The 51,439-nt window shown below is 44.6% G+C and carries 53 protein-coding genes and 1 riboswitch; of the genes, 7 read left to right on the top strand and 46 right to left on the bottom strand.

Features of this window, described 5'->3' with window-relative positions; translation table 11 throughout:
- The 8 genes from L693_RS0103750 to pdhA all read right to left on the bottom strand — a co-directional run.
- Positions 1-2,022 (bottom strand): DNA topoisomerase 3 (locus L693_RS0103750; protein ID WP_025716118.1); only part of this gene is annotated, 2,022 nt, incomplete at its 3' end.
- Positions 2,023-2,548: 526 nt separating this feature from the next.
- Positions 2,549-4,036, bottom strand: coding sequence for a glutamate synthase subunit beta (locus L693_RS0103745; protein ID WP_025716117.1), 1,488 nt, complete (start codon positions 4,034-4,036; stop codon positions 2,549-2,551).
- Between the two features lie 237 nt (positions 4,037-4,273).
- Positions 4,274-4,762 (bottom strand): dihydrofolate reductase, encoded by a 489-nt coding sequence (locus tag L693_RS0103740; RefSeq protein ID WP_025716116.1) that lies wholly within the window; start codon positions 4,760-4,762, stop codon positions 4,274-4,276.
- Positions 4,763-4,778: 16 nt separating this feature from the next.
- Positions 4,779-5,573: a thymidylate synthase gene (locus L693_RS0103735; RefSeq protein ID WP_025716115.1), complete on the bottom strand. Its 795-nt coding sequence runs from the start codon at positions 5,571-5,573 to the stop codon at positions 4,779-4,781.
- A 249-nt stretch (positions 5,574-5,822) separates the two neighbouring features.
- Positions 5,823-7,244, bottom strand: coding sequence for a dihydrolipoyl dehydrogenase (gene lpdA / locus L693_RS0103730; protein WP_025716114.1), 1,422 nt, complete (start codon positions 7,242-7,244; stop codon positions 5,823-5,825).
- Positions 7,245-7,247: 3 nt separating this feature from the next.
- A complete protein-coding gene (locus L693_RS0103725; RefSeq protein ID WP_025716113.1) occupies positions 7,248-8,870 on the bottom strand; it encodes a 2-oxo acid dehydrogenase subunit E2 in 1,623 nt (540 codons plus the stop codon).
- 34 nt (positions 8,871-8,904) lie between these two features.
- On the bottom strand, positions 8,905-9,885 hold the full coding sequence (locus L693_RS0103720; RefSeq protein WP_025716112.1) for an alpha-ketoacid dehydrogenase subunit beta: 981 nt from the start codon (positions 9,883-9,885) through the stop codon (positions 8,905-8,907).
- Between the two features lie 101 nt (positions 9,886-9,986).
- Positions 9,987-11,054, bottom strand: coding sequence for a pyruvate dehydrogenase (acetyl-transferring) E1 component subunit alpha (pdhA, locus tag L693_RS0103715; protein ID WP_025716111.1), 1,068 nt, complete (start codon positions 11,052-11,054; stop codon positions 9,987-9,989).
- Positions 11,055-11,310: 256 nt separating this feature from the next.
- Here pdhA and L693_RS0103710 point away from each other — a divergent pair, with 256 nt between their 5' ends.
- Positions 11,311-12,045 carry an alpha/beta hydrolase gene (locus L693_RS0103710; protein ID WP_025716110.1) on the top strand — a complete coding sequence of 245 codons (735 nt, stop codon included), beginning with the start codon at positions 11,311-11,313 and terminating at the stop codon, positions 12,043-12,045.
- A 158-nt stretch (positions 12,046-12,203) separates the two neighbouring features.
- Here L693_RS0103710 and L693_RS0103705 read toward each other — a convergent pair whose 3' ends face one another.
- Positions 12,204-12,668: a low molecular weight protein-tyrosine-phosphatase gene (locus L693_RS0103705; RefSeq protein ID WP_025716109.1), complete on the bottom strand. Its 465-nt coding sequence runs from the start codon at positions 12,666-12,668 to the stop codon at positions 12,204-12,206.
- Positions 12,669-12,817: 149 nt separating this feature from the next.
- Here L693_RS0103705 and L693_RS0103700 point away from each other — a divergent pair, with 149 nt between their 5' ends.
- Positions 12,818-13,459, top strand: coding sequence for a thiamine diphosphokinase (locus L693_RS0103700; protein WP_025716108.1), 642 nt, complete (start codon positions 12,818-12,820; stop codon positions 13,457-13,459).
- 276 nt (positions 13,460-13,735) lie between these two features.
- Positions 13,736-14,236 (top strand): C40 family peptidase, encoded by a 501-nt coding sequence (locus L693_RS0103695; protein ID WP_025716107.1) that lies wholly within the window; start codon positions 13,736-13,738, stop codon positions 14,234-14,236.
- Between the two features lie 66 nt (positions 14,237-14,302).
- Here the strand turns inward: L693_RS0103695 and L693_RS0103690 are convergent, their stop codons facing one another.
- The 27 genes from L693_RS0103690 to metH all read right to left on the bottom strand — a co-directional run bounded on the left by L693_RS0103690 (position 14,303) and on the right by metH (position 42,010).
- Entirely contained in the window at positions 14,303-14,995 is a 693-nt protein-coding gene (locus L693_RS0103690; RefSeq protein WP_025716106.1) for a response regulator transcription factor, read from the bottom strand.
- 142 nt (positions 14,996-15,137) lie between these two features.
- The gene (locus L693_RS0103685; RefSeq protein WP_025716105.1) at positions 15,138-16,196 is read right to left on the bottom strand and encodes a ThiF family adenylyltransferase; all 1,059 of its coding nucleotides are present in this window, start codon (positions 16,194-16,196) and stop codon (positions 15,138-15,140) included.
- A complete protein-coding gene (locus L693_RS0103680) occupies positions 16,193-16,960 on the bottom strand; it encodes a thiazole synthase (protein WP_025716104.1) in 768 nt (255 codons plus the stop codon). The genes L693_RS0103685 and L693_RS0103680 overlap by 4 nt, the downstream gene beginning before the upstream one ends.
- A 2-nt stretch (positions 16,961-16,962) precedes the next feature.
- A complete protein-coding gene (thiS, locus tag L693_RS0103675) occupies positions 16,963-17,166 on the bottom strand; it encodes a sulfur carrier protein ThiS (protein ID WP_025716103.1) in 204 nt (67 codons plus the stop codon).
- Positions 17,163-18,311 (bottom strand): glycine oxidase ThiO, encoded by a 1,149-nt coding sequence (thiO, locus tag L693_RS0103670; RefSeq protein ID WP_025716102.1) that lies wholly within the window; start codon positions 18,309-18,311, stop codon positions 17,163-17,165. Before thiO ends, thiS begins: the two co-directional genes overlap by 4 nt.
- 3 nt (positions 18,312-18,314) lie before the next feature.
- Entirely contained in the window at positions 18,315-18,971 is a 657-nt protein-coding gene (locus tag L693_RS0103665; protein WP_025716101.1) for a thiamine phosphate synthase, read from the bottom strand.
- Between the two features lie 318 nt (positions 18,972-19,289).
- Positions 19,290-19,398, bottom strand: a riboswitch (TPP riboswitch).
- 104 nt (positions 19,399-19,502) lie between these two features.
- Positions 19,503-21,056 carry an ABC-F family ATP-binding cassette domain-containing protein gene (locus L693_RS0103660; protein ID WP_025716100.1) on the bottom strand — a complete coding sequence of 518 codons (1,554 nt, stop codon included), beginning with the start codon at positions 21,054-21,056 and terminating at the stop codon, positions 19,503-19,505.
- A gap of 185 nt (positions 21,057-21,241) precedes the next feature.
- Entirely contained in the window at positions 21,242-22,231 is a 990-nt protein-coding gene (locus L693_RS0103655; RefSeq protein ID WP_025716099.1) for a hypothetical protein, read from the bottom strand.
- A complete protein-coding gene (locus L693_RS0103650; RefSeq protein WP_025716098.1) occupies positions 22,218-22,772 on the bottom strand; it encodes a hypothetical protein in 555 nt (184 codons plus the stop codon). Before L693_RS0103650 ends, L693_RS0103655 begins: the two co-directional genes overlap by 14 nt.
- Before the next feature lies 1 nt (position 22,773).
- Positions 22,774-23,169, bottom strand: coding sequence for a hypothetical protein (locus L693_RS0103645; protein ID WP_025716097.1), 396 nt, complete (start codon positions 23,167-23,169; stop codon positions 22,774-22,776).
- 39 nt (positions 23,170-23,208) lie between these two features.
- Complete coding sequence (locus L693_RS0103640) at positions 23,209-23,688, bottom strand: hypothetical protein (RefSeq protein WP_025716096.1); 480 nt, start codon at positions 23,686-23,688, stop codon at positions 23,209-23,211.
- 51 nt (positions 23,689-23,739) lie between these two features.
- Positions 23,740-25,824: a hypothetical protein gene (locus tag L693_RS0103635; protein ID WP_025716095.1), complete on the bottom strand. Its 2,085-nt coding sequence runs from the start codon at positions 25,822-25,824 to the stop codon at positions 23,740-23,742.
- On the bottom strand, positions 25,814-27,649 hold the full coding sequence (locus L693_RS0103630) for an ATPase, T2SS/T4P/T4SS family (RefSeq protein WP_025716094.1): 1,836 nt from the start codon (positions 27,647-27,649) through the stop codon (positions 25,814-25,816). Before L693_RS0103630 ends, L693_RS0103635 begins: the two co-directional genes overlap by 11 nt.
- Positions 27,649-28,506: a hypothetical protein gene (locus L693_RS0103625; protein WP_025716093.1), complete on the bottom strand. Its 858-nt coding sequence runs from the start codon at positions 28,504-28,506 to the stop codon at positions 27,649-27,651. The genes L693_RS0103630 and L693_RS0103625 overlap by 1 nt, the downstream gene beginning before the upstream one ends.
- Positions 28,503-29,216 carry a hypothetical protein gene (locus tag L693_RS0103620; RefSeq protein WP_025716092.1) on the bottom strand — a complete coding sequence of 238 codons (714 nt, stop codon included), beginning with the start codon at positions 29,214-29,216 and terminating at the stop codon, positions 28,503-28,505. Before L693_RS0103620 ends, L693_RS0103625 begins: the two co-directional genes overlap by 4 nt.
- Before the next feature lie 22 nt (positions 29,217-29,238).
- Positions 29,239-30,225 (bottom strand): SAF domain-containing protein, encoded by a 987-nt coding sequence (locus L693_RS0103615; RefSeq protein ID WP_025716091.1) that lies wholly within the window; start codon positions 30,223-30,225, stop codon positions 29,239-29,241.
- 39 nt (positions 30,226-30,264) lie between these two features.
- Complete coding sequence (locus L693_RS0103610) at positions 30,265-31,767, bottom strand: serine/threonine-protein kinase (protein ID WP_025716090.1); 1,503 nt, start codon at positions 31,765-31,767, stop codon at positions 30,265-30,267.
- A gap of 180 nt (positions 31,768-31,947) precedes the next feature.
- Positions 31,948-33,006, bottom strand: a complete 1,059-nt coding sequence (locus tag L693_RS0103605; protein ID WP_025716089.1) for an SAM-dependent methyltransferase — start codon at positions 33,004-33,006, stop codon at positions 31,948-31,950.
- Between the two features lie 22 nt (positions 33,007-33,028).
- Positions 33,029-33,802: an ABC transporter ATP-binding protein gene (locus L693_RS0103600; RefSeq protein WP_025716088.1), complete on the bottom strand. Its 774-nt coding sequence runs from the start codon at positions 33,800-33,802 to the stop codon at positions 33,029-33,031.
- Complete coding sequence (locus L693_RS0103595) at positions 33,799-34,113, bottom strand: thioredoxin family protein (RefSeq protein WP_025716087.1); 315 nt, start codon at positions 34,111-34,113, stop codon at positions 33,799-33,801. Before L693_RS0103595 ends, L693_RS0103600 begins: the two co-directional genes overlap by 4 nt.
- Positions 34,110-34,448 (bottom strand): cyclic-phosphate processing receiver domain-containing protein, encoded by a 339-nt coding sequence (locus tag L693_RS0103590; protein WP_025716086.1) that lies wholly within the window; start codon positions 34,446-34,448, stop codon positions 34,110-34,112. Before L693_RS0103590 ends, L693_RS0103595 begins: the two co-directional genes overlap by 4 nt.
- Entirely contained in the window at positions 34,402-34,542 is a 141-nt protein-coding gene (locus tag L693_RS29765) for a hypothetical protein (protein ID WP_155983758.1), read from the bottom strand. The genes L693_RS0103590 and L693_RS29765 overlap by 47 nt, the downstream gene beginning before the upstream one ends.
- Entirely contained in the window at positions 34,521-35,369 is an 849-nt protein-coding gene (locus tag L693_RS0103585) for a deoxyribonuclease IV (protein WP_025716085.1), read from the bottom strand. The genes L693_RS29765 and L693_RS0103585 overlap by 22 nt, the downstream gene beginning before the upstream one ends.
- Entirely contained in the window at positions 35,359-36,177 is an 819-nt protein-coding gene (locus tag L693_RS0103580) for an Fpg/Nei family DNA glycosylase (protein ID WP_025716084.1), read from the bottom strand. The genes L693_RS0103585 and L693_RS0103580 overlap by 11 nt, the downstream gene beginning before the upstream one ends.
- Before the next feature lie 68 nt (positions 36,178-36,245).
- Positions 36,246-37,052: a TIGR01457 family HAD-type hydrolase gene (locus L693_RS0103575; RefSeq protein WP_025716083.1), complete on the bottom strand. Its 807-nt coding sequence runs from the start codon at positions 37,050-37,052 to the stop codon at positions 36,246-36,248.
- 506 nt (positions 37,053-37,558) lie between these two features.
- The gene (gene rnz / locus L693_RS0103570; RefSeq protein WP_025716082.1) at positions 37,559-38,491 is read right to left on the bottom strand and encodes a ribonuclease Z; all 933 of its coding nucleotides are present in this window, start codon (positions 38,489-38,491) and stop codon (positions 37,559-37,561) included.
- A gap of 78 nt (positions 38,492-38,569) precedes the next feature.
- Positions 38,570-42,010 carry a methionine synthase gene (metH, locus tag L693_RS0103565; protein ID WP_025716081.1) on the bottom strand — a complete coding sequence of 1,147 codons (3,441 nt, stop codon included), beginning with the start codon at positions 42,008-42,010 and terminating at the stop codon, positions 38,570-38,572.
- Between the two features lie 281 nt (positions 42,011-42,291).
- On the opposite strand from metH, the gene L693_RS0103560 reads away from it, so the two are divergent.
- Positions 42,292-42,834: a 1,2-dihydroxy-3-keto-5-methylthiopentene dioxygenase gene (locus L693_RS0103560; protein WP_025716080.1), complete on the top strand. Its 543-nt coding sequence runs from the start codon at positions 42,292-42,294 to the stop codon at positions 42,832-42,834.
- 106 nt (positions 42,835-42,940) lie between these two features.
- On the opposite strand, the gene L693_RS0103555 is transcribed toward L693_RS0103560, so the two are convergent.
- The 4 genes from L693_RS0103555 to L693_RS0103540 all read right to left on the bottom strand — a co-directional run bounded on the left by L693_RS0103555 (position 42,941) and on the right by L693_RS0103540 (position 45,236).
- Complete coding sequence (locus L693_RS0103555; RefSeq protein ID WP_025716079.1) at positions 42,941-43,735, bottom strand: HAD family hydrolase; 795 nt, start codon at positions 43,733-43,735, stop codon at positions 42,941-42,943.
- A 162-nt stretch (positions 43,736-43,897) separates the two neighbouring features.
- Positions 43,898-44,407, bottom strand: coding sequence for a hypothetical protein (locus L693_RS0103550; protein WP_025716078.1), 510 nt, complete (start codon positions 44,405-44,407; stop codon positions 43,898-43,900).
- Positions 44,408-44,538: 131 nt separating this feature from the next.
- Positions 44,539-44,745 (bottom strand): DUF896 domain-containing protein, encoded by a 207-nt coding sequence (locus tag L693_RS0103545; RefSeq protein ID WP_025716077.1) that lies wholly within the window; start codon positions 44,743-44,745, stop codon positions 44,539-44,541.
- A 107-nt stretch (positions 44,746-44,852) separates the two neighbouring features.
- A complete protein-coding gene (locus tag L693_RS0103540) occupies positions 44,853-45,236 on the bottom strand; it encodes a LysM peptidoglycan-binding domain-containing protein (RefSeq protein WP_025716076.1) in 384 nt (127 codons plus the stop codon).
- Between the two features lie 187 nt (positions 45,237-45,423).
- On the opposite strand from L693_RS0103540, the gene lexA reads away from it, so the two are divergent.
- From lexA to L693_RS30405, 3 genes are all read left to right on the top strand, one after another.
- Positions 45,424-46,050, top strand: coding sequence for a transcriptional repressor LexA (gene lexA, locus L693_RS0103535; protein ID WP_025716075.1), 627 nt, complete (start codon positions 45,424-45,426; stop codon positions 46,048-46,050).
- A gap of 289 nt (positions 46,051-46,339) precedes the next feature.
- Complete coding sequence (locus L693_RS30410) at positions 46,340-46,501, top strand: hypothetical protein (RefSeq protein WP_167518771.1); 162 nt, start codon at positions 46,340-46,342, stop codon at positions 46,499-46,501.
- A 50-nt stretch (positions 46,502-46,551) separates the two neighbouring features.
- The gene (locus L693_RS30405; RefSeq protein ID WP_197029827.1) at positions 46,552-46,692 is read left to right on the top strand and encodes a hypothetical protein; all 141 of its coding nucleotides are present in this window, start codon (positions 46,552-46,554) and stop codon (positions 46,690-46,692) included.
- A 384-nt stretch (positions 46,693-47,076) separates the two neighbouring features.
- On the opposite strand, the gene L693_RS0103520 is transcribed toward L693_RS30405, so the two are convergent.
- From L693_RS0103520 to L693_RS32265, 6 genes are all read right to left on the bottom strand, one after another.
- Complete coding sequence (locus L693_RS0103520; RefSeq protein WP_025716074.1) at positions 47,077-47,616, bottom strand: accessory gene regulator ArgB-like protein; 540 nt, start codon at positions 47,614-47,616, stop codon at positions 47,077-47,079.
- Positions 47,567-48,280 (bottom strand): hypothetical protein, encoded by a 714-nt coding sequence (locus L693_RS30400; RefSeq protein ID WP_025716073.1) that lies wholly within the window; start codon positions 48,278-48,280, stop codon positions 47,567-47,569. Before L693_RS30400 ends, L693_RS0103520 begins: the two co-directional genes overlap by 50 nt.
- A 782-nt stretch (positions 48,281-49,062) precedes the next feature.
- The gene (locus L693_RS28760; protein ID WP_231503513.1) at positions 49,063-49,173 is read right to left on the bottom strand and encodes a cyclic lactone autoinducer peptide; all 111 of its coding nucleotides are present in this window, start codon (positions 49,171-49,173) and stop codon (positions 49,063-49,065) included.
- 22 nt (positions 49,174-49,195) lie between these two features.
- Positions 49,196-49,741: an accessory gene regulator ArgB-like protein gene (locus tag L693_RS0103505; RefSeq protein ID WP_025716072.1), complete on the bottom strand. Its 546-nt coding sequence runs from the start codon at positions 49,739-49,741 to the stop codon at positions 49,196-49,198.
- Positions 49,719-50,351: a hypothetical protein gene (locus L693_RS0103500; RefSeq protein WP_025716071.1), complete on the bottom strand. Its 633-nt coding sequence runs from the start codon at positions 50,349-50,351 to the stop codon at positions 49,719-49,721. The genes L693_RS0103505 and L693_RS0103500 overlap by 23 nt, the downstream gene beginning before the upstream one ends.
- Positions 50,352-51,241: 890 nt before the next feature.
- Positions 51,242-51,439: hypothetical protein (locus tag L693_RS32265; RefSeq protein WP_049825042.1), on the bottom strand; the 198-nt coding region annotated here is incomplete at its 5' end.

The raw sequence follows: 51,439 nt of genomic DNA, 5'->3' as shown, positions 1-51,439 counted from the left end.
CGTAGCTCCAGCGGTTGAGGCTGCCGCATCCGAGGCACGCTCCAACGTTGCGCTTCCAACGCTGCTACCGCGACCTGATGACACGCGCGTTCCTTTGGCGGCTGTGCGTCCACTCGCACCTGCACTGCGGGGGCTCCCTTTTCCAGCCGCACGTTTGCCCCTCGCTTCCTCGCCAAAAGCATTTGCCGGAGCTGGTGGCTGCTGCCTCACCTTGTCAATGATGGACAACGTAAATCTCTTAACGTTATCCATAAACTTCTCCTGAGCTGCCTCACCCTTGGAAATTTGATGCAAGCGGCGTTCCCATTGTCCTGTCATCTCCGGCGAAGCCAACAGATCGACCCCTGCGTTACGGATCAGGTCAATGGCCATTTTCCCCTTATCCGTAATGAGAATCTTTTTGCCTTTCATTTCAATGTAGCCGACCTTCTTTAATCGTTCAATGGTGGCGGCACGTGTTGCAGGCGTTCCTAATCCGGCATCCTTCATAACCTCGCGTAATTCCTCATTCTCCATCTGCTTGCCCGCGCTTTCCATCGCTTTCAGCAATGTACCCTCTGTATAGCTTTTAGGAGGCTGAGTCGCCTTTTCCTTCATCTCCGCACGAATACAGTCCACTTGACGACCTGCATCAATCTCAAATTTCTTGTCCGTCCATTCGTCCGTCTCTTCTTCTTCCTCTTTCTTGGATGATTTGCTCTTTTTTCCTTTTTCCTGGTCAGCCTTGCTCAAAACGACTTTCCATCCCAAAGAAAGAAGCTCTTTGATACTTGTTTTAAACAGATGCTTGTCCACCTGCGTTATCACGGTATGCATTTTATATTCAGCAGGAGGAAAAAAATGTGACAAAAACCTGCGAATAATCAGGTCATATATATTTTGTTCCTCCTTGCTAAGCGTTCCTGGCCTTTTCAAGGTTGGCAAAATAGCATGGTGATCCTCAACACGAGACGGATTACAGACCGATTTATTCTGTTTATGGACCAAATTAGGGTTTGCTTGTTGTGCCAGCTCAGCATAAGGCCCTGTGCCTAACATACGCAGCGCCTTGTGCATCCCGTCTATATTTTGTTCTGTCACATAATTAGAGTTGGTACGCGGATAAGAAATGACCTTATGCCGCTCATAAAGAGCTTGTGCCACATCCAATGTTTTTTTGGCCGAATAACCATACTTGGCATTCGCCTCGCGTTGAAGCAGCGTCAAATCATACAGCTTAAAAGGATACTCCTTCGTTTGCTTCGTATCATACTTTGTAATGCTGCCAGTTTTGCCGCGAACCGCTGTAGCTATCTCCTCGGCTTCTTCGGGTTTAGTTAGTCGATCCCCCTGCCACGCACCTTTGTACTTGATCTGGTCTTGCTTGAACTCAGCCCATACATCATAAAAGGTTTGAGACTGAAATGCCTCAATTTCCTTTTCCCGATCATGGATTAATGCCAGCACAGGAGTCTGGACCCGCCCTACCGATAGCAGCGTGTTATGGCGTGTTGTGAAGGCTCTGGAGGCGTTCATACCGATCAGCCAGTCTGCTTCACTTCGTGCCCGCGCAGCCTGAGTCAAAAATTCAAACTCTGAAGCATCTCGCAGCCGTTCGAAGCCTGTCGCAATACTTTCTGCCGTCAAATCTGAGATCCATAGTCGCTTGACGGGCTGACGCAGCTTCAGCTGCTGTTGAATCAACGCAAAAATATACTGCCCTTCCCGACCGGCATCACAAGCATTGACAATGGCATTGCAGCGTTTGGCCAGCTCACCAATCATTTTTAGCTGATCCTTTGTTTTGGGATTCGGTACTATTTTGAACTGCTCAGGGATAATGGGTAGGTCCCGAATATTCCATCTTTTGTACTTGTCATCGTATGCATCCGGCTCAGCCAGACCCAGTAAATGACCGATTGCCCAGGTTACAATGTATTTTTCCCCTTCCAAATAGGTGCGGTTATTTTTAGCACGTGGCTCAATAACAGCGGCAATTGTCCGCCCCATATCTGGTTTCTCAGCAATAATCAACGTCTTCATTCATATTCCATTCCTTCCTGACGGCCTTCTGTTTTCCTTCCTCAAGTCATACATATACAGGGATGTACAGGAAACACAGGTAGCATGGCCTCATGCAAAAGGAGCTTTCGTCGGGAGAAAGCTCCTTTGTAAATTCATTTAGTCTAAACGCTTCAACAATATATGTGTATTATACCATAGATATCATTGTTCTCTCAGGCTATGATTTTGTGAAGCTATGTAAAAAACCAACAAACTTGCACAACAATTACTTTGAGTCATGTTTATGTTAAATTATATAACATTTAAATCGAATTATTATTTTTATCCGCAAAATAATTTCATAATTCAAAAAAAAGCTACACTTTTCTCCTGATTTTATGTTATGATCTCTATAGATAATAAATATATATTCAGCTCATTTAATTAAATGTTAATTTTAATTACATTATAGTAACAACACAATAATGGCTCTTTACCTTGCAAATACAACAAAGCCCCATCCGAAGATGGAGCTTTGTCATGAGCTATATAATAGAGCTTAGATTTACACCAAAACGGTAGCACCCATGAGGTATTTATCAACCTCACGCGCAGCTTCCCGACCTTCATTGATAGCCCACACGACAAGACTTTGTCCACGACGCATATCACCCGCAGCAAAAACCTTATCCACATTCGTAACATATTTCCCATAACGTGCTTTAACGTTGGAGCGACGGTCCGTTTCCAAACCGATTTCCTCGACGATCGTTTGCTCAGGTCCATCAAATCCAATTGCAATCAGCGCAATCTGTGCCGGGAATATGCGCTCTGTACCCGGAATCGGTTGATAGATTTTACGTCCTGTTTCATCGACAATACGTTGAATTTGGATGGTATGCAACTCTTTCAAATTCCCGTTTTCGTCACCTACAAATTTAGTCGTCATGATGGAGAACTCACGCGGATCTTCCCCAAACAACGCCTTCGCTTCCTCCTGTGCATAATCGAGAGAATACACATTCGGAAATTGCGGCCAAGGGTTGCCAATCGGATCACGTTCCAAAGGAGCTTTAGCATGGGTACCAAATTGAGTGACACTCCGACAACCATGACGCAGAGATGTAGCTACACAGTCCGAACCCGTATCACCGCCGCCGATTACAATGACATCCTTATCTTTAGAGGACAAATAGTTGCCATCTTCGAGATTGGAATCCAGATAGCTCTTGATGGTGCCATTCAAATAATCCATTGCATAATGAACACCATTCAAATCGCTGCCTTCAATATTGAATTCTCTTGGCTTCGTAGATCCACCACACAGTACAACTGCATCATACTCAGCAATTAACTGCTCAGTGGGGATATCTTTGCCGATTTCCGTATTTGTGATGAATTGGATACCTTCCGCCTCCAGCAAATCCACACGACGCTGTACAATCTTCTTATCCAGCTTCATGGATGGGATTCCGTACATCAGCAATCCACCCACACGATCTGCACGCTCATATACAGTTACGCTGTGTCCTGCTTTGTTAAGCTGAGCAGCAGCAGCTAGTCCTGCCGGACCCGAGCCGACAATAGCCACTCGTTTGCCTGTACGCTTTTCTGGTGGATTAGGGACAACCCAGCCTTCCTCAAAACCTTTTTCGATAATGGCTTCCTCAATCGTCTTAATGGTAACAGACTCCCCGATCAGACCGACTGTACAGGAGCCTTCACATGGCGCTGGACAGACACGGCCTGTAAATTCCGGGAAGTTATTCGTTTTGTGCAGCCGTTCTAGCGCTTCCTTCCATAAACCACGATATACGAGATTGTTCCATTCCGGAATAAGATTATGGACCGGGCAGCCTAAAGTTGCTCCCATGATATCCATCCCCGTATGACAATAAGGAGTTCCGCAGTCCATACAACGTGCCCCTTGGGTACGCAGCTCTTCTTCAGACATATGCTTATGGAATTCTTCCCAATCCTTAATACGCTCTGCCGGGTCCCGGTCTGTAGGAAGCTGTCGTGTGTATTCCATAAATCCAGTTGGTGTAGACATGTTACGTTCCCCCATCTCTTCGCTTATGAACCCCGTTCATCCATTCAGAATTTATGCAAATTCGAATTTGTCTGTTTGTATCATGAAAGGGTCTATTCTCGTTGAATTTGATTTATTGTATCACAATACAGCACAAAAGTGATGAAAACTTATGCAACTTTCTGCATCAACAGCCAAAAGGATTTTTTATATGGTTCATTAAATTTTCAAATCGCTGAGGTCAAATGATTTCCATTCTTACTTCGTTCTTTCATAAACGATAAAACGATAGTCATACGGGTTTCTTTCATCCTTGACTCCAGGAGTCTCACTGACTACCTGCCAGCCATTCCAATCCAGCTCAGGAAAGGTGGTGTCCCCTTCAAAATCCTCCTCAATTCGGGTCACGATCAGCCGATCAGCATGGGGCCAAAATAGTGAATAAATCTCTGCTCCTCCGATGACCATCAGTTCTTCTTCCGCTGCCAATCGGAGTCCCTCTTCGAGTAAATGGATCACTTCCGCACCTTCTGCCTGGTAGTTCTGATCCCGGGTTAAAACCACGTTACGTCGGTTTGGCAGGCTTTTTCCTCCAAAGGATTCCCACGTCTTACGTCCCATAAGTACAGTTTTGCCCGTCGTCTGCTCTTTGAAAAAGGCCATATCTCTTGGGATACGCCAAGGAAGCTTATTGTCCCGGCCAATCACACCATTTTGTGCCATTGCCCATATCATCGAAATCCCCATGCTTTCCCTCCTCTAATCAGATAGCGACAGGCGCCTTGATCCCTGGGTGATACTTATAATTTTCAAAAACAAAATCCTCGTAAGTGTAATCAAAAATAGAATCCGGCTTGCGCAGAATTTTCAGCTGAGGCAACGGATAAGGCTCACGCTCCAGCTGTGTATGCACTTGCTGCATATGATTTGAATAAATATGCACATCCCCGCCTGACCAAATGAATTCCCCCGGCTCCAAACCGCATTGCTGTGCAACCATATGCGTTAATAATGCATAACTCGCAATGTTGAATGGCAGTCCAAGAAAGGTATCTACTGAACGCATGGTCAGCATGCAGGAAAGCTTTCCTCCAGCCACGTAGAACTGAAATACGAAATGACAAGGCGGCAGCTTCATCGATTCGATTTGGGCCACATTCCAGGCACTGACAATGTGTCGGCGTGAATCCGGATTGCTTTTAATCGACTCAATGACATTGGAAATCTGGTCAATATACTGCCCGTCTGGCGTTTCCCACGAGCGCCATTGCGAACCATATACGGGGCCCAGATTGCCATGCTCATCCGCCCATTCATCCCAAATGGTAACTCCGTTTTCCTTAAGATAAGAAATATTCGTATCCCCCCGCAAAAACCACAGCAGCTCATGGATAACCGATTTTAAATGTACTCTTTTGGTGGTTACCAAGGGAAAGCCCTTGGCCAGGTCAAACCGAAGCTGTCTTCCGAAAACAGATAGTGTTCCCGTCCCTGTGCGATCCTCTTTTTTTACACCATTCTCTAAAATATCCTCCAGCAATTCCAAATAGCTGCGCACTTCTTTTCTCCCCTTTAAACATGTTTTAAAGACCTAGCAGCGCTAGAATCTAATCTTGAAAAATTCGCTCTATACCATAGCTATATTTAGTTTATCATGTACGACACTTCGTTGACCATGTACTGTTTGAATTTTCATGGTAGTCCTGAAAATCCTAAATCATTAAAAAAGAGACAAAGAACGCAGATATTGCGCTCCTTGCCTCTCTTGAAGATGTATGAAAACCAAAAACGAGATAATGAAATGGGATTAGCGACGTGGTGCCAATGCGTGGATCGGATGACCCAGCACGACTTCCGCTGCTTCCATAACGATTTCGCCCAATGTAGGGTGAGCATGAATAGTCAGGGAGATGTCTTCGAGTGTAGCACCCATTTCAATCGCCAGACCCAGCTCAGCAATCAGGTTGGAAGCTTCCAAACCTACGATTTGCGTACCTAGTACCAGACCCGTATCTGCGTCAGCTACGATTTTCACAAAGCCTTCAGCAGCGTTCAGGGAAACGGCACGACCGTTTGCTCCATAAGAGAACTTGCCAACTTTGACATTGTAGCCTTTTTCTTTGGCTTGAGCCTCTGTGTAACCTACGCTGGAGCACTCTGGATCTGTGAACACAACAGCCGGCATACATTTGTAGTCTACAACAGATGGTTCTCCTGCAATTGCTTCAGCTGCAACTTTGCCTTCGTAAGAAGCTTTGTGAGCCAGCGCAAGACCAGCAACGATATCGCCGATTGCAAAGATATGAGGAATGCTAGTGCGTCCTTGGTGGTCAACTTTCACCATTCCGCGCTCATCCAGTTCTACGCCGATCAGATCCAGACCCAGCTCACCGTCTGTGTTTGGACGACGTCCAACGGTTACAAGCAGGTAATCCGCAGTTACTTCTTTGCTTTCGCCGTTAACGGAGAATTTCACCGTTACGTCTTTATCTGTTTGTTCCGCACTTTCCGCTTTAGCGCCAGTGAAGATTTCAATCCCTGTTTTCTTCATGCTTTTCGCAACGATCGAAGTCATATCCTTGTCAAAGCCAGGAAGAACAGTATCCATACCTTCAATGATGGTTACTTTGGAACCGAATTTGGAGTACATTTGGCCAAGCTCTGCACCAATGTATCCACCACCGATAACGATCAGGCTTTTTGGAATTTCAGGCAAGTTCAATGCTTCGGTAGAAGACAGAATGCGTCCGCCAAACGGGAATGGTTTCAGTTCGATTGGACGGGAACCTGTTGCGATAATGGCGTTTTTAAAACGGTAACGTGGTGATTCATGTTCATTGAATACACGAGCTTCGTTTTCGTTGATGAACATGCACTCACCATTGAAAACTTCAACTTTGTTGCCTTTGAGCAAGCCGCTTACGCCGCCTGTCATTTTTTTAACAACACCGTTTTTAAATTCTTGTGTTTTAGCGAAATCTACTTTTACATTCTCAGCCGTAATACCGAAGGACTCGCCGTGTTTAGCAGCTTCGTATTGGTGAGCTGCAGAGATCAAAGCTTTGGATGGAATACATCCACGGTTCAGACAGACACCGCCCAGCTCAGATTTGTCAACAATCAATACGCTTTGTCCCAATTGTGCGGCACGGATGGCAGCTACATAGCCGCCAGGACCCGCACCGATAACCAATGTGTCAATATCCAGAGAAGCGTCTCCTACTACCATTGATTACACCTCCATAACAAGCAGCTCAGGGTTAGCGAGCAGCTGTTTGATATAGTTCATGAAGTTTTGAGCAGTTGCACCGTCAATAATACGGTGGTCAAAGCTCAGAGAAAGAGCCATTACTGGAGCAGCAACAATTTCACCGTTTTTCACAACTGCTTTTTCACTGATACGACCAGTTCCCAAAATCGCAACTTCAGGGAAGTTGATGATTGGAGTAAAGAACATACCGCCTGCAGAACCGATGTTCGTGATGGAAATGGTGCTTCCTCTCATTTCGTTCGCAGCCAATTTTCCATCACGACCGCGTACAGCCAGATCACGAATGGAATCAGCGATCATCCAGATACTCTTACGATCAGCATCTTTGATAACAGGAACGATTAAGCCGTTGTCTGTATCTGTAGCAATACCGATGTTGTAGTATTTTTTGTAGACGATTTCGTTTGCTTCTTCGTCGATCGAGGCATTCAGAGCCGGGAATTGACGGGAAGCGGCAACCAAAGCTTTTACGATGAATGGCAAGTATGTTACTTTTGTGCCTTTCTTCTCAGCAATTGGTTTCATACGAGTACGGAAAGCAACCAGCTCAGTTACATCCACTTCGTCCATAATTGTAACGTGTGGAGCCGTGTAGGCCGATTTAACCATGGCATTGGAAATAGCTTTACGGATACCTTTAAACGGTACGCGCTCTTCCTCAGCACGTGGATCTGCTGCTGGTGCGGATGGCGCTGCAGCTTTCGCCTCTTTTTTAGCTGGCTCTTGTGCTTTTGCAGCTTCTTTCGCTACTGGTGCAGCCGCTTGGCCCCCACCATTTTTGAAAGCTTCTACATCTTCTCTAGTGATTTTACCGTTTTTGCCGGAGCCGCTCACTTGAGCGATGTTTACACCTTGCTCACGTGCAAATTTGCGTACGCTAGGAGTAGCCAGCACGTCTTTGTTTGTTGCAGCAGGAGTTGCAGCTGGTTTTGTGTTAGCTCCGCCTTGTGCAGCATCCTGTTCTTGTTTAGCAGCAGCTGGTGCTTCTTCTTGTTCAGGAAGCTCACCCTCTGCAGCAATTACAGCTACGACTTGACCTACGTTAAAGATGTCTCCGTCTTTAGCAAATACTTCTTGAACTGTGCCGTTGACTGGACATGGAACTTCAACTACAGCCTTGTCATTTTGTACTTCCATGATGATATCTTCATCTGTTACTTTGTCGCCGGGCTTGATGTGCATCTTGATGATTTCGCCTTCGTGAAGACCTTCGCCCAGTTCAGGGAATTTATATTCAAATCTAGCTGTACCTGCAGCTCCGCCTTGTGCAGCAGCACTTGGCTCAGGACTGGCAGTTGCTGCAGCTGGTGCTTCTGGTGCATCTTCTTGTTCAGGAAGTTCACCTTCTGCATCAATTACAGCTACGACTTGACCTACATTGAAGATATCTCCGTCTTTAGCAAATACTTCTTGAACTGTGCCGTTGACTGGACATGGAACTTCAACTACAGCCTTGTCATTTTGTACTTCCATGATGATATCTTCATCTGTTACTTTGTCGCCGGGCTTGATGTGCATCTTGATGATTTCGCCTTCGTGAAGACCTTCACCCAGCTCCGGGAATTTATATTCAAATTTTGCCACGTTTAAAACCTCCCAAATTTACGGTGTGCTTTAATTAAAATTCCAATACTTTATTAACCGCATCAATGATACGTGTTGGCGTTGGCAACCAAGTATCTTCAATTTGAGCAAAAGGATAAACGGTATCTGGACCTGCTACACGCAGAACTGGTGCTTCCAGGTGCAGAATTGCTTTTTCGTTAATTTGTGCAATCACTTCAGCAGCTACGCCGGAGCTCTTTTGCGCTTCCTGGACAACGATAGCACGATTTGTTTTTTGAATGGACGCAACGATCGTATCAATGTCAATCGGGCTAATCGTACGCAAATCAATGATTTCCACTTTGATGCCTTTTGTTTTTTCCAGCTCATCAGCAGCTTTGATCGAAGTGTGTACCATCATACCGTAAGTAATGATCGTCACATCGGAGCCTTCACGAACCACGTTAGCTTTGCCCAGTTCAACGGTGTAATCATTCTCAGGAACCTCAGCGCGGAATGCATGGTACAGGTTCAAATGCTCCATGAAAAATACTGGATCGTTATCGCGAATAGACGCAATCATGAGGCCTTTTGCATCATAAGGGTTGGAAGGAACAACAACCTTGATACCAGGTGTTTGAGCCAAGAGCCCTTCCAGGGAATCTGTATGCAGCTCGGCTGCCTTAACACCGCCACCGAAAGGTGTACGGAATACGATTGGAGAATTGTAGCGTCCACCGGAACGGTAACGCATACGAGATGCTTGAATCGCCATTTGGTCGAGTGCTTCAAAGATAAAGCCTACGAACTGGATTTCAGCTACAGGGCGGAAGCCTTGGATACCCAGACCCACAGCAAGACCCCCGATTGCGGATTCCGCCAGCGGAGTATCGAATACACGTTCTTCGCCAAACTCTTTTTGCAAACCTTCTGTTGCGCGGAATACACCACCTACATGACCTACGTCTTCACCGAAAAGCAGGACGTTAGGGTCGCGTTTCAACTCTACGCGCAGTGCGTCACGAATCGCTTCTTTCATGTTCATTTGTGCCATTTGCTTCATTTCCTCCTTAAACATTGACAGATCAGTTTCAGTTCAGGTCCAATTGAAAAGCAGACCGGATCGGGATGCGGCCCGGTCTTTTTCTAGCTCAATTATTTAAAATCAGCCTTTTGTTCTTCCAGATGCTTAGGCGTTTTTTCGAACATGCTGTCGATCAGGCCTGGGATGGTCATTCTTTCTGTTTTCTCGGCTTTTTTGATCTCTTCGTTCACTTTCGCTTTTGCTTCTTCTTTTACACGAGCTGTATCTTCTTCAGTCCACAGACCTTTTTTCTCAAGGTATTTCGCAAACCGGGCAATTGGATCTTTTGCGTTCCATTCGCCTTCTTCTTCTTTGGTACGATATTTCGTTGCATCATCAGAAAGGGAATGCGGGCGGAAACGATATGTTACCGCTTCAATCAGTGTAGCACCTTCGCCGTTGCGTCCACGCTCTGCGGCTTCTTGAACAGCCTTGATAACTGCAAGCACGTCCATACCGTCAATTTTCACGCCTTTAATACCAGCAGCAACCGCTTTGTGAGCGATCGAAAGAGCAGCGGTTTGCTTCGCAAATGGAGTCGTGATGGCGTAGCCATTGTTTTGCACGAAGAAAATAACTGGCAGCTTGTATACACCAGCATAGTTCAGACCTTCGTAGAAGTCGCCTTCAGAAGAACCGCCGTCACCTGTATATGTAATGACGACTTGTTTTTGTTTTTTCAGCTTGTAGCCCATCGCAATACCCATAGCGTGCAGAATTTGCGCGCCAATAATGATTTGCGGCATCAATACGTTAACACCGTCCGGTACTTGACCGCCGTGTTGATGACCACGGGAATACAAGAAAGCTTGGTATAAAGGCAGGCCATGCCAAACGAGTTGCGGAATATCGCGGTAGCCTGGAGCAATAAAGTCTTCTTTTTGGAGTGCAAATTCACTACCAACCATTGTTGCTTCTTGTCCGGATACCGGAGCGTAGAAGCCGAGACGTCCTTGACGGCCCAAGTTAACGGCACGGTCATCCCAAGTACGTGTAAATACCATGCGATACATAATTTCTTTCAATTGATCATCTGTAAGTTTAGGCAATTTATCTTTATTGATAATTTCACCATCCGGAGAAAGTACGGACAGAGCCTCAACTTCCTCTGTGTACACTTCATAAGGAACCTTGCTCATTTTCTTCACCTCAACAAAAAAATTTGAATATCAAGTTCCGCTGTTATAGGATTATTATACACCTGTTATATTGCTTGCGTCAAAGATTTAGTTATTTTTTTTGAGTTTGCCACATTTTTGTGCATGTAACAGGTGGTTGTTTTTACTATAACAGCTTAGTACATGATTGAAATTTTAAACATCTATTGCAATCAGGGTAATCTTAACTTATTGTGATCCCGAATGCAAAATAATACACCGAGAAAGGTGACGAAAAATGACGGATTCCCGGTATTTAAAACGAACCATCCTTAAAGACGAAGTAGAAAGCCGCTTTCTTGGCGAAACCAGAACGCTCCGTATTTACTTGCCGCCAGGCTATAATGAATTATTGAGCTATCCGGTCGTATACTGTCAGGATGGAGAAGAATTCTTCAACTTTGGCCGCATTGCAACTCATGCAAACCGTCTCATCCTCGATGAAGGCGTCGAGCCCTTCATTATTGTCGGCGTCGAAGTGAACACCAAAATCAGAACACAGGAATATGCTCCCTTTGGCCATCGTTTCGAGGCGTACACCGCCTGTTTTGCAGAAGAGATTATTCCCTATGTAGAACAAAAGTATCCTATAAGAAGTGATGCATCATCCCGCATTTTGGCAGGGGATTCACTGGGAGGCAGTGTGTCTCTGCATTTGGCCTTGTTGTATCCGCAGCTGTTCAACCGCATCATTAGCCTGTCCGGCGCTTACTATGAGGCTTCGCAGGAAATCATCGCCCGTGAGAAGGATCTGTCCCATCTGCGGATATGGATGATTGTCGGCCTTCAGGAGGATGCATTTGAGAGCGATACAGGCATTTATAACTTTGTAGAGCTTAACCGCCAATGCGCAGATTTACTGCGCCAACGGAACGCCGAGGTTTCCTACCGTGAAAAGGATGGCAAGCATTTGTGGGGCTTTTGGCAAAACGAGCTGCCTGACGCGCTCATGTATTTTTTGGATCGCGCATGAGTGTCCTTGTTCAAAACTAAACAACTATTAGGAAGTGGGAATTGGGCATGGATCGACCAGATCAGGTCATTATGCTCTTTTCTCTTTCTACAAAATGATTACGCTTTCAAAATTATATAATGAAAAACGGCAATAATTGCCGTCTTCTGTCGTTCACATTATAGCTTTTCTTCTATGATTTTGTCCAGCAAGGCCTCGCACCCCGCATCCATTAATCGATAGGTTTCTTCGAAATTCCCAGTGAAATAAGGGTCTGGCACTTCTCTCAGCTGTTCTTTGGGAAGTAGGTCCATGAATTTTAGAATATCAGCGTCCGCTCCACCTGCCAGCTTACGCATGTTTCGTTCATTCGAATCATCCATGCACACAATATAATCAAACGCCTCAAAATCACGGCCGCCTATTTGCCGCGCCTTTAAGCCCTTCTCGCTAATCCCGTGCAGCTTGAGCTGCTTTAGTGTTCCCTCATGTGGAGGATTCCCGATATGCCAGTCGCCTGTTCCAGCCGAGTCTACCTGAATTTGCGCGCTTAGTCCCCGTTCCTGCACCTTATGTCTTAATACCGCTTCTCCCATAGGGGAGCGGCATATATTGCCCAGACACACAAATAAAACGTTAATCATGTTGTTCTCCTTCCTATGCATGTTACACTCCCTTTTTCTGTTTCATTGTAGCCGCGCTCTCCAAAATTGTGCAAGCCATATTTAACGCGTTATACTTAAAAGCTGATGGTACCATATAGTCCGTATGACAAAAAGAAAGGATGTTGGATATGACGAAGAAGCGCGCCATTGTATTTTCCGGCGGTCGTCTCAGCGAAGAAGATCTACAACACATACAACCTGACGATTTTATTATAGGTGCGGATAAAGGTGCTCTTTTTCTGATTGAGCATGGCATCACACCGCATATCTCTGTAGGTGATTTTGATTCAATAACACCGCAGGAAAAAGCGCGGGTTGAATCGTCTAGCAAACGCATGCTTGCGTGTGATCCTGTACTGAAGGACCTGACAGATACGGAGCTTGCCTTGGAGATTGCTATAGACGAACAGGCAGATCATGTACTCATGCTTGGTGTGACCGGCACCAGAATGGACCACACACTGGCTAATGTTCAAATATTGGTACGCGCGATGCAGCATCATATTAGTTGCGCAATTATGGACGCACATAACTATATCGAGCTCACAGGGTCCACGCTGGAGGTCAAGCCCATGGGATATACATATACATCGCTGCTTCCTATGACTGCTGAGGTAACAGGGATAAACCTGGATGGATTTATGTACCCATTACAAAATGCCACCCTCAAGATGGGACAATCACGTGCTGTCAGCAACAAGCTAACCGCTTTAAAAGGGACGATTTCCATCGAAAGCGGACTACTGCTTGTTATTCAAAGTAAAGATTAGTTATGACACTATTGTAACTTTTATAAATATCCTTTTATTGCTCAAGCGCTTGATTTACAAGCGTTTCTTTCTTTCTTCCTGATTGTGAAGCGCTATTATTTTTTACAATTTGTAATTTTTAATCGTTTTTTAATAATTGCTATGTTAAGCCTTGTCCCTCAAGCATTTGCGAGTAGTTTTCCAACTATTAGGTGGCTTCAAAACTGTTATACTTCTGTGGGCAAGTTAGCAACTCAGCAAGATTTTGCACAAACAATTTTTGGAGGTACTTACAACATGAACATGCATAAAATCATAAAAAAGGTAATTATCGCAGGAGTCGCAACCACTATCGGTTTTGGAACTTTTGCAATTGAGGCAACAAATACAGTACAAGCTGCCACTGCTACTACTACGGTAGCCCAAAAAGTAATTAACTATGGCGAAAAATATATGGGGACTCCTTATAAGTTTGGAGCTTCTACAAGTACCACTAGAAATTTTGACTGTTCTTCTTTTATGAAGCATATTTTCAAAAAATACGGAGTAGATTTGCCACGCACTTCTGTTGAGCAATCTAAAGTCGGACGTGCTGTATCCAAGTCCAATTTGAAAAAGGGTGACTTAGTATTCTTCTCAAGCGGTAGCCGTGCTACAGGTAGGAACATTACCCATGTAGCAGTCTATATGGGCGGCGGTAAGATTCTGCACACTTACGGGGAACCTGGCGTTACCATCTCCGATTTGAACTCTGGCAACTGGAAAAGAACATACATTAAAGCACGCCGCGTGCTGTAATATGAAACTCGTTTAATATATGTAAGCCGGGACAAACAGCTCCCGGCTTTTTTATATGCGTTTATGCTACTCTACTTCAGGTGGTGTTTTGAGAGAATAGCCTATGCCTCGTTCCGTGCGAATCATTTTGAATTTTTGCCCCTTATCTATTTTAACTCTCAAATGCCTGATATACACGTCTACTACGTTCGTATCTACGATATAATCATGTTTCCAAACATCCTTTAGGATTTGCTGTCTGCTGCAAACCTGATTGAGATGTATAGCCAGATGAACCAAGAGATCGAATTCCTTTGGAGTTAATTCCAGCTTCTGTCCCCCTCTACTTACCATTCTGCTTGCATGGTCTATATGTAGATCACCCGCCTCGATTACCCTTGCTACATCATGAGCAGCACCAAAAATTCGCAATAAATTAGCTACTCTGGCCAGAAACACTTTGGGAGGAAAGGGGAATACCATCACATCGTGTGCTCCCTGCTCAAAACAGGCAACGATATGGTTCTCATCGTTAGATGAGGTCAAGACGAATAACGGTACACGAGGATGGTTTTGCTGGACGGTACGAATCATTCCTTGTGCATCCCCTTGCTCTTCATCAACGTTCAGAAGCAGCATATTCACAGCATGATCGGCTGCGTAGGAGCTTCCCTCTGACATATTTCGGACATGCCCCACCTGATAGCCTGCTTGCTCCAATAGATGTACAATTACAGGTAACGCTTCATTTTCATCCACAAGTAAAATTAACGGACTCATCTTTTCACCCACCTGGTTTGGACATCGCATTGTGATATGGAAAATGATCAATTTGTTTGTAAGTCATTAAAACATATTTATATTTATTGTAACAAAAAAGCAGAAAACCATTCTTACAGGAATGATTTTCTGCTTTTTATAGTTAGCCCAAATAACGGTGATATAGACTTTTTGCTTCTGCCACGTCCTTTGTTCCGTGAATCAACGCTCGCCCATCAGCAAAAATGACCAAGCGATGCACGCCCGTACTATAGGAAACCAAAAACGGATTCTGCTCCACTTTTCCCTCTCCCACAGCAGCAAGTCGATCTGCGGTTTCCTTAAGATTCAGCTGTATCGGTTTGGCTGGTCTTATCTGAACGGTATCGCGACCGCACAACACATCTGTTTTTTGCCGATGTGAGGCTGACAAATAGGGATACGTCGGGTGACTGCCGCAGGAAGGACAATCCGCTTTTTTCAAGCTGTCTACGGCTATTGCTGCATACTCGTTCCGCCACAAATCAAACGAAAACAGCTTCCCTCGCAGTTCTTTCTTATATCCGCCAAGAAGCTTGAAGGCTTCCGTTGTCTGATTGGCCGTGACCATTTGTACTGCCTGCGGAATAATCCCGGCGGTATCACAGGTCTCGCCTCCAAACGGAACGGTTCCCAGCAGACAATGAAGACAAGGCGTTTGCCCTGGTAAAATGGTATAAGTCACACCATAGCTTCCTACACATCCCCCATAAATCCACGGTATGTGATGCTTTAGTGCCATGTCGTTCATGAGCAATCGGGTATCGAAATTATCGGTTGCGTCCATCATCAGGTCAACTCCCTGGATCAGCTCTTCCAGTTCCGCTACCCCGACATCCAGTACATGTGCGTGTATGACCGTTTCCGAATTAATGTCTTTTAATCTTCGCTGGGCAGCCACTGCTTTGGGGCATCTCTCTGCGGCGTCACTCTCCTGAAAAAGCTGCTGACGCTGCAAGTTGCTCCACTCCACATAATCGCGGTCTACGATGCTAACCGTACCTACACCTGCACGGACAAGGGTTTCTGCAATACCTGTGCCGAGCGCTCCGACACCTATGATCAGTACATGAGAAGAAGCGAGCCTGCGTTGTCCTTCTGACCCAAAGGGAGCGAATCTTTCCTGTCTGGAATAGCGGTCACTTGCTTGTACGACTTCACAGGATTTTTCTGTTTCCATCATGCCTGAACCATACCTTCTGTGGGACTGCTTGCTGAAGCATAACGTTTTACGGGAATCAGCCCCGCCTCAAAACCATATCTACCCGCGCGAACAGCCAGTTTCATGGCCTCTGCCATTTTTACAGGATCCTTCGCTCCCGAGACGGCTGTGTTCAACAGAACAGCATCTGCTCCCAGTTGCATCGCCATTGCCGCATCACTCGGTGAGCGAATACCTGCATCGACAATGACCGGAATCTCTGCTTGTTCAATAATTAACTCCAATGCAAACGGATTAAGCAGGCCGCGTCCTGTACCAATCGGTGAAGCTCCAGGCATAACGGCATGCACTCCAAGCTCTTGCAACCTCTTGGCCAGAATGACATCATCGGATATGTAGGGCAGCACAATAAAGCCTTCCTCCAGCAGCTTTTCGCTTGCTTTCAGCGTTTCAAAGGGATCAGGCAACAGCGTCTTACCGTCCCCAATGACCTCCACCTTAATCATATCGCACAGGCCTGAGGCCCTTGCCAATTTTGCAATACGAACAGCCTCCTCCGCTGTCGTCGCTCCTGCCGTATTGGGAAGAAGTGTATAGCGGCCCAAATCCAGCGTATCCAGAAAATGTTGCTTATCTCGTTCCTCCAAATTTAATCTCCGCACAGCAAAGGTCAATATTTCGGCCTCAGCAGCCTCTACAGCTTGGGATTGGATATCCAGATTCGAGAATTTTCCTGTTCCCAGTAACAGCCTTGATGTAAAAGATGCTTTTCCAATGGTTAACATCATCAACCGCCTCCTACAAAATGTACAATTTCCAAACTGTCTCCGTCTTTCAGGATCGCTTCTTCATGTTCTTCACGAGTCAATATGTGGCGATTCAGCTCGACCACAACGGTTTTCACCTTTAAATCAAGCTCATGCAGCAATTGCTCCACATGAGTGATCCGGTTAGAAAAGTTCATGTTCTGGCCGTTAATCGTCAGCCTCATAAGCTTTCCTCCTTGATACGAACAGAAGAAAAGTTGCTTATTCCAAGTTCTTCGGCATCTGCCCCTTTAAGCAGTCCTGCCATCGCACGTCCGGTAGCTTCACTCAACAGGACACCGTTGCGATAATGCCCGACTGCTGCATATACCCCTTCCAAGCCGGGAACGGCCCCTATAAAAGGACGTCCCGCTGCTGCCTGCGGACGCAGGCCCGCCCAGGTACGTACAAAAGAAGCTTCACGGACGCGCGGTAGCCAGGCAGCAGCACGTGCCAGTAGCCCCTCCAAACCTTCAACAGTCACTTCTTTGTCATAGAGGTTTGGAAGACTCGTTGCCCCAATCCAAACCTCGTTCTTCTGTTTAGGCACAAGGTAAATATCATCGGCATAAATGGTATATTCCAAAGGGTGATCCTTTAAGGAAACTGCAACTGCTTCACCTTTGACCGGATAAAGCGGGTAATGAAAGCCTGCTTGGTCTAGCAAATTCATGCTATCCAGGCCTCCGGCAATAATGACCTGATCGCAAGAAAAAAATCCCCTGTCCGTTACCACCCCACAAACCCGGCCATTCTGTACGACCAGCTGCTCCGCATGGGTACCGGACCATATTGTAGCTCCCAACACAGATGCTGCTCCCGCATAAGCACGACATAGCTGTACTGGAACGAGCTGCGTCTCCTTTGACCGATATATAGCTCCGATCGCTTGACGATCTATGCCCGGAATCCGTCTGGCCAATTCCTTGGCATTCCACCACTCAGGCTGATTATCCTCGCGCATGTTAGCAGCTTTCCATCGTCTTTCACCCTCAGCTTCCGAACGGAAAGGAGCTACAAATCCCTCTGTACGAAATTCTACTGAAACACCGGACAACCGCTCCAGTTCACGAACAAGCTCAGGGAATGCGTCCCGACTTGTACGAGCCAATTGCTCAAGATCAGAGTCGATGAACTCTTCACTCTCTGCTGCAAGCATTCCGGCCGCTGCTCCCGAGGCTCCCTCACCCGGCATCGTTCGCTCCAGCATGATCGTACTGCGCCCTTCCCTAGCCACATGATAAGCAATGGAGCTGCCGATCACACCTCCACCTATAACCAAGCATTCAGCATGTCCTATAACTGTAGCCTCTGTGTGTATTTTAGGCATATGTTATATCTCCTCTCCACTGACCTGACCATACTTCTTTCGAAATTCTTCTACTCTCGTTTCCTTACAACGGCTGCAGACTATCTGATCTACCATTTGTCTATATTCCATCGCAGCCGCGATTGGCGACTCAGCTCCCCATATACCGGACATCACTGCAATTCCACTTGCTCCAGCATGATAAAGCTCCGGAATATGATGCGGTTGTATACCGCCAAGTGCAATCACTGGAATGTTGGACAACCTGCATATGCGTTCAAGCTGAGCTGTACCCCGCGGCACAACCCCGGGCTTACAGTGGGTCTCATATACATGACCGTAGAGTACATAGTCCGCCCCAGCCCGCTCGGCAATCTGCGCCTCTTCCAAGGAATGCACAGACACTCCACAGCGTGTCCCCTTTGGAAGTAGGCCCTTAACATCCTGAGCCGGTAGCCCATTTGCCGGTAGCTGGACAGCTCCAGCCAAGGTAAGTAAAGCTACATCCACACGGTCATTGACTACAATTTGCTGCAAAGGAATCCCCTGCTCCACCATGCTTCGGGTCAACCCGAGTAATTCTGAGGCCCCCTTCTGCTTTAGACGTGCATGCACAAAATGAACATACGGATAAATAGCAGCAGCCACTTGGGCTACATATGCATGGGAGTCATTTTCCATCGTAATTACGTGTAATTCGATCTCATGTTCACCTCACATTGAACTAAGGGCTTAAACTAATCCTATAAGCTGAACCAATAATCATTGTGGCCCCACATCACAAAATATCAGACGGAGCCAGCCACTTGTGCCAGCAATAATGAAGGAGATCATATGTGATCCGGATACGGAAATTCAATAGGTAAAACCGAACGTAACGCAAAAAAACCACTTCCCTAAGGAAGTGGTTTTACGAACGTCCAATAATCGAACGGACAATCATATCCGTATACGTATATCGTCCCACGTACAAACAAAAGTAATGATGTGGTTACCTTGCTTGTGCGGCGCTCACTTCCCTACGCTGGCATAACCCAGATCAGGTACAAAGGGTCCGAAATCCATTTATTTCGTCTCAGCCGCATGGGCGGCTCCCCTAGTGTGACTATTTTATTGTATCAGCTAAAGATAGCTTAGCATATTTTTCTAATTCTGCAAACCCCACTTTTTTGAAGCATGACAGAGCTGAATTTTTTTTGACTTTAGTTGACTTTAGTTGACTTTAGTTGACCACTCTTCCACATTCCACGTTTTTGTTACCCAATCCTCGTAAAAATCCGGTTCGTGAGATACAAGCAATACAGTCCCTTTATATTCCTTCAAGGCACGTTTAAGCTCGTCCTTTGCTTTGACATCCAAGTGATTGGTAGGCTCGTCAAACAGAACCCAGTTGCTTTCCCGCATTAACAATTTGCACAGACGTACTTTTGCCTGCTCACCACCACTAAGCGCGGATAGAGGACGTGTGATATGCTCATTTTTTAAACCGCAACGTGCCAAATGTGCTCTTACTTCATGCTGATTTAAATGCGGGAACTCATTCCACACATCGTCAATCGGTGTAATTTTGCCTGCCTTGACTTCCTGCTCAAAATAAGCCGGCTGCAAGAAATCGCCTTGATAGGTTTTTCCGCTGATTGGCGGTATTTTCCCCAGAATGGTTTTGAGCAATGTCGATTTACCGACACCGTTGCAGCCTACAATCGCAATTTTTTCGCCACGTTCAATCGTCATGGTCATTTTGGGCAAAAGGGCATGAGTATAGCCAATTTCAAAATCAATTCCCTCAAATACCGTTTTCCCGCTCGCACGCGCTTCTTTAAATTGAAAGGTTGGCTTGGCAGCTTCTTCAGGCTTATCAATACGTTCGATCCGATCAAGCTGCTTTTCACGGCTCTTCGCCCGGCCTGATGTGGATGCACGCGCCTTGTTGCGCTGAATAAAGTCTTCCTGCTTCTTAATATATTCCTGCTGCTTCTCATAAGCATCAATATGCTGCGCTTTGTTCAGATCCGCCATTTCAAGGAATTTTTCATAGTTAGCTGAATAACGGGTCATCTTTGCAAATTCAAGGTGATAAATAACATTAACGACCTGGTTCATGAACTCCGTATCATGTGAAATAAGAATAAATGCATAGGGATAATCCTTCAAATAACGCGTAAGCCACTCAATATGCTCTACGTCCAAATAGTTGGTAGGCTCGTCCAGCAGCAGGACGTTTGGCTTTTCCAACAACAGCTTCGCAAGAAGCACCTTAGTCCGTTGTCCACCGCTAAGCGCAGATACATCCCGATCCAAACCGATGGCCGAGAGACCCAGCCCGTTCGCCATTTCTTCAACCTTCACATCAATGAGGTAAAAATCCCCCATATCCAGCTGCTCCTGAATTTCACCCATCTGTTCCAGCAGTACTTCTAATTCTTCGGGAGAAGCATCTCCCATTTTTTCCGTAATCTGCATTAATTCCTTTTCCAATTCCAACAAAGGAAGGAAAGCATCCTTCAATACATCGCGTACCGTTTTGCCCGGTGTCAGCTTGGTGTGCTGATCCAAATAGCCGTAACGTACACGTGGAGTCCATTCCACTTTACCTTCGTCCTTAAGCAATTTTCCAGTCAAAATGTTCATGAGTGTCGATTTACCGACTCCGTTAGCTCCTACCAAACCTACACGTTCCCCCGCAAGTAATCGAAAGGAAACATTTTTAAATAACGCGCGGTCCCCAAAATTGTGGGATACATTTTCTACAGTCAATAAACTCATACGCTGTTTTTGGCTCCTTATTGTCATCGGCGATGCCGACTGTTGTTATTTCATATATCATTGTTTTCTTTCAAAGCCTTATTGTAGCACATTCAGCAACCTTATCGGAATATTGAAAACAGCGAATTTTAATGTTTTTAATGCGGACTTGCCAATAAAAAAAGAAAAACCACTCATTAGAGTGATTATTGTAAACCGTTATTACATTTAAACTCAAAGTATCCCGCAGTTGCTGCAGATTTTTCATCTGAAAAACGTTCTCTCGCTTGAAAGGGTGCTGGACAGGAATCTCTGTAAAAATATTTCATTCCGGTATCCGGTTCTAGGCCACCAATTATAGCTTGCCTTCTCACGACTCTTCCACCACCAAACCCATAGTTATTGTAAAACCTGTCACCAACCGGAATGCCTTGGATAAACGCCATTAGCCCCACATCATCTACCGTGTTATACCACTCTTCTTGCGGAATAGTCGGCAGTGTAAACCTATAGGCTACGCCGTTGCGTGCTGCCTTTTGATTATGGAGATTAATCAGGCGAGCCAGGTCCTCCTGAACACTATGAACGATGGTGGAACGTCGTATTTGCTCAAAAGTTTCGGGATTATTTAGCAACGAAATACCAGTTTGACCCTGAAGCTCCTTTTGAAAGCCCTCCACCCATCTGTGATTCTGGGCATCATATGCGTGCACATAATTATCCAAGGTGAATCCCACACTATTACCTACTGAATCGGCATATGCAAAAGGCTTTTTTTCACTCCATTTGGAACCTATAGCAGTTTGTCCATCCCCATCTATGTAAGTTTCTGAGGCAAACGTATAATAACCGTCATAATCCAGAATCACAATAACAGGTATGTAGTCCAGTAATGCGCGTTGTGCTACTGTATCCCTATCAATACCTACATTAAGAAAAAGGGTATGCAGGAACGTGCTTAGCGCTTCTTCTTTATCGACACGAAAAAACTTGTCCGATCCATACCCGGCCTCCCGTTCCTGACGCTCGTTCTGGGAAAGCACGGCACCTGCATCCTGAACTGCGGTATGGAGAGCCGATGTGTATTTCATTTCCAATCGCTGCACTTCACGCTGATTTTGTACCCGCAAGTCACCGATTACACCAAAGGGCAAAAACAGGAGAATAAATATAACTGCAAAATCAGTAATCTTCATTCAAAACCATGCCTCCGTATGATGCTGTAACTGCTGGCTTTCCGCTATCGGCCCCGCCAAGAAGCCATGATTTGTACAAATCCGCAGGAGTCCGATTCGTGTTATGTACCCGCACTGTAAAATAATCTCCGGCCATCAAAGTATATCGACGTGTCTGATCAGACTTTGACTGCTGGTTGTCAGGAAAAAGGACAGGCAAGATTTGCGCATTGTAGTACCCATCATATACCGTTTCATAATTGCCCAGAAAACTGTCCGGCTTCGAGGCATCTGCATATTCCGGTACATATTTTTTGTGCGTATGCTCCAAGTCAACCTCGTACTGATTGCCTGTAAGTTCCAGTTCACGCATAAAATCGTTATACATCGTCGGTGTAATGTAGCCCTTGGTTCTTACCATATCAACAAAACGTACGGTTGAGTGATACACATTTAACCCCGATATATCATCCTGCCGTTCAGCGGCTTGAGCTGCGGGTACGATGTACAAAAGCAATACAGCGAGCAGGGCCCCCAACAGCTTGGATATTGATTGAACCACTTCAGTCCTCCTCCAATTTCTCAAAACGTACAGATATTATCTCTCCGCGTTGATTACGTTGTGGGTACATGGAATACAAAGAGAAAGCATTCAAGGCCGATACACCAGGCTCAAATGGTTCGGAATATTCATCGTACTCCTTTCCGTCGACTTGAACCGTTATTCCATCCTGTAAGTTCATGCGAATTGCCTGAATGACCTGAGTCCCTTTAATCCGTTCCGGTATGTCCACCTCCGCATTCCGGGATATCCGTCCCTCGGAATGCTCCTCCTGTTGCGATCTTAATTCCAATGTGGTACTCATCTGACTGGACAAGTCTGCTGCTGTTATACATGCGGTTATAAACAAAATAGTTGTCACACCGAGCCGCAGCATGCTTGAAGCGTGATCAGACATATGCCCATCTCCTAATCGTTATGATCTTTACTTTTGTGCTCAGGACTGGGTAAACAGCAACCCACGTACAACATTCGATTTGTCTTTGACAATTTCAGCCTTGAATTTACCGCTTGGATTCACGTATTCGTTTTCTTTCTCATTCAGCGTATTCGCTATTTTCCCTGTCTTTTCACTTCCACCGTTCACTGCACCATACTGTTCACTGTCCATGCTAATGTTCAAAGCATTACCGTACCACTGGCCTGCCATATTTTTGCCGGTTTTAATCTGAATACCGAATTGGTCTTTCCCCTGAAACTTGCGTAGCGCATTGGTTACCTGAGACCCGCTTATCGTTGTACCGTCATATACTGTAAATGAGGCTTGAGACAATTCGGTCTGAATATCAGCAAAATTATTTTGTGCCGTTTTGGTGGCCTCCTGTGCTGAAATAAACAGAATGACTACAATGGTAATGAGGGCGATGGTCAAAAATATACCGGCGGCTACCTTTAAGGCAGTTGATGCGTTATTCATTATTCTTCTCTCCTTAGCTTGTTAAATCGTATTAGCCATAATAGAACTTACTTACTGAATTTTTTGTATTTGCTCATAATAGCTATCCATTTGAACAAAGCTCATGCCGATCAATGGAATCACCAAATATAAAAAGATAAGACCGTACATTGGAGCAAAACCAATCATCCTACCCCAGATGGCCTTGCTGTCTATCATTTTTTCATACTCCTGTTTTCTTTGTTCAAAATAGTAGGACATATGGGAATCCAAATCGTCAAAGGCTTCACGAATCGTAATTTTGCCCAAAGACAAATGGAGCTTGTCCACCAGACGTTGAAATTCCGGCAAAGGCGCTTCTTCTTTCAACAATTCGAGAGCTGCCTCGGGTCCGTGTTCATAATGGAGCAAGCATTTTTGCAGTGGTCTCTTGAAAATAACCGAAAAGCGATTCAACCACTCCAATATTTTCTCGACAGACATTCGTTCCATGGCCCGCAAAATAGAAATGACCGTTTGAAACTGATACACCTCATGCCTCATATCCAAACGCCGCATTCTTCGCTGCACATATAACAGAAGCATCGGCATTTGGTAGGCTACATATCCAGCAACCAAACTGATCAGCACTTCCCACCATTTGATGTATTCCTCGTTCCACGCTTCCAGCTTTTGGAGGATACGACGAGTATTTTTAGATAGCTGATCCGCACTAGCTATGCCAACAGTATCACGCTCGAGGGCTGCATACGTCTGCGCATATGTGCTTCCCGCCCTCATATTCAGTGCATGCATGACCTTGCGGTCAACCTCACTCTGCTTTAAAGCTTCTTTTTCCTCTGTGGGCTTTAAACGTCCGAACATTTGACCTGATTGGGCAGGAGCGTAAAGAATATGTGTTTTCTCGGCTTCATGTAAAACAAATACCGTGCTGATGCTGAGCACCAATCCTGTAATAAAAAGAATAATCCTCCGTACGTACAGCCATTCCAGTTTTATTTCCGCACCACTCTCCTTTAGCAGGCAGATTATCTGGAAATAAGAGGATACCTGCTGCCGCGGAATTAAAGTATCTACCACATGATGAATGATAGGAAAACGATATAGCTTTTGCTCCCAGGTATAACGGCCCCTACCCGCACGATAACCTGTTTCGTTGGTCTGTTGCAGCTTTTGTAACAGAAAGTAAGATAGGATAATTACAATATAGACGGTCAACTTCGTAATATATCCCAATTTCCCTTGGTAAAAATTATCCATGGATGGAAAGCTGGATCTCGCCCATTTTTCGATCGGCATCGTAAAAAAAACGGGGGCCAGGGCGATCACGTTCAAACTTTTGAGCAAATAGTCCAGTTTATTTCTCCGTAGCAGCTCCAGTTGGATTTCGCGCGCAAGACTGCCAAGTCCCTTCAAATAGATGGAGCCACCCTCCTCAATCCGGTCACCAAACTCCATCACCATATATGAGATACCAGCAAAGGCTTTTAAAAATCGGTTAGGAGCAGACTCATAGTATCTTTCCAGTGCCTCATGCGGATCAACATCTGTCAGCGCTTCATGAATGAGTCGTGCGTGTCTTCCAGCCTCAGCTCCCGTCAAATCGGTCGCTTCAGAAATGGCTTCCTCTACCATGCCATGCTGATGATAATGGTGGCGTACATTGGCGAACAATTCGATCATCTGTGCAAGCAGCCTTTTTTCCATCCGGCTAATTGTCACATCTAAAATGAGGCTATTGATTACCACTCCACATAGAAGCGCCAATACAGCAAACTCTAATCCGGGTTTCATCATCAGCAGCACAATGCCGCTGCAAATAAAAGTCCCCCAGATGAACAGCGTCATCTTGATTGTCTGTAGGCGTAGCTTGTATTCATCGTAGGCATGCAAACTGGATAGCCTCTTACGTACGCCTCTGAGGTATTCGGATATGATTGGCACTCCCATGCCCAGCGTGTATAGCTTGTGCAATAAGGCTTGTATCTCCCGTTGCAGTAACGCTTTTCCCTTCCGTCCTTCCCGCACAGAATAAACTCGTCCACTGCGGATTGCATGAGTATTGCGTTTGTGCAGCCACCACAAAGCTATATATAGAATTACAAAGCCCCCGCCAGAAATGATTAAAATCCACAATAACATCACTTTAAGACTCATAGTCTCCCTCCCAATAACGGGCCAAAAAACTGCGGAAACCACTGGCATCCTTGGCATTCATCTGCTCACACATCTCCTTTGCGCTTTTGGCGGTTATCGGTTCCACCGGTATATAACACCCATTCCGGTATTCCATAACATGCCGATAGCTATAATTCGCCAAAGTATTCGTGCCAGCATCTATATGATCCGGGTTATGCGGCACACATTCTGTAATCCGTTCAATATAGCGTCGCCCTTCCGCATCACGCTTGAGATGCACATCAAAATTAATGACATGAACTACCTGTTCCTCAGCGATGCCTTCATGCTGAAATACTCCAGTTTTGAGCAATGAATTACGGAGTGAGAATACAAGATCACGAAATGTTTTGGCATGATGAGTAAAAATGGTGAACAGACTTGCAACCTGCGACATCTGGATCATCCAAGCGGCGACTTCATCACTCGCTACTTCGCCAAGAATATTGACGGTTCCATCCGTCTTTTTCTGCAAATCAAGCCCTTGTTGCCCTGAAATATGATCCGTTTCCCGAAAGGTAAGAATGTTACGTCGACTGTAGATGCTACGCAAATGCAACTCAAAGGCCATTTCCTGTACACGAAGCGTATACGAAGCATAGATATGCTTAACCATCGCCATCAATAGTGTCGTCTTACCAGAACCCTGTGCACCTGTAATTGCAGTAATCCGGCTGCCTTTCATTAAATAAGAAAGGAGCTGGATCGGAAAATCAGCATTTTCACCTTTAATTAACTGCTCCAGCGAAGCACTTTGAATATCAAATTTCCGGACAAAGAAAGCCCACGATTCGGAAAAAGGAGGTCTGACTACCACTACTCGTGACCCGTCCTTCATTTCGTTTACCTTATAACCATTGGCTTCGGAAAGCTGTCCCGGGTAATTGTATTTGTAAATATTTTGGCACACTCTTTTAAGCTCACGCTCTGAGCCAAAGGAAAGAAATGGAAGATAAATCGTTTTTCCTTTATAAAAAATCCACACGCTCTCATAACCATTTGCAGTAGGTTCAGACACTTGCTCTAATGTATACCGATCCGAAGGCCAGTCCGCCGATGGAGGATTCCCTCCTTGCGGCATACCACTAACGCCCCCACTTACACCGTCAATCCGCTGATCGCGTATATCATCAATGACGGAAAAGCCTTTGTAATGCTGATAAATCCGCTGCACAATAATATCCACCTTCTCCAGAAACGAAAGGGGGCGGTGCTCACATTCATAGACATAACGGATATCCTCTTCCGTGACGAGATAGCTCCCATCCTCTTCATGTGACTGTGAATATCTCATTTCGGCCAAGTCATAAGTATCCAGTAAACGCGATAGGGCATCAGCACCATACTTTTGCTGGTATTGGTAAAATACAATTTCGAATTGATCCTGTATATTTAACAATTCAGGCCTGGAAAATGGCATGACGGAATCTACGATCTTCTCGTTTATGCCATAACCATTAATCAGCAGCTCAACCATCAGATTTTTAACAAAACGTTTATCACCACTACTGCCATTGGCACAGTCTTTTAGTGCCCTGCGCAGCTCCGCTCTTTGATGGATACGTCTTCTATATTCCTCCTCATGCAACCCGGCATCCGCCATTTGACTATGGCTTAGTTCATGAAGCGCATTTTTGATATACTCCATCAGAGTCTCCAATGTAGCCTCTTCATTCTCTTTACCGTCTCGTGAGATTGAATGACGGGAGTGAATATTTCCTCGATATTTAACGATAATCAGTACGATACCCAGTAGCACAATACAAGTAAGTATTATTCCATTGATCAATTGAGCGGACAGCATCAAGCGCCCCTTTCTAAAGCCTTGAGCCGAAGATCGGATTCTGCCGCCTCCAGAATAGCTTTACTGATTTGCCGTATGCTCTGCTCCCATTCGATAGGTGTAAAAAGCTTGCGATGCGGCTCCTTCCTGCTTCGTACACCACGCTGCACATGGCCTACTACATCCCTGCGGTTCCACGCGTCCATAAATTCGGTACTATAAGGGACCGCATGTAGTGCCCCCTTGTAGCCATATCTCCTGCGGATATTCGCTACATTTGCTTGAGAATACACATCATATCTCCCAAGCACCAGCATTAACGGCAATGTCGGGTAAGTGGATAACGGAGACACAGATTCAAAAAAAGCATCCAGCTCTCGCATATTCTGAGTCAGCGAAAGAACAGCCAGCTTGGCTCGCGTACATGCTTCATGCTGTACAGATCCCCATCCTGCTCCACTTCCTGCATCAACCAGCGTCAAATCATAATATTGATCCGCCGTGTCCAAGACTGTCCGTACAAGTCCCTGAGATAACAGTGGTGGAGCAACTCCAAAGCTGGAGGTTCCCTCAAGCACATCCAGAGTCTGTTCCAGAACAGGTGTCGTATAGTTGCAAATATTTTCTCTAGACAATGTTCCTCGCAAAACTAACCGTTCGACAGCATCCCACCCCCCTTCCTGAAGCCGCAAACTTGGATCATCCATACGATGCTCCTGTATAGGGAATCCTGTTTCAATTCCCGTATGTCTCCGCCCCAGATGGGTCAATAGTAATCTTCCTCTATATAGATTGCCTATAGTAACTGCTATAGCTGCCGCCAATGAGCTACTTCCACTCGCTCCTTTAATAGGACTCCAAAACAAAACGGTGCTCATGCTCTCCTCCTTTCCGCACGCTTTAGCGCACGTTGGCTCTCTTTCAATTCCCAGCCCATCCAGTCTCCAATGCAACGGCACAATTCTTTCTTATACATTCTGGATAGTGGTTTTAATTGAAGCTGCTGCTTATGCTCATTTTCCAATTTTAGGGCAAGATTTCCCTCATCCCATGGCAATACATAGGGTTCTTGCTGCCAAGAGGCAGGAAAGCCGTTCATGTATTCCCACAAATACGGCTCCTCTACACCACAATCCACGGCTTGTAAAAATAATTTGTCAAATGCAAGATCTTTGGGGAATTCAGGTTGACCGAACAAATGCTCGAGCCACATCCGTCCGTTATGCATCTGCATTCGGCTATAATCACTGACCCAAATCCGCCGTTCCGCCCTTTTCCAAACAGATATTGGGCAAAAATCCGCTGACTCTACATCCAAAATAACAATGTCATAAGCATGCTCTGTCTTTTGATCAGCCATCATACCGATGCTCAAATCTTCCCATGCTGTATAACCAGTCGCCACATCCAAACCACTAAACTGTGTAATGGGTAGTGGTTTGTCAAGCAGCCCTATGCTATACCGATACTGTCCCCGCAGTGTAGCATCCACAAGAAGTACCTGTTGGCCGGAGGCTGCTAATATGCTGCTGATGTATAACAAGGTGTCGCTTTTGTCACAAAGTCCGGCAAATATCCAAGTTTTCATACTTCCGTTCCTTTTCTTTTATTTATTTGACATACGGATCAGAGCTTCCGCCCTGCGCCAAAATTTCCGTCTGTTCTTTGTGATCCTGCCTGCCCTCATATCCATTCCCTATACCCTCACTCCCACCAGATGCATCCTCTATAGTCGTATCCGTATGCTGAGCTGCAATTTCCTCACTCAGACTTCTCTCTATGGGTGTTGAAATTACATTGTTTGATGAATGAATTGCATGTTCAAGAGAATCCCGCAGCTGCTTGGACAGCTTTTGTTCTGCTACCTTTATCAAATTCGGATCACTATTCATTAATGCTAACACTTGAGCATTAGGCGGATAAGTCGGGATCGCCTTCGGCTGAAATTGGGGATCGACATATGTCAGCGCATAGATGGATGCTTTATGCAGATAGGCATCAACAATTGCGCTTGAAAACGATAGTATTTCCTGCTCATTCATAGTTACCCAGACGACGGGACCTTCCAGCCTGGAAATTTTCTTTTTGGATAATAGAATGTAATCCTGACCCGTTGGAAATTGAATACGGATATCCACTTCGTCCCCCTGCTTCAGGCTGTTGGGCAATACCACTACCTTTAACTCACGATTTCGTAAATCTTTAGGTGTAGGCTCATCAACAGTCATCATAGCTAACGTAAGTACAGACCCTTTTTTCAGTTCAATTTTGGCTGTGGTCCCAGAAGCTTTATTTTTATCTGCCACCAAATTTGCTGGAGCCTGAGATCCAGGGACCGTAACTGCCTTTAAATCATTAGATATAATCTGTTCACCTGGAGATATGTCACGAATAACAGCCCAGCCTTTTTTCGCGGTGCGTTGCTCTTGTTCGTACACTTTCCATTTTAGTTCTGCATCTACTTCGGCCTGTTTCCTGACCTCATTCAATTGATGGATGTTAACCATAAGGTAGCCCGCAAAAATAATGCCAACGATACCCGCGCCAATACAACCGGCGTATAGCTTTTGCTTACTGCTTTTTCTTAGCTTGGACACACATCTTCTCCCCTGCCTTTTTTGATATATATCTTTAATTTAGCGCTGCCGTCTAAGAAATCTGAAGCGTTTTTTCCGGGTATCCGGAATAGCTCCGCGAAACAGCTCGTCCAGCACCTGATCCATCTCACCATCTCGCTCGAATGGGTCGGAATGGAACGGTAGCGCAAATACTTTATCATGATCCAGTTCCTTACGTAGCCTGCGAACCGCCTCCGAGGATGCCAACGGCAAACAGTAATTCCATTTATGCTGCGGATGGCGCTGAAGCGATCGGGCCAGCCCGATTATCTCCTGAACTCTCCATTCAGCTCCTGAACCAACAACAAGCGGGTAATCGGCTCTCAAAAATTCTTCCAGTCGCTCATTATCCTGCCCACTCCCCAAATCCAGAACAAGAAATCTATAGGAGCCGCCCAGCAAAGAAATGACATCTGCGCGAGATGTCTTCCGCCAATAATGTACTCCGTCAACCTCAAAACGCCGATTTGAATTCGTTCGTTCAGCAGGTACGCCCTCCACCACCGCTTGAAGTCGGGCAAACGCTTTGGCTGTACTATGCAGCTCAACCAAAGCTACGGAACGGGATCTTCGGGATAGATAGTGGCTCACCGCAATGGCCGTATGTGTAGCACCGGAACCGGAAGACACACCGAGCACAGCCACTACCCTTGTACCTGCGTATTCCAATGAAGTAATTGAAGTATCTCCAACGGATACTCTATGTTGAGAAGGCTGAAAATCTGCACTACGTCGCAGTTCTCCAATGACCTCTGCGGCAGATTGAAATCGTTCCTCAGGATGCTGACGCAGCAGCTTTCGAATCACTGGAATCAAATGGCGGGAGAGTTCCCCGCGAATATATCCTTCTACTCCCGCAGTCCACTCGCTATATTTTCCACCTGTACAGAGATACAGCAGTAACGCTCCTAAACTGTATAAGTCTGAGCGAGCATCCGTTTGACCTGCTCCATATTGCTCCGGGGCTGCAAAGCCCACAGTTCCCAGCTTTACCGTATCCTGATTCAGTTCAGCCTTATAGCTACGCGCGATCCCAAAATCAATCAGCTTAAATTCCATTTCCGGGGTCAGCATAATATTGGTCGGTTTCAAATCACGGTAAATGACAGGCGTCTGACGAGTGTGCAAGTAATCCAGCACATCCAGCACCTGCAAAGCGAATGGAACAATTTGCTCCTGTGGAATATGGCCTTGGTAACCTTTCATATACGCTTCCAGCGTCATTCCTTCAATGTAATCCATAACCAGAAATACTGCACCCGATGGCGGATGCTCGAAGAAATCAACAATTCTCGGTAGGCGTGGATGGTTTAATGAAATCAGCATTTCTGCTTCTGTCCGTATAAGCCTCATCATTTGCGGCTCGGTAACCGACTCCTTCACCGCCCATTGCTTGCCAGGCAGCTTCAAATCCTCTGCCATGAATACACGGCTCATTCCCCCTGTACCCAACGTGCGAACAATTCGGTAACGCTCACCTACAATAGACCCGTATTCCAATCGTGATGGTTCCTGCATCATCCTTCTACCTCCCTTCTATAAGCAAACAACGCAAAAAAGGGAAAGCCGCCGCAAAACAAAATCTTCATGTTACCATGAAAATGATTTTCGCGGGATGCTTTCCCTTTATTTAAACGTGATTATTATTTTTGAGGAACAATTTGGTTTTATTATATACAGACCTGTGCTCATTGTAAAGTATTATTTTCCATACTTGATCATGTACAGGGTAATCTCATCTCGGTTATGGAACAGCTGCTTAGCTCGCTGAATCTGCATGCCGGACTGCTCGAATGAAGCCATCACATCATGAATGAGCGCCAAAGGCTTTTTATGCATGAGCTTGACTGTTACGATAGCAGTACCACCACTCCGCAAACTATACAGCAAGTCAGTTACGAGCCTTGCCATCTGCTTCGGACTCCAGCTCATATCACAAACCAGCAGGTCGAACGTATTCTCTTTAAATTTGACTTCACTCGCATTTTTGCGTAAAAAAGTCAGATTGGCATACTTCATCAGCGAGGGTTCCATCTTAGCCGGATCAACCGCCGTTACCTTAAGTCCTCGCTCCAGTAAAAAGGAAGTCCAGCCACCCGGTGCTGCCCCAATATCCAGCCCCTGATGGAAAGCACCAAAATCAATGCCGAATGTCGCTTCTGCTTCCAAAAGCTTGAATTTGGCACGAGAGATTTGTCCCTCCTCCTTCTGAAAACGAACCGCACCTCCGCTCCAATCTGAAAGATTGTCCTGAGGGTGTGACACGCCTGCATACCAAGTATCCGTATCCGCAAATACGGACACAATGACGTCAGCCTCTTGTACTGTTTGTTCCATAGGTAAATCGCTTAATTGTTCACTTAAAGCCTGCTTGAGCGCGCCTGCGCTTTCAGTCCAGCTACTATTAGCTCCTTTGCGCACTTGCAAAGAAACACGTTGATCTATCAGTTCCCGGCGGTTACGGATAAATGCAACCAGACGCTCCAGCACCTGAGCCAAGTCCGTCCCTTCCTCCTGAAAATGCACAGGGAACAAGTGCCGCAAAAACATCGGCGGCTGACCTGTAATTGCCCCTACAGCCTCACTGGCTTCCGCAGGCAATGTAACCAAAAAAATTTCACCAGGTACAATTACTGTGCTTTTCACCGAGCCAAATAATCTTCTTAGCTCCTCTTGAGCATAGGGTGCAAAGCCATGATTCGCCGTGCAAACAAATCTTGACGATGATAGAGTGGCCCCACCCTGTTCATCTGTACGCATGTTTATTTCCTCCAAAGTAACATTAACCTCCAGTGCACACTCGAATCCAGGGACGTTCTCCATCCCAATCCAGTTCAACTGGAACTTCATACGTGTGCATTATCAATTCTTTCGTCAAAACTTCTTTTTTGGGTCCCGCTGCTGCTACCTTGCCGTCACGGATCAACGCAACATGCGTAAAGAGGGGAACAATCTCCTCAATGTGATGAGTTACGTAGACCACTGACAAATCCTGTTTACGGAGCCGATCAATCTCAACCAGCATTTTTTCCCGTTCAAATAGATCCAGCCCGGCACAAGGCTCGTCCATTATCAGCAAACGAGGCTCCGCCATCAGTGAACGAGCCAGCATAACCTTTTTACGCTCTCCTTGAGATAATGTTCCTAGTGGCTGATGCATCAGAGGACCCAAATTCATCCCCTCCAACATAGATACGGCTTTTTCCTTTGTCTCTGTCGGAATCTCTTGATAAAAACGCAAAAAAGCATAAGCACCAGTAGCGACCACTTCCCATACCGGATCTTTTAACGCTAGCTTTTCCAACAATGTCTGGCTAATATAACCGATCTGCTTGCGAACTTCCCGCACATCACATTGACCATATGTTTGGCCGAGCACCTCGACCGTGCCACGACTTGGAAACATGTATCCTGTCATCATTTCCAATAATGTTGTTTTACCAGAACCGTTGCGCCCCAAAATTGCCCAATGTTCGCCTTCCCGTATTTCAAGACTTACATCGTCCAAAATTTTATTTTCTTCCCGCTGCAATGTGATGTTCTTTATGGAAATCACTCCATCACGCTCCTTATCCTGTTCAGCAAATGTTCCACAGATTCCATTTTGTAGATGATTTCTGGAATTTCATTTTCGCCGTTATATACAAGAAGCGCAGGTACACTGGAAATCCGGTATTCCTGCACTAGTTCAGGAATATAGTTTATGTTGCTTTGCACCACTGCTCCTTCGGGAAGCAAATGCTCAGCTACCTCCAGCATCCGGCGGGCAGCCGCGCAGGTTCCGCACATGGGAGTGTACACAAACAAAGCGAGCTTGCATCCCTCCCATATGGCACGACGTGCCTCTTTTTGCCCTATTTCCCTCATCGTTTCGACTCTTTTCTGATCTGGCGCATACGTTCCTCGGGTACCGGGCCGTTATGTACGGTGACTCCTTCTGGCTTGTTGGCATAAAGCAGTTCATACATGACACGCCGACCCTCCGGACTGGAGGAATGCAGGTAAATTTCGGACGGATATAACTGTTTACCCGCAATGGCCGCAGCCACATCTTTTCCAGTGAGCTGACCCGGACCCAGATCATAGTCCAGCGATAGCACTGAAATCGGATATTCCTGAAGCAGTAACAGACACTCCTCCGCGTCCCTTGCCAGCTTAAAGCCCGGAGGACAAGGCCGGTAATCGTCCATAAACAAATACATCAACATCTCCTCCTTTTCCCCTAAAGTAAGCTGCATAAGCTTCAAAGATAACCATGATTTCGTCAGCCTGATTTATCCCCAGCTTTGAATCCATTGAATATCCTCCCGATGAGTCCCATCAGCTCCCGCTTCACTTTCCAGGACGACAGGAATGCCTTTTACAGACTCCTGCTCTGTCATCCAACGCATGCCCTCAAAACCGATACAGCCTTGCCCAACACGCGCATGCCTGTCTTTTTTAGATCCATACGGATATTTGGAATCGTTCAAATGAACTCCGCACAGGGCTGACCAATAGCCGAGTCGCTCGCCTTTCTCAATCAATGCCTCGTCCGTTCCGCCGTTCCACAATCCTGCTGCATACGCATGACAGGTGTCCAGACAAAAGCCGATACTGTCAGGATATTGGCACAACTGGCGAATTTGCACCATTTCCTCCAGCGTAGTCCCCATGGGTCCGTGATCCCCCGCCTGATTTTCAATCAGTATTTTGGCATTTCCCTGCCAGTCCTTCAGCACATCGTCCAGACAGCCAATGATATTTCGGTAGCCCTCCAGTGGATCAGCCGAATGCATATGCCCGAAATGAACAACAATTCCTTTCGAGCCACAGGCTTCAGCAATATCCAGATCGTTCCGCAATGAGGCAACCATCAGCTCATAAAGCTCCTGACCACGCTCACGCCCAAGAGCCGGATTCACAGGATACGGTGAATGGGCGATGGATTCAAGCTGGTGCCTTGAACAATAAGCTTTACAAGCAGCAGCATCCGTAGCACTCCATTCTTTTAATCTGAGACTGCGAGGATTTTTCGGGAAATACTGAAAAGAACGTCCCCCCTGCTCTTGTGCACGTATAGCAGCTTTGGAAAAGCCACCACGCGTACTCACGTGGGCGCCAATGAGTAATTTAGGCATCATGCTGCTGTACCGGGCAATAAAATGCTTTTTTCCCAGCCAGCTCAACCCTAACAATTTTTCCGCCACTTGGAGATTGTTCACCTTCACGGTCATATACTCGGCACTGCTGATCGAAGCCACCCGTTAATGTATCTCCCTCCATCAGAGGCATTTCCATATAACCACCTTGCGCAGTAGCTTCACGAAGCACGGATTGAGTGGCATGATACAGCTTTTCCACTTTTTCCGGTGACTGTACGATGTTTTGTACTTTGGAGCCCGGTGTAAATCCGGCGATATAAGCAATTTCATCCGAATAACAATTGCCAATACCCGAAAATATCTGTTGATTCACTAGCGTTGTCTTCAAAATTCCCCGTCGTCCCTTTAGACGTGCTGTGAACTTTTCCAACGTCATGCGATGGTCCAACGGGTCGGGTCCGAGGTCTGACAATGCCTCATCTGTTTCTTTAGCTGTCAGCAAGTGCAAGTAACCTAAGCGCAGCCCCATAAAATAAAGCTTCACACCGCTAAAATCCAATTCGATCTGAACCGTACGGTTCGGACGCTGCTCCTCCGTTCCCAGGTACAGCAATCCTCCCAGCATCAGGTGCAGCACAAGCCGCCCACCCGTGTTTAAATGAAAAATCAAATGCTTGCCTCGGCGCTCTAAATATACAACAGTCGTTCCCAGCAAATGCTTTTCAAACGTGTCCACGTCAGTATTAATGGATTTTACACGGTTAACCGTCACTCCAGTAATCGGAATGTCCAAAATTTGTTTTGACAATAACGTTCTGTAGTTTTCCATTTCAGGAAGTTCCGGCATATCAACATCTTTCCTTTCGTAGCTACATAGCTTTTAATTCTCACCATTTATCAAATGTATGTTGGTTATCATTTCAACTCTTCCTTGATCCAGTCCTGCAGTTCATCCAGATTTTCAAATATCAGGTCAGGCTTTACCCCAATAGCACGCATATGTTCTTCCATATTCGCGCGGGTCGTTACACCTGACAGAATCAGAGCTGTTTTACAACCTGCGGCTGCTCCTGCTGCAATATCAGTAAGCATATTATCGCCTACAACCAGAGCTTCATCCGCTCTAATATTCAAGCGTTTCAACGCATAGTTCATCAACACGCTCGAAGGCTTGCCGATAACCACTGGCTTGACCTGTGAAGCCGCTTCAATCGCAGCGCCAATCGTTCCTGCTCCTGGCGTTAACCCATCATGTGAGGGCAATTGTAGATCCGGGTTAGTCAAAATAAAAGTCGCTCCCTCCCGAATCCAGCGCATGGCAGCGGCCAGTGTTTTATATGTAAATTGACGATCTATCCCCTGTACGACATAATCAGGCTGCTCCTGAACAAGCAGCAACCCGGCCTCTGTGAGCGCCTGGCGCAAGCCGGTTTCGCCAATACAATATACACGTGCTCCCGGACTTTGCTGTGCAACATATTGTGCAGCTGCCAATGCCGAAGTATATACTTCATGACTGACTGCTTCAATTCCCATACCAACCAAATGCTCTGCTACCAATTCGGGTGTGCGTGAAGCATTGTTTGTGACATACGCATAGGGTATCTGGTCTGTGCGTAATTGGGATATAAATAGGTCCGCACCTTTGATCATCCGATCTCCATGATATAGTGTGCCATCCAGATCAATCAGTAACGATTTTATCGCAATCCCCTCCCCCACTTCAAATCAATCATCATAACGTTGTAAAGTGATATTTCATCCTATGAAGAATGTTCCCCCCACTTATTTAACCACCTTAATCATTTAGGTCATAAAATAAGTTGGCACCTCCATTTCATCTTATCTATCTTAAGTCAAAAATGCTAATGAAGTCTATAAATTGCTGGTTAACCGTCCAAAATAGTGTCATTCCTCGATAAAAGCCGTCTCTTTCACATAAAATAAGCTTACATCATCGTCGAAATCCATCGAAGTGATCACATCTTCAAAGAAATTTCCCTGTATTTCCTCACCCTCTCAAAGAAATAGAATCCTTCAAATTCGATATATAGAAAATCAAATATAACACGTCTCCATATGTAGTAGCACAAATTCACTCCATCACAACAAGTGGCTATTCTCGCCTCTTGTCGCATCCTGCGCTTTCCCGGAAAATAATTTCGGGTGAAAAACAAAGGCACCGGAGCAAGCCCCGGCACCCTACAAGCATATCTACAATCCAGGCGTTAATTAACTATATCAGGTACTGGTAACAGCACATGCTGCTCTGCAAGCAATGAATTGGGAAATATGCTCTTCGCTTCTTCCAGCAATGGCACAAGCTGTTCCTGATCTTTATATCGGGAACTAAAATGCGTCATAATTAACTGTCCCGCACCTGCGGCTTTTGCGGCTTCCGCTGCTTGAAGCGCTGTACTGTGATGATATTCGTACGCTGTATCCGCCAGCTCATGCAGAAATGTCGCTTCATGAACGACAACTGTTGCATCTTGAGCCAGCACTACTGTATTGGGACAAGGTCGCGTATCACCAAGAACTGTGATAATGCGTCCTTTTTTCGGTGTACCCAAAACATCTTGAGGACGAAGAATGACTCCCCCCTCCAGCTCTACGCTTTCACCACGCTTTAATTTACCGTAGATTGGGCCGGGCTTGATTCCGTACTGCTCCAGCAACTCCTGCTTGAGCTTGCCGGGCTTATCCATTTCTACAATTCGATAACCATAGCTATCGATCCGATGATCCAGCAAAGCTGATTCCACCCTGAATTGCCCATCATCAAACAACACCCCGCCCGTGTGCTCCACAATATGCAGCTGGTAATTGATCCGGGATTGGCTTATTCCTAAAGATAGTTCAATGTATTGCTTGAGCCCTGGTGGTCCATATACTGTCAGCGGTGCCGTACCTCCCTGATACGCCCTACTCGACAGAAGACCCGGTAGACCAAAAAGATGATCTCCATGCAAATGGGTGATAAATATCTTTTCAAGCCTGCTAAGTTTGAGTGGCGAACGCAGCACCTCCTGCTGAGTGCCTTCACCGCAATCGAACAACCACATGCTTCTTCGTTCTTCCAGTAAACGAAGAGCGATGGACGTTACATTCCGCTGAATCGTCGGCACCCCTGCATTCGTACCGAGAAAATAAAATTCCATAACTTAACCTTCTTCCTACTGACCAGCAAAAAACCTCCGAAGCTCGGAGGGTCTTTGCTATCCTATCTGATAGAGGTGTTAAACCTTTTCGACGTTAAAATATTGCGCCTGAGGGTGGCTGAACACCATGGCTGATACAGAAGCCTCCGGTTCCATCATAAACCCTTCTGTCAGCTCAACGCCAATGTCCTCAGGTTTTAGCAATTGGAACAACGGCCCCTGATCCTCCAGATCCGGACATGCCGGATAACCAAAGGATACCCGTATGCCCTGATATCTGGCTCCATGCCGCTGCTTCATCGTCATATCGGCAGGGTCCGGGAAGCCCCAGCTGTCCCTGATAATATGATGAAGCCGCTCCGCCAGACCTTCTGCCACTTCGAGCGCTACCGCTTGAAGCGCATGAGAGCGTAAATAATCCCCTTGTTCCTTCCACTCGGTAGAGAGCTGCTGTATTCCGTGGCCGGCAGTCACAACCATAAAGCCTACATAATCCATAACTCCCGACTCTACAGATTTCAGGAAGTCAGCCAAGCACAGATATGGCTCCACCTGCTGACGTGGAAACGTAAAGGTATGCAATACCTTACTCACATCCGACGGATCGTAGATCAGGATTTGATCTCCTTGCGATTGCGCCGGGAAGAAGCGATACATAGCATGGGCCTGAATAATCCCGTCTGTAACTGCTTCAAACATGATGCTATCCACCGTATCCTTGAGCTGAGTCGCTTTGGGATCGCCCTCCGCCAACAGCTTCTCAACGTTGCCTCTCAAGCCAAGGTGATGCCCCATCAGCATCTGCATATTTACATAAGGCAAAATGTAATTTAACGGATAGTTACGCAGTACATGGCGATCCGTATCCGGCGGAATATAGACCGGCAAATCCTGTGCAATGTTAGAGCGCACCGCCCGAGTAAGCTTAGGGAGCTGCTTGGTTTCCACGACTGTTGCCGCTTCAGCCTCTCGTTCAGCCTCCATATCCTCCGCCATTTTTTTGCGGGACTCAGGGTCCATCAGCTTATTGGCAATATCCAAACCATCCATAGCATCCTTCGCATAGGCTACCAGACCATCGTACTCAGGACGGATACGGTTTTTAGTAAACTTGCGTGTTAAAGCAGCTCCGCCAACCATGATTGGAATATCAATATTCGCATTTTTCAAATCCTGGGCGGTCAGTACCATTTGTTGGGCCGATTTAACAAGCAAGCCTGATAAGCCAATCAAATCCGCCTTTTCTTCGCGGTATGCTTCAATAATGCGTTCTGGTGGTACTTTTATGCCCAGATTCACGATTTGGTAACCATTGTTGGATAGAATAATCTCTACCAAATTTTTACCAATATCATGGACATCACCTTTAACCGTAGCCAACAAAATCTTTCCTTTTACCGAGGATTCATTTTTCTCCATGAACGGTTCCAAATAGGCTACCGATGCTTTCATCACTTCGGCGCTTTGCAACACCTCCGCAACAATCAACTCATTGTTGTTGAACAGGCGTCCTACCTCTTCCATCCCTTTCATGAGCGGGCCGTTAATGATTTCCAGCGAGGAATATTTCGCGAGTGCCTGCTCCAGATCCGGAATCAGTCCCTCCTTGCTCCCCTCCACTACATAAGAAGCCAAGCGTTCTTCGAGCGAAAGATTGGATACCTTTTCTTTTTTCTCTACTTTCTTGTTACGGAAAGCTGCCACAAAAGCAGATAAAGTATCGTCATTCGTTCTATAAATCAGGTCTTCGGCAAGCTTCCGCTCATGCTCAGGAATCGATGCATAACGTTCAAGCTTCTCCGTGTTTACAATCGCATAGTCCAGACCTGCCTTGGTGCATTCATACAAATAGACAGAATTAAGCACTTCACGGCCCGCTTCCGGCAAACCAAAGGATACGTTACTGATGCCCAGGATGGTATGAACCCCGGGAAGGGCTTCTTTAATGATGCGAATGCCCTCAATCGTCTCCTTTGCTGAACCAATGTATTGCTCATCACCTGTGCCCACTGGAAATACGAGCGTATCAAAAATGAGATCCTCGGCTGCCAGACCGTAACGGTTCACCAGCAGATCATAAGAGCGTTTGGCTACCTCCAGCTTATCCTCACGCGAAATAGCCTGCCCACGTTCATCAATCGTTCCTACTACAACAGCCGCGCCGTATTTATGAATAAGCGGGGCCATTTTCTCAAATTTCTCTTCGCCGTCCTCCAAATTAATGGAGTTAATAATTGCCTTACCTTGCGAATATTGCAGCGCTTTATCAATGACGCCGATATCCGTAGTATCAATTACCAAAGGTACTTTTACCTTGTTTACAACCAACTTCAAAAATGCTTCCATATCCGTCATCTCATCGCGGTCCGGGTCCTGTACACAAATATCAATGACATGTGCCCCACTTTTTACCTGAGCACGAGCAATTTCAGATGCCTCTTCATATTTGCCTTCCACGATCAAACGCTTGAATTTGCGGGAGCCCAGAACATTCGTTCGCTCACCAACCATATATGGACGATTATCCTGTTCAATATATACAGGCTCAATGCCGGACACGGCAGGGGGATGATGACCCACCAGCGGACGTGGCTCAAATTGCGCCATCCGTTCACTCATAACCCGAATATGCTCAGGCGTGGTACCGCAGCATCCCCCTGCAATATTGAGCCAACCCTTTTCAGCGAATGCAGCCATTTTACGTGCTAATGAATCAGGTGATTCATGGTATTGACCATTTTCGTCGGGCAAGCCGGCATTTGGATAACAGCTAATAGCTGCAGAGGACATTTCGGAAAGAGAACGAATATGATCCCGCATAAACTCTGGACCTGTTGCACAATTCAGACCAATCGACACCGGATACAAGTGTTCTAGCGATATACAAAAGGATTCGATATTTTGCCCGGCCAACGTCGTGCCCATAGGCTCAATCGTGCCTGAAATCATTAGTGGAAGTTCAATACCCGTTTGCTCAAAAGCCTGGCGGATTCCGATGCTTCCTGCTTTGACATTAAGCGTATCCTGTGACGTCTCCAGCAGCAGTGCATCCACGCCGCCTTCAATAAGCGCCAAGGCCTGCTCCTGATAACTCTCAATCAGTTCCGCAAACGTAACACCACCCGTTACAGACAAGGTCTTCGTCGTCGGTCCCATTGCTCCTACAACAAAACGGGGCTTGTCCGCAGAGTTGAACTTATCCACCGCGTTACGTGCCAGCTTGGCCGCAACCAGATTAATCTCACGGGCACGTTCTGGTATATCATAATCCGCCAAAACGACAGATGTAGCTCCAAATGTGTTCGTTTCAATCAGGTCTGCCCCAGCCTCCAAGTATGCTTCATGGATGCCCTGAATAACGTCCGGTCTTGTTAAGACCAGCATCTCGTTGCAGCCCTCCAGCTCTTCCCCACCAAAATCATCGGGGGAAAGGTCCTCCTGCTGAATCATCGTGCCCATGGCTCCGTCAAGAAGAAGTATTCGTTGTTGTAACGCTTCCTGCAAGCTAATTTTGTCCAAAATCTCTTCCCCCCCGCAAAACGTTAAATCCTAGTTTAGCAGAAACCGTATCATTTAGATAGATTGGAGTAAAGACATACGTTTTATACAGCCTGCTCTTTGCAATAGCTGCTCTTGTAAATCTATTTTATAATTTGAAGTATTAAAAAGAATACTTAATTGCGTATTTTTTTAGCTAGGGTCATGTTTAGCATAAATGTTGTAATCCTGTATTGTGCAACGATTCAAGACATGATATCCTGAATACAACATTAAACCAAGTGGAAAAGAGGGATAAACTCATGGCTGAAATCTTAATTCGCAATACCAATGAACGAATTAACGGTGAAGATCAGGTTCGTGAATTTTTGGAAAGCCACGAAGTATTATATGAACATTGGGATGTTTCCAAGCTGACCGGGGAACTGCAAGAAAATTTTTTACTGACAGATGAGCAAAAAGCCGCTGTTCTCAAAACCTTTGATCCTGAAATCAAGGATTTGGCTGCCCGCCGCGGATATAAAATATGGGACGTTATCACCTTATCCGAAGCAACACCGAATCTGGACGAGCTTCTAGCCAAATTTGAGCAAATTCACACCCATACCGAGGATGAAATCCGTGCGATCGTGGCTGGTAAAGGTATTTTTATCATTAAAGGTCCTGAAGAGATTGGCTATTTCAATGTAGAGCTTTCACCAGGGGACGTTATTTCCGTGCCTGAAAATATCCCTCATTTCTTCACCTTAATGGAAAATCAGAAGATCGTCGCCATCCGCTTGTTCATCGAAGAAAATGGGTGGATTGCCGAACCTTTTGAAGATCCGTCATTTATTAAAGCATAACGCGAAATTATCCTACCTGAGATAAAGCAACTCCCTCTGCTCAGAGTATACTGAGCAGAGGGAGTTTTTTTTAATACTTGCTTCTATGGAAAAAGCTATGAATTTCTTACTTTAACGATTGAATAATACCGTCCAATTCAGTCAAATGCTTGATTTCGAACTTTGGCTTGATCTCTGTGGTATTCGTTTTGGAATTTCGGTTCAACCATACGGAGTGCACCCCAGCTGCCAAAGCTCCTTGAATATCAGTTGTCAGCTTGTCCCCTACCATTAAAGCATGTTCAGGCTTGATACCAAGAAGCCCTAAAGCATGCTGAAATATAGACGGATCAGGCTTTCCTTTTCCAAACGAACCTGAAATGACAACATGATCAAAAAAAGGAGCTAATTGAGGTACTCCATCCAATTTTTCCTGTTGTAAATCAGGGGAGCCGTTTGTCAACAATAATAGCTTGTAATCTCCTTTTAAATGCTCCAGAATTTCAAATGTTTCTTCATATACATGGGGACGTGCCCGTCTTTCCGCAGCAAATTGGGTGGCCAGCTTTTGTGCAAGCCCCTCATTATCTATCCCCAGTTGCTGAAGACCTCTGCGCCATGACTCCTTGCGATAAACAGGAGCCAGCTGTTCCAACTGACGGAACTCAGGCTGTTCACCTGCCGTAAAATTCGCCCATAACCCTTCAAACGGATTAATGCCGATCATCTGAGTAAAACTAAAGGTCTCATAAGATTCATACAAAGCACGTGCTTCCTTGCGGACTGCTTCCTCCAAAGCCTTCGGATCAACGCCTGCTTCCTGGGAGCCCGCTTGGCATGCTGCGTCAAATGCCTCTTCTACACTACGTTCATCCCACAAAAGCGTATCATCAAGATCAAACATTACCGCCTGAATTGCCATCTGAATTATCCACTCTCTTTCCACGTTATATGTACACCTGTTCTGCGTAGTTACGTCGCACAAGCATTCCGATATGATGTCCCCATATTAAGCAAGTAGCCGCAATGTGTTATATGAAATAACATCATGCGGCCTTACATACAGAGCTACAGATGATATCTGTTATTTCTTCTCAACCTGCACCTGATTGGATAGCGCAAACTTCTCAAGTCGCTCTGCAATGGCATCCGTGTCATAGCGACCCAATGTTTTTGTTAAAATAAAGTTTCCGCCCTTACCTTTTCTTTCAATCGTTACGTAGCCCTTTTCAATCTTAATGGCTTTCATATCCTCTGCCGTCATGGGACGTTCTCTGCCGCCTTTCAGCATATACAGCGAATTCTTCCCGACCTTCAAATAAGGACGACGGATGAAAAAGATAACAGCCAGCATCAAGTACAAGCCGAATATAAGCCAGTCCATACCTCTCATACCGGTTTTGGTCAAAAAGTAACTCATGAGCATGTATAATACGGCAAGGCCAGCCAGCATGATAGGCACAGTAATATTACGGCCACGGAAAATGTCCATTGCAGAACCTGTACCGTTAATGGTTTGCATGCCTTGTTTTTTGCGCGTTTTGTTTAAATGCGCTGTGTTTTTGCGTACTTTTCTTTCAAATGATCGGGCCATCTCTCAATTCCCTTCCCAATTATATTGCACAATACTATAAAACGATTTGCCTAAAAGCTAATCTATATAGATATCGAGAAAGATATCTAAAACAAAAGGCAAATTATGCAGGTTAAGTCGCTTGAGCGACATTAATGCTTCGGCCCGCCATTTCCTTTCGAGGTATCATCGTCCACGAATTCAATCGTTTCAAGCTGTTGCCGGAAATTACGGCGAATGTTACCTAAATAAATTTCCCGAAGATTGGCACGCTCTGTAGTTTCTTCTTCCGATAATCCCTCGGATTTTGCTTTGCGCGCTAATTCGTTAATTCGCTGTACCAAGCTGTCTATATCCAAATTGTGTCCCCTCCATAAATGCAAAGATATAATACACTTTGACATGTAGAAAAGAGCTTGTCAAGGTTCCCACATCACGCCTTTGACAAGCTCTAAAGGTGTATAGATCAGAAGTGCGGAAGCTTAAGCACCTGACCTGCCTGCACTCCCCGATCTTCCAGTCCATTAATCCGCACAATTCCTTCTATATATACCCGTGTATCCATTCGTTCCGGTTTATGTTTGACTGCAATTTGCCATAAGGTATCTCCAGGTTGTACCGTCAGCTTAGTTACCTCTATCTTTGGAACTGAAGGTGCTGCGAAAACTGTCAGTACGCCCGCACCTGCAATCCAAACAACAATCACTAGAATAAGAAGCTTGAGTAAGAGAGTATTGGTAATCATCTGTGCAGTAATCATTGCAAATCCTTTGCTCCCTTTCTTTTGAGTCTCCTGCATCTTATCTAAATTCATCGAAAAAATACTTTGGTATGTGCTATATCTCGTCATTGGCCGGTCCTCCAAACGTTTGTTCTTATGTTTTTTCACAATATAACACGAACATTTGTTTTGTTCAATAGAAAAGAGAACAAAAGTTCGTGAATATTTTTTAGGGATTATTTAGAACTTACGTTTGTACGAACGGAGGTTCTATGCTATAATTTTCCCAAACGTTACTAAATGGGGTTGATACGGTATGTCTAAGATTTCGAGCCGCCAGCAGGCCATTCTTGAATTTATCCGCAATGAAGTGCGTCTAAAGGGCTATCCCCCTTCTGTACGCGAAATAGGCGAGGCGGTCGGACTAGCCTCCAGCTCTACGGTTCACGGTCATTTGGATCGTTTAGAGAAAAAAGGACTTATCCGCCGCGATCCAACGAAACCACGGGCCATTGAGTTACTTGGTCAAGACGAGGCGGATAACAGCAACTTGATTAATTATTCCATTAGTCGTGTTCCTGTTGTTGGCAAAGTAACTGCCGGTCTTCCTATTACGGCGACAGAAAATATTGAAGATTACTTTCCTCTTCCCCAACATTTCGTTGGTGAGGATAAAATATTCATGTTATCTGTTGTAGGCGAAAGTATGATTGAAGCTGGTATTGCTAACGGTGACTATGTAATTGTACGTCAGCAACAGACTGCCGATAACGGTGACATTGTTGTAGCCATGACAGATGAAGATGAGGCAACAGTTAAAACCTTCTACAAAGAAAAAGACCATATCCGGCTTCAACCGGAAAATCCAGCCTTTGAACCGCTTCGCCTGACACACGTCAGCATTTTGGGCAAGGTTGTAGGACTCTTCCGGGACTTCCACTGACTTTTCGCTCTTTCTTCCCCGTTATTCTATCCACTACCTCAAAAACCGGCTGCCTAGGGCAAGCCGGTTTTGTATTGATTTTATGTTCATCTATGTAACTAAGGCTATTCTTCCCTTTTCCGCATGCCATTGGGTTAAACTATTTTATCTGCTATACGTTTTGTCATAAATCTTAGATCTTAGAAGCATAGGTATTAGCTTCTTTTTGCTTTTAATAGATTTATGCTCATACATTACTAGCGCTATTGACATATGTATAAAGAAGACCTAAGCAAAGGAGATATGCCAGATGATCAAAAACAAAGTCAAAACGTATAGGCATCGCATCGGAAAAAACAAATATCTGGTCGTTAAAGTCTTCCAGGCCGCAGCTGCTAAAGCAAGAAGCGGGAATGCCTTGGCAACCAATGCATTGAATATCAAAATTTCCAAACGCAAACGTAAGCATTAAAACAGCTAAGATTCAACCGTACCTTCATTATATTGAAGGGAGGTGATATGATGAGCAGAAGAAATTCTAAGCGCGACTTAAGAAGAAGAAGATTAAACATCCGTTCCAATCAAAGAGCCAATGCACGGGCAAGAGGTAATGCGCTGGCTGTTAATCTGTTTAGCGTAAATGATAGACAACGCAGACGCTAATAGTCATTGTTCAGTAAAAAGCGGGAAGGATTCTTCCTGCTTTTTTTGTGTCACCCTCTCTACTCTGCCACAGGCTTCCTCATGCTACTGTTCAAATATATCGTGCTTGCTCGAAAAAAAATCCCTCAACGCTCAGCGCGCCAAGAGATTCCTTAGTATAGTATCATATTATCGCGTTCCCATTGATGTACTTGGATTCTGTAAAGATCCCTATCCTCGAACAAATAATAGGGATCTGGTCACTTCTTTTCGTCTCCCAAAATGTTATATTATCCCTTCTTTTTCAAAGCGAGCGGCAGTGGCTTAGAACCGATAAAACTTTTCCGCTTCTTGGAAGTCTTTACTGCACTCTTGTTCAGAGTGTTTGATAAAATTCTCGCCAATTTATGATTCATTTTTCTCACCCCCCTTCCAGTAATTCCAAATAGGAAGAATAGTTAAAGCCTGAATAAAAAAAGAGAGAGTTACAAGTGGTGAAAGAAAGAGCAAACCAAGCAAGAAAGAAAGCAATGCATATATCTTTGTCTTATGTCGATTCACTTGCGCATTAAGTTCATCAAAATCTCTTGGGGCATAGCATAAAAAGCTAATGAAAGTAACTATGTTTAAAATTATGAACTGTATTTGATTTAAGGAAATTGTAGGAATCACAGCGAATAAAGAAGAAGATACAATTGCACATAAAGTTAATGACTTTAGGTGAACCCCTCCTGAGAATTTTCTGGCAATTGCAAAAGATAGCATTGCAATAAGCGATTCTCCAAGGTGACCTAGCAGCCACCCCCACAAAATAGTCAATAGTAGTATTGCTACCACATTTATTCGATTACTCAACTCATACTCTAATACCTCAACGGTTCCCGGACCATGAGGATCAGCGTTCTTTATTTCCGTAGCGATATAATTCGATAGCTTCTCTAACATCCTCGTAGTCACCTCTGTCCGACAAAAAGTAGGAGATTCCGAATGTCAACAAAGATAAAAATATACACATAAGTGGATTCCTATCGTATAGCATAACTACCATAAGAATTATAGTAATAAAAGAGAGAATCGATCCCGAGAGTAACATTTTGTTTGTTTTAGTTCCATAGTTTTCTTGTAGCTTAAAATCATGAGGCGGATATGAGATAAATGAGAATCCACCTTTGTAAATTTTCAATAGACCGGCAATCAAATAAGCCGAAATGATTGAGACAATTTGAATGACATACACCGATCCACCAGTATTTTCATTAAGAACATTGTGGTCGATATTAAAAACTAAATTTAGTAGATAAAATAATATAAGTTGAATAGTAATGTAAGCAGAAATACCCGTTCCAGAAATAAATGCTCCCGAGTGTAATTTTAAGCGAATCCCGAATCTCAAAAATAGAAAAAAGAATACATACTGAAGCGGTAAATCTAACTTAGGTGTTTGCAATACAACTCTTATCACATACGAAATTATTGATATACAAACAACAAATAATAGTATTCTATACTTATATTTTAGAAGCGGCATTCTATATAATTTCAAAATTAGAACCAGCATCGCTAAAGCATCGAATATGCCGAGTAAAATATAAAATAAAGCAGATAACAAATGGTACACCATCCTCGCGTTTGTTCTGTTGTTATTGTATATTTTACTAATAGATGTGGCAATGAAATAACCTAGTAAACTGGTAATTTTTGTGCTTGTGTAAGGTGAATATTTTTTTCGATTTACAAAGGACGTATTTCTCTAACATTAAAAGTGTAATTTTTGAGAGAAAAATGTAAAATATTCAAGCATAATATTTCAGCAAGGATTATAAAGAAGCGAAGCTTTACATTTACTGCTGAGAGATCTTATTATCACTAGATGTAACAGTGCTTCCGCACGTATTAGGTTAAGCATAAACATTAAGCAAGCCCATCATCCAGATATACCAAGTATCCAAAAAAGAAAAACACGTTGCAATAACTTTTGAATATGGACCATCAAATACACAATTACATGCTTATCAATATAGAAAGGGTACATTACTGAATAAACTTCCCATAATCGCAGATCAAGGTGTACAAGTTGATTCAAAAGGAATCGTCAAGCAGGTATTGGAAAATATAGATCTGAAGGTGGATGGAATTTTGCGTTAGCGACGTATTTATGGAGTACTTCAATGATTTAATATCTTGAAGCAGACCAGCTACCTTATTAGTTGACAACAATAAAAGACTCGCTTTGAATGAAGTAAATATCCGGTGACTCATCACAGCTAATAGCCAGTACAGTACTTATTTATAATTAACATCAAATAACCCCGGGAGAATCCGGGGCTTTAATAATTCAGAAAGTATTTATTCTCGTACTCAGTCTTTTATGACCAGTTAATCATACTCCGCTTATTTCAACAATTCTTCTGGTGGCTCGGGACTGTGAATCCAAGTTAGACTTGCTGTACTCACAGAAGCGACTGCTAGCGAAGTTAGTAGAACTGCGGCATTATAATACATACCAATCTTCAAATTACTGAATTTACTTTTTTTCATTTTTCACACCTCCTTCTATTAGTGTTAAGCTTTGAGCAAAAAAACTAGCGGCCACCACTGGAAAAGCCATCCACAAATTAAATGCAACCAAAACAACTCCAATAAATTTTAGCAACAGGAAATATCGTTTTGGTATACGTGTTCTTCCCTCTACACGTGACGGCGCATAAAATAAAACCAGTAAAATACTTAATATCGACGTAACAACAATCCAATTATAATTAAAATTCGCGAATGATAAAGCGGTAAGTAAACTTGTAGAAGCAACTATACACACCGCACTACTTTTTAAATGTATTCCTCCTACAACTTGCCGCAGTAAAGAAAAAGATATCATAGCCATCACAGTTTCCTGCACTTTTCCTGTGAAAAAAGAAATACCAATAGTTAAAAAAATGATAGAGACTGTATTAATCACCACTGCTATTCCATATTTTAAAACACTTATAGAGGAAGGATGATTCGGGACAACCGTTTTTATATGTGTTGCAATATCAAGAGCGATGGAGTCAAGGCTTTTTATAATAATCACGCTCCGTTTTAAACGCAAAATATAAAAACATAGCAGATGCCAGCGCTATAAATAAAATACTCAGAAAGAAATCATTGAAGTAAAACATAAATGTACAAGCTGCTAGCAAACCAATTATTAAAACAACCACAAATATATGCTCCCACCTAAAACGCAGGTTTTCATAATTAGCTGTAAATCCTATTTTAAATTTATATAGAAACCACGAAACAGCTAACACCCATGCACTGGTTACTGCTTGTGCCAACGATCCCTCTGCTGAGCTCTGCATTTCTGTTGTTAATGTGCCAAAGAGCATCACTATAATTACCGCCTGGAATAACGTATACAAAAAAGTACCTGTCATAGATATAATAGCTGCCCAAATAATTGGCATCCTTACAACAGTAGTAATCAATAATGTGAACAATACAATGTTTATAGTAGGGGCGAAAAAAGACAATGATATCTCTTCTCTCAACACTAGACTCTGCAAATTCATGATCAGGCCAATAAACAAGGCAGGCCAGACATAATCTAAGGCTCTGATTCTAAAAACAGTAAGCATTAATACAAATGCCGCAAATGTTTCAACATTAGAAAATAGCAAGAACCTAATAGGCTCCCACATAACACATATCCCCTTCATATAATTGGTAACCAGCACACTTTTAATACTACATTTGTTATCAATGCGTGGCAATCCAAATATTATTTATATTTGGATTAAATTGTTTATATGTTAGATAATTTTTTTGCTTCCCGATATAAATCCCTTAATTTAACCCTGCTATAGTTAGAGCTATCTCATCGTTCAGGGCTTAATAGTCTAAATTAAGATGAGCCAGCTATATTAGTTCTCGCGGTTTCAAAGGGAAACTAAGTGTATTCTATCTTTGTGAAGGTAAAGGAAGTTCTAAAGTAAAGTACGAAATATCACGTATCACTCTTAATTTGTCCCATACAATATAGTTATAGTTCTCAAAACAAGTTAAGCCGCTCTAAAGTCCTCGTTGGATTATGTCTTATTTATCTAACGGTCAGTCATGCTGATAGTTGGAAAAGTAAAACCCTTTCAGATGCGATGGGGTTTCCAGATGCTTTTTTTCTCATTTATAACGAATAAAGCACCTGTGAGAATTAGGATAGAACCGATCCAAAACGTTACACTTAAACCGTTTATAGCATAATAATGAGAAGAGCAGCACAATTCCCCACCTTTCCACTGTATTCAAAATATTTCGAAAAATGAGCAAATACCCCGTCCTACTTTGATGGTTGACGGGGCTGTTATTATTTAACGATAAATTCATCCTATTATAAGGTATCAAAAGAAAAAAAGAGGAGGAAATAAGGCAATACCACTTACCACTTATATAGCGACCTAAATGTTAACCTTATGCTCATATCCATTCACTCACTTGAACTCCTCCTTTAGATAGGGTATACAGTATGTGTCATTAAAGATATTGGCAGGGCTAAACGGCAATTTGCAAAAATGTCGGCAGTGCCTAAGAATCTTTATAAAAGAATTAATCTCAAGATGATTACCAGCAAAATGAACAGTGCTAAGACAGCTGCTACCGATGTCCAAACTTTCCCAGCAGTTCTTCCGTAACTTCTTTCTATTTCCCACACACTTAACGCCTCCTTTGTTTCTAGAGTCCCCCACAGGCTATGCGAGCGGATTAACCCCCTAAGTTTGGACACTAACTCTCT

Origin of the sequence: Paenibacillus sp. 1-18 (genome assembly GCF_000520755.1) — a bacterium.
GTDB lineage: Bacteria > Bacillota > Bacilli > Paenibacillales > Paenibacillaceae > Paenibacillus > Paenibacillus brasilensis.
Note: the sequence above shows the minus strand (reverse complement) of the source record. Positions and strands in the feature narration are given on the sequence as shown.

Coding starts and splice junctions, on each gene's coding strand:
- L693_RS0103705 (WP_025716109.1), bottom strand. CDS start 12,668: ATGATTAACGTTTTATTTGTGTGTCTGGGCAATATATGCCGCTCCCCT.
- L693_RS0103605 (WP_025716089.1), bottom strand. CDS start 33,006: ATGCGTACAGATGAACAGGGTGGGGCCACTCTATCATCGTCAAGATTT.
- L693_RS0103595 (WP_025716087.1), bottom strand. CDS start 34,113: ATGAGGGAAATAGGGCAAAAAGAGGCACGTCGTGCCATATGGGAGGGA.
- L693_RS28760 (WP_231503513.1), bottom strand. CDS start 49,173: ATGTATTATAATGCCGCAGTTCTACTAACTTCGCTAGCAGTCGCTTCT.
- L693_RS0103620 (WP_025716092.1), bottom strand. CDS start 29,216: ATGAAAACTTGGATATTTGCCGGACTTTGTGACAAAAGCGACACCTTG.
- L693_RS0103655 (WP_025716099.1), bottom strand. CDS start 22,231: ATGAAGATTACTGATTTTGCAGTTATATTTATTCTCCTGTTTTTGCCC.
- L693_RS0103745 (WP_025716117.1), bottom strand. CDS start 4,036: ATGTCTACACCAACTGGATTTATGGAATACACACGACAGCTTCCTACA.
- L693_RS0103665 (WP_025716101.1), bottom strand. CDS start 18,971: ATGGAAAATGACTCCCATGCATATGTAGCCCAAGTGGCTGCTGCTATT.
- L693_RS0103640 (WP_025716096.1), bottom strand. CDS start 23,688: ATGAATAACGCATCAACTGCCTTAAAGGTAGCCGCCGGTATATTTTTG.
- L693_RS29765 (WP_155983758.1), bottom strand. CDS start 34,542: ATGGATTCAAAGCTGGGGATAAATCAGGCTGACGAAATCATGGTTATC.
- lexA (WP_025716075.1), top strand. CDS start 45,424: ATGTCTAAGATTTCGAGCCGCCAGCAGGCCATTCTTGAATTTATCCGC.
- L693_RS0103685 (WP_025716105.1), bottom strand. CDS start 16,196: ATGATGGAAACAGAAAAATCCTGTGAAGTCGTACAAGCAAGTGACCGC.
- L693_RS0103555 (WP_025716079.1), bottom strand. CDS start 43,735: ATGGCAATTCAGGCGGTAATGTTTGATCTTGATGATACGCTTTTGTGG.
- L693_RS0103710 (WP_025716110.1), top strand. CDS start 11,311: ATGACGGATTCCCGGTATTTAAAACGAACCATCCTTAAAGACGAAGTA.
- L693_RS0103635 (WP_025716095.1), bottom strand. CDS start 25,824: ATGAGTCTTAAAGTGATGTTATTGTGGATTTTAATCATTTCTGGCGGG.
- L693_RS0103540 (WP_025716076.1), bottom strand. CDS start 45,236: ATGACGAGATATAGCACATACCAAAGTATTTTTTCGATGAATTTAGAT.
- thiS (WP_025716103.1), bottom strand. CDS start 17,166: ATGAGGCTGACGATTAACGGCCAGAACATGAACTTTTCTAACCGGATC.
- L693_RS30410 (WP_167518771.1), top strand. CDS start 46,340: ATGATCAAAAACAAAGTCAAAACGTATAGGCATCGCATCGGAAAAAAC.
- L693_RS0103720 (WP_025716112.1), bottom strand. CDS start 9,885: ATGGCACAAATGAACATGAAAGAAGCGATTCGTGACGCACTGCGCGTA.
- L693_RS0103580 (WP_025716084.1), bottom strand. CDS start 36,177: ATGCCGGAACTTCCTGAAATGGAAAACTACAGAACGTTATTGTCAAAA.
- L693_RS0103520 (WP_025716074.1), bottom strand. CDS start 47,616: ATGTTAGAGAAGCTATCGAATTATATCGCTACGGAAATAAAGAACGCT.
- L693_RS0103645 (WP_025716097.1), bottom strand. CDS start 23,169: ATGTCTGATCACGCTTCAAGCATGCTGCGGCTCGGTGTGACAACTATT.
- L693_RS0103630 (WP_025716094.1), bottom strand. CDS start 27,649: ATGCTGTCCGCTCAATTGATCAATGGAATAATACTTACTTGTATTGTG.
- pdhA (WP_025716111.1), bottom strand. CDS start 11,054: ATGAGCAAGGTTCCTTATGAAGTGTACACAGAGGAAGTTGAGGCTCTG.
- L693_RS0103560 (WP_025716080.1), top strand. CDS start 42,292: ATGGCTGAAATCTTAATTCGCAATACCAATGAACGAATTAACGGTGAA.
- L693_RS0103610 (WP_025716090.1), bottom strand. CDS start 31,767: ATGATGCAGGAACCATCACGATTGGAATACGGGTCTATTGTAGGTGAG.
- L693_RS0103690 (WP_025716106.1), bottom strand. CDS start 14,995: ATGAGTCCGTTAATTTTACTTGTGGATGAAAATGAAGCGTTACCTGTA.
- lpdA (WP_025716114.1), bottom strand. CDS start 7,244: ATGGTAGTAGGAGACGCTTCTCTGGATATTGACACATTGGTTATCGGT.
- L693_RS0103590 (WP_025716086.1), bottom strand. CDS start 34,448: ATGTATTTGTTTATGGACGATTACCGGCCTTGTCCTCCGGGCTTTAAG.
- thiO (WP_025716102.1), bottom strand. CDS start 18,311: ATGCCTAAAATACACACAGAGGCTACAGTTATAGGACATGCTGAATGC.
- L693_RS0103660 (WP_025716100.1), bottom strand. CDS start 21,056: ATGAGTTTATTGACTGTAGAAAATGTATCCCACAATTTTGGGGACCGC.
- L693_RS30405 (WP_197029827.1), top strand. CDS start 46,552: ATGAGCAGAAGAAATTCTAAGCGCGACTTAAGAAGAAGAAGATTAAAC.
- L693_RS0103680 (WP_025716104.1), bottom strand. CDS start 16,960: ATGTTAACCATTGGAAAAGCATCTTTTACATCAAGGCTGTTACTGGGA.
- L693_RS0103625 (WP_025716093.1), bottom strand. CDS start 28,506: ATGAGCACCGTTTTGTTTTGGAGTCCTATTAAAGGAGCGAGTGGAAGT.
- L693_RS0103740 (WP_025716116.1), bottom strand. CDS start 4,762: ATGGGGATTTCGATGATATGGGCAATGGCACAAAATGGTGTGATTGGC.
- L693_RS0103585 (WP_025716085.1), bottom strand. CDS start 35,369: ATGATGCCTAAATTACTCATTGGCGCCCACGTGAGTACGCGTGGTGGC.
- L693_RS0103500 (WP_025716071.1), bottom strand. CDS start 50,351: ATGTGGGAGCCTATTAGGTTCTTGCTATTTTCTAATGTTGAAACATTT.
- L693_RS0103550 (WP_025716078.1), bottom strand. CDS start 44,407: ATGGCCCGATCATTTGAAAGAAAAGTACGCAAAAACACAGCGCATTTA.
- L693_RS0103700 (WP_025716108.1), top strand. CDS start 12,818: ATGACGAAGAAGCGCGCCATTGTATTTTCCGGCGGTCGTCTCAGCGAA.
- L693_RS0103695 (WP_025716107.1), top strand. CDS start 13,736: ATGAACATGCATAAAATCATAAAAAAGGTAATTATCGCAGGAGTCGCA.
- rnz (WP_025716082.1), bottom strand. CDS start 38,491: ATGGAATTTTATTTTCTCGGTACGAATGCAGGGGTGCCGACGATTCAG.